The following is a 40782-nucleotide window of genomic DNA, read 5'->3' as shown; positions in this document are numbered from 1 at the left end:
TTTATTCTGCATACCTCCACGGTCGCTTGGAGGAATTTGATTCACTGACGAAAGTCAGCTTTGGGTCGGAAGCGGTCGGTCATGAGCGGCCGCTTCTGGCCGATTCTGTTGAAAAAGCCGTACTCGCTTAGCCAAGGTGACCGCCTGCATCAATGAATAGCTTGCGGAGTTTTTTTCGAGCCGCCTCTGAAAGACGCTGTGAATAGCGTTGAAACTCTTCTTCGGCTGTGTCGGGCTTGCCGTTCATGGCCAATACGAACGCGTATGCAAGAGGATGTTGTATGTAGTTGTAGAAACCCAGGCCACCCGTCGACAAATGCTGCTTGACCCGCTCGAAAGCACCAGGCAGGTCGGCTATCGAACGAGCCTCGTCCCAAAACGATTCAGCTTTTGGAATGGCAGCCCGGAGGATATTGGGTGCGCTGGTTGCTATGGCATCAGGTCCGTAGCTGCATGAGATATCAAACGCTCGATCGCGCACATCGAAAGTCAGATCAGGTCGTGCTGATTTTGACGTCCTGTGCCATTTGATTTCATTGCCGGAAAGATGGGGAACGAAGTCCAGTGACAGAGCCCATGACGGCGCTAGCGCGCCGCCTTTCCACTGCTCAAGGCGAAAGAGTTGGCGAATGGGAGCATCGACGCTACGAAGCCAGGACAGCGGGCCCTGAACTTCGAATCCTAACGGCTGTAAAAGTGACTCTACGGTTGGCGAAACAATTTCGTGGATTTGATCTATTCGCGCTATCTCGAACGTTTTTCCCTGCATCGGCGGCCCCATGCTCAAAAGTAATCCCACTTCGACAACTTCGGTCGTTGGTTCGACCTCAGATAATTGATGGAGTCTTCTTCATCCTCATTCGGGAATCAAGGCACACGAAACTTCTCTCGGCGAACTGTCTTTTACATCTGGCAGATAGTGAAAACGTGGTCTGACCCCTTTTCCGTTGTGGTCCTTGCGTAGAAATCCCCCCCTCCCTAGATAGCTCCCCGCCTTACCTGGCCCAAATCCTGCCTGCATCACTCCCACCCAGTCGCTACTGACTACGCGGACGACTCTTTTGAGCCCCGCCGCCCAATCCCCGCCCCCGATAATCAAGCATCCCCTTACCACCGCCGAGGCCTTCCCCCATGACGAGCCCATCCACCGACCAGGTCAGCCCCCAAACCCTGCGCAGAGTGATCATCGCCGCCGGCATCGGTAACTTCGTGGAGTGGTTCGACTTCGCCGTCTACGGTTTTCTCGCCACCACCATCGCCCAGCAATTCTTCCCCAGCGGTGACGCCAGCGCGGCGTTGCTGAAGACCTTTGCGGTGTTCGCGGTGGCCTTCGCCTTCCGGCCCCTGGGCGGGATTTTCTTTGGCATGCTCGGCGACCGGATCGGGCGCAAACGCACGCTGGCCATGACGATTTTGCTGATGGCGGGCGCCACCACGCTGATCGGCCTGCTGCCCACCTATGCCGCCATCGGTGTAGCGGCACCGATTCTGTTGTCGTTGATTCGCTGCGCCCAGGGTTTTTCCGCCGGGGGCGAATACGCCGGGGCCTGTGCCTATCTGATGGAGCACGCGCCCAGTGACAAGCGCGCCTGGTATGGCAGTTTTGTGCCGGTGTCGACGTTTTCTGCGTTCGCTGCGGCGGCCGTGGTGGCGTACGCACTGGAGGCTTCGCTGTCCGCCGAGGCGATGGGCAGCTGGGGCTGGCGCTTGCCGTTCCTGATCGCCGCGCCGCTGGGGCTGGTGGGGCTTTACCTGCGCTGGAAGCTGGATGAGACGCCGGCCTTCCAGGCGGTGAAGCAGGAGCACGCGGTCGCGCACTCTCCCCTCAGGGAAACCTTGCGCAACCATGGTGCGGCGATCTGTTGCCTGGGCGCTTTTGTGTCGCTTACGGCGTTGTCGTTCTATATGTTCACCACCTACTTCGCGACGTATCTGCAGGTGGCGGGTGGCTTGAGTCGGGCGGTGGCGTTGCTGGTGTCGCTGATTGCTCTGATTTTCGCGGCGGCGATCTGCCCGCTGGCAGGGTTGTATTCGGATCGGGTGGGGCGTCGGGTCACGGTGATGACGGCGTGTGTGTTGTTGATTGTGGTGGTGTACCCGTCGTTCCTGATGGCCAGTTCCGGGTCGTTCGCGGCGTCGGTGGTAGGGGTGATGTTGCTGGCGGTGGGCGCGGTGCTGTGTGGGGTGGTGACGGCGGCGTTGTTGTCGGAGACCTTTCCGACACGCACTCGGTATACGGCTTCGGCGATTACCTACAACATGGCGTACACGATCTTTGGCGGTACGGCGCCGTTGGTGGCGACGTGGTTGATCAGTACCACCGGCAGCAACCTGTCGCCGGCGTTTTATCTGATTGCGGTGGCGGTGCTGGCGTTGGCGGGCGGGTTGGCGTTGCCGGAGACGTCGCGGATTTCGCTGCATGAGGTGGGCGTGGAGGAAAAAGGCGCAGCGCCGGTGTTGTCGCGTTAAAGTCGGCGGGTGTTCAAAAGTGCCGGAGACCCGAGCGATGCGTATTACCTGCCTGCATACCGCCGAGAGCAACATTGCAGTGTTTGACGCTGCCGCAGCAGCGCTGGGGGTCGGGTCACGGGTGTTGCACCATGCAGTCCGGGCCGATCTTCTGGCAGCGGTCGAACGCGCGGGTAAGCTGACCGCAGGCATAGCCGAGGAAACGCAGCTGGCGCTGGTTGCCCTGGCTCAGCACTGCGATGCAGTGGTGCTCACCTGTTCGACCCTGGGCCCGGTGGTTGAACTTGCCGGTACTCACACCCGGGTGCCGATTTTGCGGGCAGATGAAGCGCTGGCATTCGCGGCGGTTCAAGCTGGCGGGAAGGTGGTGGTGTTGTGCGCTGTCGAAACCACACTCGAGCCGACTGCTCGCTTGTTTTACCAGATGGCCCAGCACACCGGGGCGTCGGTGGAGGTGCAACTGGTTCCAGGGGCGTGGGCGATGTTCAAGGCGGGCGACCTGCACGGTTATCTCGCGACCATCGCCAGGGCTGCGGACCGTGCCTATGGGGATGGCGCGTCTATCGTGGCACTGGCGCAAGCGTCCATGAGCGAAGCCTCTTCGCTTGTAACGACGGGCCCTGCTCCACTCACCAGTGCATCGACGGGGCTGCGGGCAGCGCTGAGTCGTGCCGAACGCGGGTATGATCCAGGCTAACCCGGCCCGACTGGACCCACGCTGATGCCCGCCTCCCACACCCGGCCTACTCCCGCACCACTCCTCAAGCCCGGCGAAACCGTGGTGCTGTTCGACGGTGTGTGCAAGCTGTGCAACGGCTGGGCGAGGTTCCTGATTCGCCACGACCACGACCGACATGTGCGCTTGGCGGCCGTTCAGTCGCCCGAAGGTCAGGCGCTATTGGCCTGGGCCGGGTTGCCGCTGGATCAGTTCGACACCCTCGCAGTGATCCGCGACCGGCATTACTGGGAGCGTTCGGAGGCGGTGTTCGAAATCATTGCGCAACTGCCTGCCCGCTGGCGCCCCTTGCTGGTGCTGCGCGCCATCCCGCGCTTCCTTCGGGATTGGGCTTATGATCGCATCGCGCGTAATCGCTATCGGCTCTTCGGGAAATACGACACCTGCCTGTTGCCGGATCCGGATCATGCGCGGCGTTTTTTGAAGGGGCCGCCATGAACACCTGAGTTTGGCTTACTCACCTGGGCAGGCGTGGAGGATAGGTAAAGCACTCACTCCCCGCGTCCAGTGTCGTAGCGTTTGGAATAGGAAGCCCCCATCAGATAGAAGCACCCACCCGCCACGATAAACGCCGCGAGCATATAGAACATGAAATGCGCCGACTGCGTTGCCAGGGCAAACCCGCACAGCACCGGCCCCAGCGCACCGCCGAGGCTGGACAGGTTTTGCGCGCCGTAATACATGCCGCGCAGGTGCTCCGGTGCGATGCGGTCGATAAACATGTACTCGGCCGGGAACACGATGATTTCGCCCACGGTGAATATCGCCACGGCCAACGCCCAATGCAGCACGGTGGTGGACAGCGCAAAACCGACGACGCCCAGCAGAAACAGGCTGAAGCCCGCCGTCAGCCATTGATTCAGATGCTCGTTGGTAATGCGCTTGCCCACGATGTACTGCAGGCAGATCACCACCGTCGCATTGACCGCCACCACCGAGCTGATGACCCGGTAGGTAAATTCCGGCGTGCTCGTGGTCACCAGGTATTGCGAGATGTAGCCGGTGAACTGGCCGAACGCCACGGCGCTCAACGCGCCGCCCACCGTGAAGCAGACCAGGCGATAGTCCTTGAGCAGAATGCGCCCCACCGCGACGAACGACACCGGGGCATTGGCCGGGTCGGCGGAGCTGAGGCTCCTGTCGCCCCACACCCAATAGGTGAGGAAGAAGCCCATGCCCAGGATCGCCGACACCAGGAACGGCAGTTTCATATCCATGTGCGCGAGCCCGGCGCCAATGAACGGCCCCACTGCGTAACCAATGTTGATCAGGGTGTAGCGCACCGAAAACACTTTGCCGCGTTCGGCTTCCGGCAGCAGTTTGCCAAACGCGGCCTTGACCACGATATCGATCACTGAATAGGCGAAGTTGAACGACACCAGAAACAGGAAAAACAGCCACAGGTGCGACGTGACGCACATGCCGATGAAGCCGACGGTGAAAAACCCCGTGAAGCTGAGGATCAATCGGTAGCTGGAGATTTTGTCAGTCAGGTAGCCGCCGTAAAGGCTCAGCAACGAACCGATGAGCATTGCACCGCCCACCACCAGGCCGATTTCGCTGATGCCCAACGTGAAGTTGGATGACAGATAAATCACCATATACGGCAGGGTAATGGCGCGCCCCAGGGTCAGGAACAACGCAGACGACAGCAGCAGATTGACCGAAAACGGGTAGTGTCTGAAGGCAGCGAGCATCAGCGTCGGTTCCTGTTATTGGCAGTATCAAAGGCTAAGTAACATATCCTTACACATCCACCTTTGAGCCGGCTTAATTATTTAGCCGCGCCCCCAATCGCCCGTGAAGCCTCAGCCAAACGCTGCGTAGCGACGCGGATTTCCTCCGAATTGAGCGAGGCGAAGCCCAGGCGCAAGGCATTTTCAGGATGATCAAACGGTGAAAACAGGCGACCGCTGCGCACCACCAGGTCCAGCTCCAGCGCTTTTTCAGCCAGTCGGTCGACGTCGATTGAGTCGGCGAACCTTACCCATAACGCCAGCCCGCCTTCGGGTTCCTGCACAGAGATCTGCTCGCCAAAAGCTTCCAGCAAACAACTGAGCAGGGTCTCCCGGCGCCGACGGTATTCCCTGGAAACCCGCCGCAGGTGCTTCTTCAATTCGCCATCGTTGATCAGGTCCGCGAGCATCCGCTGCATCACGGCATCGCCCTGGCCCAGGCTCACCGCCGCCGTACGTTCGAGCACTTCGATGAGGTTCGACGGGGCAACGATATAACTGCAACGGAAGGTGCTGCCCAGGGACTTGGACAGCGAGCCGATGTAGATCACATGACGCTGCGCGCTGTCACTGGCCAGAGGCAAATAGGGCCGTCCGGCAAAGTGATACTCGTGGTCGTAGTCTTCCTCGATGATGCAGAAGTCATGCAGCCGGGCCAGTTCCAGGAGCTGCTGGCGACGTCCGGCACGCAGGCTGACGGTGGTAGGAAACTGGTGATGGGGGGTGACGTACATCATCCGTACGTCATGCAGGCGGCACAGCTCGGCGAGCTGGTCGACCCGGCAACCTTCGTCGTCGAGGTCCACGGTGACCAGTTGCGCACCCAACTGGCGGAAAATCTCCCAGGCCGGTGGGTAACTCAGGCGTTCGACCACCACCACATCACCGGGTTTGAGCAGCGCGCTGGCGGTCAGGTACAGCGACATCTGCACGCCTTGGGTCAGGCAAATCTGCGGCGCGCCGACCGTCAGGCCGCGATTGTGGCGCAACATTTCGGCCAGGGCATTGCGCAGGTACTGGCCGCTGCCTTCGCTGCCATGGCGCACGGTGTTGGTGGTAAAGCTGTTGCGCAAGGCATTGCGGTAATAGCGGTGCAGCACGGCTTGCGGCAGCAAGCGATGGTCACAGGCGCCATTGTCGAAAAACAGCGCGCCGGGCCGGTGTTGCAGGGCTGTCACCTGTTCGCCCGGGGTGAAATAGGCCGCCGCAGGCACCTCCCGCAATGCCGGGGCAAACGACTTCGGGGCGCGGGTGGCCGGCACCGCGCCTGTCGCCAGCTGCGAACTGACGAAGGTGCCGCGACGTTGAAGGCTGACCAGCCAGCCCTTGGTCACCGCCTCCTCGTAGGCAAGGATCACCGTCTTGCGGTTGACGTCCAGTAGTTGCGCCATCTCCCGCGTGCCGGGCAACAGCGCTCCGGGGCGCAGGCGGCCCTCGACAATCGCGCTCACCAGGCCCTCGACGATCTTTCTGTAGGACGCCTGCGGCTGCTCCCCATCGAGTTTGAGCAACGGGCGCCATTTGCGAAGCTGGACCATATGAATTATCCAAAACTGGAGGTTCTCCTGGTCCTAGTCTACCGCAACAATCGAGGCTCAATTGCCCCGAGGTGTTTATGCACAACCGCCATGTCGTTGAATTGTTGCCCTCGGGCAAATCCTTCGAAGCTGCCGATCAATTGCTGCTCGACGCCATGCTGGCCAGCGGTCTCGCGGTACCCTTTTCCTGCCGGCGCGGCGCCTGCGGGTCGTGCAAGGTCAAGGTGGTGTCGGGCCAGCACCGGGAAAAGCTGCGCACACCCGACACCCCTGCCCCTTCTTATCCGCTCGCGGCTGACGAGATGTTGCTGTGCCAGAGCCATGCCTGCAGCGACATGCGCCTGGAAATCCCCGGCTGGTCACTGGACACGCCCGCGCTGGAAGCCAGCGCACAGGTGATCAGCAAACGCGCGTTGAGCGCCGACATCGTCGAGCTGGTGTTGCTGACTGCCCAGCCACTCGAAGTCCGGGCCGGCCAGTACCTCAGGTTTCGCCTCGACGATGGCGACAGCCGCTGTTTCTCCGTGGCCAATCTGCCCGCGCAGGATCAAGGCCGGTTGGTGTTTCATATTCGCCAGGTCAGCGGCGGCCTGTTTTCCGAACGCATCCTGCCGACCCTGCAAGTGGGCGATGCCGTGAAACTCGAAGGCCCCGTGGGCGCCTGCACCTGGCAACACGACGATGAGCGCCCTGTTGTGCTGTTCGCTACCGGGACCGGTTATGCCGGTATCAAGCCCTTGTTGCTGACGGCCCTGGCCCGCCAGGCCGAGGTCACCCTGTATTGGGGTAACTCGGCACCGGCGGACTTCTACGACGTCGAGTTTCTCGAACGGGCCAGCCAGGCCCATCCACGCTTTCTCTGGCATCGGGTTTTGTCGGCAGACGCCCGCGTACAGCAGGTCGCGTTGACACAGCCCCATGACTGGGCCGAGAGCCAAATCTACGCCTGCGGCAATAGCACGATGATCAACCAGGCCCGCGAAGCCTGCCTGGCGGCGGGTGCGCAGGCGCATCGTTTTGTCGCCGAAGCCTTCGTCCCCAGCGGTGCATTGATGCCAGCGGAGTCGCTCAACACGCGACACCCGGTGCTGGAAAAAGTCGGCCCGCGCTACTCGCTGGACGGCATGCTCGCGGCCCGCGAGCAAACGGTCAGGGCCCTGGCCGCCATCGCCGATCAATTGAAAGTCGGCATGACCACGGCGCAAGCCCTCGCAATGGCCAGTGAGACATTGCAGGCCATGGGCGCGTCTCACACCTGGCATCCCACCTATATTCGCTTTGGCGAAGACACCATCCGCACACCCCGCCAAGGCATCGACCTGCTGCGCAAGCTGCGGCCCACCGATATCGCCGTGGTCGACCTTGGCCCGGTGTGGGATGGCTATGAAGGCGACTATGGCGACACCTTCGTATTCGGCGAGCACCCATTGCATGACGCTTGCACGAAGGCCCTGCATGAAGTGTTCGACGAGACCCGCGATGCCTGGCACCGCGGGCTGACCGGGCGCGAGCTGTACGACTTCGCTGAGGATAGCGCCCACTCCAAAGGCTGGCGCCTTGAGCGCAACCTGGCCGGACACCGCATCGCCGACTTCCCCCATGCCCTGTTCGGGCAGGACAAGCTGGCTGAAGTCGAGATCGTACCGAGCGAGATGGTCTGGGTGCTGGAGATACAGATCTGCCATCCCACACAACCGGTCGGGGCGTTCTTCGAGGATATTCTGATTGGCGAGGCCAACGGGGGCGTGTAGGGACGGGCCGTACGGTGGACCCGGTGAGTCCAGAGCGGTAACGTTATCCGGGCATTATCACCTCAGCAAAAAGGGAGTTTGCATCATGACCGACGACACAAAAACAAAAGGGCCAGCGTCGTACTTCCCCTCCATCGAAAAAAACTATGGGCAACCCATTAGCCACTGGCTGGATCTGCTCAAGGCCGCCAGTTCCAGGAAGCATATGGAGCTTGTGGCCTTGCTCAAGACTGAACACGGCATGGGCCATGGTCACGCCAATGCGTTGGTTGCGTACTTCTTGGCGGCTGAAAAAGGCAATTGATCCACCTCCCGGCGGGCGGTGAACGTGCCTACCCGCCGGGCGTTGCGGCTGTCTCTTGCAGCGTTCGTTCAAGTCGTCGTAGGTGAGCATTCACAATGAGTTTGTGCGCTGGCCCCACTGGCAGCATGTAGAGGCGCCCATAGGTGTTATGGGTGACAACCGACGAGGTGATCGTGAGTACACGGTCAGCGATTGAAAGGCAGATCATCACATCCAGGTGCCGGTCACGCTCGGTCAGCACCAGCATGTCGGGCGCGCTGCGTTCCACCAGGAAGAAGTCCAGCCGGTCGCCGACCTGCACAGCCTCGCGCAAGGTGCCGGAGAACCCACCGATGCGCTTCACACCAAACAACGAGGAAATGGCATCCCTGATTCGGAAAGCCACCTGCATCAACGGCCCCGGTTCGCCGGTCATGATGTTCCAGGCATCCAGCGCGGTGATTTCAGTAGGCAGCGGGGCTGACCGGGTGTCGTAGTAATCAAGCTCTGACGGTGCACGCAGCGTGTGAACAACATCGGTAGTCGTCAACATTATCTTCCCTGATTGCTCGGTTAGAGCGGCTGACCTACATCAATACGATTCCCGTCCGGGTCTTCGAACACAAACGCCCGCAACCCGTAATCCTGATCCTTGAGGCGCTTGATGATCCTCGCCCCATGCTGCACGCAAGCGGCGTGCAGCCTGTCGACATCGTCCACCATCAGGTGGGCAATCGTGAACGCGGCGGCTGGGTGGTTGGGTTGCAAGGTCAAATGCAGCTCGCCCTGGTCGCGCTGCAGAATCATGAAGCCGATCGGGTTTCCATTTTCGAAGGCTTTCGTAAACCCCAGGACCCTGGTGTAAAAATCATGGGCCCTGCCCATGTCCTTTACGGGAAGCGTTACTGCAATTCGTCCGAAACGGACGCCATGATCAACGACTGCGCTCATCGCAGAACCTCAACGTGCAAGCACCATGACACCTGCCAGGCGGTGCTGGTGAGTGTGAAGCGCCTTGCCAAACCTGAAGGAGCAGGACGGTGCCTGCGAGGCAGAGGTTATTTTGCGTAGCTACCGAAGTAAAGAGAGATACGAGGGTCGTTGCCGGGCAATGATCAGCAGGCGGTCGTTCACCTACGATTGCTCGGAGTCGGACCTGAGCCCCAAATCAGCAAGATTGATCAAGCGGACTGAAAGGAGGGCGAAGCGCATGCGTTTATTCTTGCCCCCTGCCTCTAACACGGTTTCAGAGATGAAACGCCGGCCCCGCCTCTGCACCTTGTGGAGGCGCTTCAACCTTCACCTTCAGCGCAATCAACAGTGCCGCCAACAGCATCAAGATACCTGCCGCGACAAAGACCCCGCCGATACCACTGAAACTGAACATCGCGCCGCCTGCCGCCGCCCCGGCTGCAATCGCCGACTGCACTGAAGCCACCACCATGCCCCCGGCGCTTTCGGCCTGGTCAGGCACTGCCCGCGCCACCCAGTTCGACCAGGCCACCGGCACCCCGCCAAACGCCAGGCCCCAGAGCATCAACAACCACACCTGCCCGGTCACGGTTGCCGGCAACAGCGCCAGAGCGAGCGCCGCAACGCCCACCAGCGCGGGCATCAGCACCAATGTTCCACGCGGCAGACGCACCAGCAGCCAACCAGCCAGCAGCGTGCCGGCAAAGTTCGCAACGCCGAATCCCAGCAACATCAACGCCAGCCCCTCGGCATCGACGCCAGTGGTGCTTTCCAGGAATGGCCGGATATAGGTGAACAGCGCAAAGTGCCCGGTGTGCACCAGCACGCACCCCAACATGCCCACGGCAATGCCCGGACGCAGCAGCACTTCCAGCACCGTCCTCAAGCGGGCGGTCCTGCGGGGTGCGAGCGGCGGCAGGGTGAACAGCTGGAACACCAGGGTCACGCCGCCCACTGCTGCGGCGGCGAGAAACGCGCTGCGCCAGCCGTACAGCCCACCCAAAAAGCTGCCCAGCGGCACCGCCACGACAGTGCCCACCGCGATGCCGCTGAAGATGATCGACAAGGCACGCGGCAGCAGTGCCGCCGGTACAAGCCGCATCGCCACCGCCGCCGCCATGCTCCAGAAGCCACCCAGGGCGATGCCCAGCAGGACGCGCATCAGCAGCAACACCGTGAGGCTCGACGAGACCGCCACCAGCAGGTTGGAGCAGATCATCAGTGCGCTGAAGCACAACAGCACCACGCGCCGGTCGATCCCACGGGTCAGGCCCGGTACCAGCAACCCGGCGAACAACGCCACCACCGCCGTGACCGTCACCGCCTGCCCTGCCAAGGCTTCCGAGACGCCGAGTTCGGCCGCCATCGGCGTCAACAAACTGGCCGGCAGGTACTCCGCCGTGAGTAATCCGAACACGCCCATCGCCAACGAAAACACCGCCATCCAGGCCGGTGTCGCGGGCGCCACATCTGCACCGGTTACGGCGTCACACACACAACTGCTCATCACTGGTCACCCTCCAAAAGTTATCGCGACCGCCAGTCTAGGTAGGCAGAGCAGGATGATCTATGATGCAAAATCTTGAATTCTTTACCGAAACCCCGAAAATGATGCTTCCAGAACCGTTCGACGTGTCCTCTGACCTCATCAACGAGCTGTTGCGCGGCATGCGCCTGCGGGGCGTCGAGTACCGCCGTATCCAGGCCGGGCCGGCGTTTGGCCTGGGCTTTGCGGCCAAACCCGGGCATGCGTACTTCCACCTTGTCGCCGCCGGCGGCGTCACCCTGCGTACCGAGGACGGCACGCAGTACGAACTGACGCCGGGCAACGCCGTGTTCATCTCCCATGGAGGCGCCCATCAGTTGCTCTCCAGCCCGGAGGTGCCGGTGCAGGACATCGACAGCTTCGACGCCGCAGCCCTCGGCGATGCGGTGTGTGCCGTGGATGCCCGCACCGATGCAGGCGTGGCTCAAAGCACCCTGCTCTTCAGCGGCTGCATGGAGTTTGAACTGGGGAGTTTGCACGGCCTTGGCCGCCTGATGCCGGACCTGATGCTGATCGACGCCAAGGGCCAGCGTTATCCGGGGCTGATGCCGATCCTGGCGGCCATGGAGCGCGAAGTCAGCAGCGCCCGCATCGGCTTCGCCGGCATTCTGGCGCGCCTGGCGGACGTGGTGGCGGCCATGGTTGTTCGGGGCTGGGTCGAATGTGCCTGCGGGAATGCGTCCGGCCTGGTGGCCGCGCTACGCGACCCGCGCCTGGCCAAGGCCCTGCTGGCGTTGCATCAACAGCCTGGGCGCGACTGGACGGTGGAAGAGCTGGCGGCGCAGTGTCATACCTCGCGCTCGGTGTTCGCCCAACACTTTCAAACCACGATCGGCACGCCACCGTTGCGCTACGCCACCGAACTGCGGATGCGCCTGGCCAGCCAGTGGCTGACGCTGGAGCGGCTGCCCATTGAAACCGTGGCGCAACGCCTTGGCTATAACTCCCAGGCCGCGTTCAGCCGGGCATTCAAGCGCGTCACCGGGCAGCCGCCGGGGGCCAGCCGGCGATCTTGAGCCGCTAGGAAAAGTGCGTGATCAACATTTCTCGCACTGCACTGACCAGCGAAGCCTCGCCCGGACGCGGCGGTAACAGGCTGAACTCGACATCGGGCAGCGCCGGAAGCGTTTGAATCGACCGGCATGCCTCGGCCCCGGCAGGCACGGCCGAGCTGTTCAGGCACGCCACGCCCAGCCCCGCCAGCAGTGCCGATTGCAGGCCCGCCACCCCGGACGCGGAATGCGCAATGACATACGGCACCCCGCGCGCATCCAACAGGTCGATGGTGAACCGCTGCAAGCTGCAATCCTGGGGAAGTACCACCAACGGCAGCGGCGCCACGAGTTCGTGCTGTGCGTCGAACCCACTGAGTGCCACCCACCGCAGGGCCTCTCGTCGTACGGGAATGCCTTCGGGAAGGCTGCGACCATCGAGGATGCGCATCGACAGGCCAATGTCGAATTCGCCGCTGTTGGCGCCCTTTTCGATTTGGAGGCTCTTGCGCACCGAAACATGCAACCGAAGCTGCGGATATCGCGTGCGCAACCCCTTCAACATACCCGCGATGGCGCTCGGCAAAAAATAGTCGGTGATGGCCAGGCGCAGTTCGCCGCTCAAGGTTACGCCGCGCATATCCTCAAGCACGCAGTCACTCAGCGCGAGCAATTCACGCGCATGTGCCAGCAGGCGCTCTCCGGCAGGTGTGGGGCTCACGCCTTTTTTGCCGCGCTCCAGCAGCGTCACGCCGGTGAAGGTTTCCAGCTTGCGAAGTTGCTCACTGAGCGCGGACTGGGAACGGCACAACTTGGGCGCGGCCGCCGAAAGGCTGCCGGCTTCCAGGATGGTGACGAAGGAGCGCAGTTGCTCAAGGTCAAAGGGGCGCATGTCTAACCTGCGTTTTTTCCGATAGATATCATTATATCTTCCCGTTTTTCAGATCCGAATAATTTTCTTAATCTGGCACCTCACCCTACCCTTACGAGGAATTCGCCATGCCAGGCATCACCCTGAAAATCTCCGGAGAACGCAATCCCGAACTGGTCCGCCAGCTCGTCCCGCAGCTCACTGCACTGACCTGTGAAGTGCTCGAGAAACGCCCGGAGCAGACCTTGCTGATTCTCGATTTTGTACCGCATGACCAGTGGTTCATTCATAACCGCTCGCTGGCCGAACATGGGCGCAACGCATTCCGCCTGGAAGTCACCGTGACCGATGAGACCAACACCAAGGCGCAAAAGGCGCGTTTTCATCGTGAGGCCTACACGCTGTTGGCGGAGTTGATCGGCAACCTGCACCCGCACTCCAATGTGCACATCATCGACTGCCGGGCCAGTGCCTACGGCTATGAAGGGGTGACTCAGGAGTACCGCTATCAACACACTTGATAGGCCGGGAAAAAGCCGCGCATGCATGTCGATCAGGTCAATGCGCGGCTCATCAAGTCCGTGAACAGTTGCAGAACCCGTTCATCATCCACGCCCAACAATCGGTCACCCACATAGCATTCGGTCTTGCACCATCCCGGTCCATGAACGACAGCACGCCCAGCCGCGACACCAGGTAACGCCCCGGCAAAAGGACCGTTGACGCGGGCTTTTATGACAAAAAATTCATACAGCTAAACTGTACAGTTTTTCTGCACGCATGCTAACGTCCGAGCATGAACAAACCTTCCATCACCTCCGAAACCCAATCCGCCGCCCTGGCTGCCGAGCTGCGCATCTCCCTGGGCAAGCTGATACGCCGGCTGCGGGAACAAACCCATCCGAACGATTTCACTTCCGCCCAGAAGTCGGTGCTGCTGCGCCTGGACCGAGACGGGCCCAGCACCGTCTCGGCCCTGGCCCGGGCGGAGAGCGTGCGGCCGCAGTCCATGCGCATCACCGTGGCCGGGCTGGAAACGATGAAAGCGATCAGGGGCAAACCCGACCCCAGCGATGGGCGCCAAACCCTGATCGAGCTGACTCCCGGCTTTCGTAAGCACCTGATCGCCAGCCGGGCGGCCAAGGACGATTGGCTGCTGCGGGCGCTGCAGGAGCAACTGTCTGCCGAAGAACAAGCTGAACTCGCGGCAGCGGTAAAGCTGCTGGAGCGCCTCGCCGACTTTTGAGCCCCCTATCCGTTCGAGGACATCCCATGGCCGTCACCTTGCTGGATCCCAACACCGCGCTGATCATCGTGGATTTGCAAAAAGGCATCGCCGAATACCCGTTCATCCACCCCATCGGCGCCGTGGTGGAACGCTCCCGTGCACTGCTCGACGCGTTCCGCGAGCGCGGCATGCCGGTGGTGCTGGTCAACGTCACAGGCTTCGCCCCCGGGCGCACCGAGCGGCCACGGCGCAGCGATGTATTTCCACCGGGATGGGCCGACCTGCTGCCCGAACTCGATCAGCAACCCGGCGACATTGGGGTGACCAAACGCACCTGGGGCGCATTCGCCAGCACTGATCTTGAGGCGCAACTCAAAGCACTCGGCGTGACTCAAGTAGTGATCACCGGCGTTGCTACCGGAACCGGCGTGGAGTCCACCGCGCGCCAGGCCTACGAGGCCGGCTTCAACGTGACCCTGGCCGTCGATGCCATGACCGACGCGAACGCCGAGGCCCATCACTACAGCCTGAACCAGGTATTCCCGAAGCTGGGAGAAACCGGCACGGCGCAAGAGATCATCGGCTTGCTTGCAACAAGGGGTGCGTGACGATGCAATGGCATGAGCTGGTGTCTTATTTCTTCGGCGGCGTATTGCTCGCCAACGCGCTGCCCCATTGCCTCAGTGGCTTGATGGGCCAGTCCTTCCAGACGCCGTTTGCCAAGCCGCGCGGCCAGGGGCGGTCCTCCTCGACGCTGAATGTGCTCTGGGGTTTTCTCAACCTGGTGATCGGCTACGTGCTGGTCTGCCGGGTTGGGGACTTCGACCTCAAAAACACCGCTGATGTGCTCGCCCTCGGGCTCGGGGCCTTGGCCCTGAGTGTATTCCTGGCGCAGCATTTCGGGCGCTTCAACGGTGGTCATTCCTCAGGGCCGGTGTGAGTTCGATGGGCATTTTCCGCTCGCTGCGCAGCGTCAACTACCGCATTTGGGCCGCCGGCGCCCTGGTGTCGAATATCGGCACCTGGATGCAACGCACGGCCCAGGACTGGCTGGTGCTGACCCAGCTCACGCCGCATAACGCGTCGGCCGTCGGCATCGTCATGGCGTTGCAGTTCGGACCGCAATTGCTGTTGCTGCCCTGGACCGGCTTCGCCGCCGATCACTACGACAAGCGCAAGCTGCTGATGGTCACCCAGGGCGTGATGGGCGTGCTGGCGCTGATGCTGGGGGTGTTTACCCTGACCGGCATCGTGCAGCTGTGGCACGTGTATGTGTTCGCGTTTTTGTCCGGCTGCGCGTCGGCCTTCGATGCACCGGTGCGGCAGATATTCGTGGCGGAGCTGGTGGGCGAAGCGGACCTATCCAATGCCATCGCGCTCAATTCCACCTCGTTCAACATGGCGCGCATGATTGGCCCGGCGGTGGCCGGCGTGACCATCGCGTCGGTGGGCACCGGCTGGGCGTTCCTGCTCAATGGCGCGAGTTTTTTCGCGGTGCTGGCCTCGCTGTTTCTGCTGCGGGTTTCCGGCCTGCACACCAGCCTGCGGGCGCTGCGCACCAAGGGCAGCCTGACTGAAGGCCTGCGCTATGTGTGGGCGCGGCCGGACCTGATGGCGATCCTGATCATGCTGTTCTTGATCGGCACCTTCGGCATGAATTTTCCGATCTTCATTTCGACCATGGCCGTCACCGTGTTCCACGCCGATGCCCGCGGCTATGGCCTGCTGACGTCGACCCTGGCCATCGGCACCGTTGCCGGGGCGCTGCTCGCAGCCGGTCGCGAGCGGCCACACTTCAAGGCGTTGTTGATCGGCGCGCTGGTGTTCGGGGTGGGCTGCACGCTGGCGGCGATTGCCCCGAACTATTGGTTGTTCGCCGGGGCGCTGGTGATCATCGGCGTGGGCGCGCTGACCTTCAGCAACACCACCAACAGCCTGATGCAACTCACCACCGAACCTTCCATGCGCGGCCGGGTAATCGCCCTGCGGGTGGGCGTGGCCCTGGGCGGCACACCGATTGGCGCACCGATTGTGGGCTGGGTGGCCGACCATCTTGGGCCGCGCTGGGCGTTGGCGGTCGGTGCGGCCTCGGGCATCCTGGCTGCCGGCGTGGCGGTGTACACCATGACGCGCAAGCTGGATCGGCCTAAAAATATGTGATGGGCAACACAGCTCCCACAGTTGATCTTCGCAGGCTCGCACAATTGATCGTTCCCACGCTCTGCGTGGGAATACATCCTGTGACGCTCCGCGTCACCATTGCGCAGGACTTGAACCTTGCATCGTCAGCTGGACGCAGAGCGTCCGAGGCGGCATTCCCACGCAGAGCGTGGGAACGATCATCTCGATCCGACAAAATCCTGCGTAGGAGCTGTCGAGCTTCAGCGAGGCTGCGAAGAGGTCCTGTCAGGCAATAAAGATGTCGCCTGCCAGTCCGCCATCGCAGCCTCGCTAAAGCTCGACCTCGCTAAAGCTCGACAGCTCCTACAGTGGATCTCTCGCGTATCATCACCCTCCTCGCTCCTCAAGGAATCCCCATGTCTTCAAGCAAACGCGACAGCGCACGCATCGAACGTCGCCTGGTCGCGACCCTGACCGATGCCTGTGAGATCGCGAAAGCCGAAATCACCGGCTTCGACTGGCTGACCCACGAAGTCGACTACCAGGCCTTTGCCCAAAGCCTGCTGGTCATCTGGGTATTCGATACCAGGGCGAACCGGGAACTGGCCCTTTCTACCGGACTGGACCTGCGCATGCGCGAGCTGACGGCCACCGCGCTGGAGGATGCCGGGGTGGATCGCCCTTCTTCGGACCGCTACGTGCGCTTCGACTCCGAGGAAGAATGCCACCTGCAGCATGGCGGCAATTGGCGCCTGCGCCTGCTCAAACTGTATGCGGTAAAGGGGTAAAGCCTTGGCTAAAGATATCGAGAACCCGTGCGTCTCAACCTGCCAGCTCAGTGGTGAGCTGTGCGTGAGTTGTGGACGCACCAAGGACGATATTCGTAAATGGAAAAAGATGAAGCGGCCAGAGAAGATGGCCGCTGTGCAGCGCGCAACGTTGCGCTTGAAGACGTTGAAAAAGGCAAGTGACGCACCCGGTTTCAGGCCGTCAAGTACGCCCGACTGACCCCGTCACCGGCAAATTCCCGAGCAACTTGAGCCCGGTGGTTTTCACAAACGTCGCGTAGTCCATCGGCTTCTCGATACGGGTTTCAGCGTTGGGCAGTACATACGCCCAGGCGCGCTTGGACGACACGTCGTAAACCAGCTTGAACAGGCGAGTCGGCACCCAGACCTTGTTGTCGCCAATGGTGCTGTAGCCCGGGTCAAACAACGGGCCGGTGAACACGAACACATTGCCGTCGGCGCGCTTGGCAAACTTGCGCACGTCCGCCTCGACCTTGCTCCAGATCTTGCGGTTGTTGGTCGGGTCTTGCGGGACCATGTTCGACAGCGCAAAGGACTGGGCCATGGCGTTGGTGCTCGGCGCATCCGCCGCCGGGGATTGATGGCCACGGTCCACGGCCGGGTGTTGGCCACGGTAGTCGCTCAACTCGGCGCGCGCGCCTTTGGGAATACGCGGGTCGGGGTAGAACTGGTTGGTGCGTTCTTCGCCTTTGGCATCCTTCAACTGGCCGGCATTCAGGCGTTCGACCACCACCAGCGGGGTCTTGCTGGTTTGCGAGTACAGCACCGCGAAATTATCGGAACACAGCGCCAGGGGTTTCATGGTGGCCGGCACGGTGGCCGTGTTGATCGGTTGTGCGGCCGGGAACAGGTCGGCGCAACTGTCGAACGATGGCTTTTTCTGTTGGCTTGAATACAGATCCAGGGCCGCGCCCTGACTGATGGAGCCCGAGCGGGAGGTATGGGATTGAGACGGTGTGATGAGGTCCAGCAGGCCACGGGCTTGCGCCCCGGTGGAGAGCAAAACAAGGGCCGACAGCCCAACTGCAATTTTGCGTAGGTGCATGGGTTAAATCTTCAAAGTTCGATTGCGGGGCTTATGGACCCATGGATGTGACTTTAGTGCGAAGCAGCGCTGCAAAATACCCTGAACACGGTTTACGTAAGTGACTGATAGGTTTGAAGATAAGCTCGCAGCATGCGGGTCACCTGCTGTTCCAGGCCGGCTTCAAAGGCCGCAGATGCATTGCCTTCAAGCAACGCCCGAACCGGTCCCACCACCGCGCTGAGCGAGATGGCGGCGGTAAGGGATGGGTCTTCAAAACGGGCATCCGACGCCGTCGCCAACATCGCTGCAATCGCGGCCACCACCCGCTTGTTGATCCGCGCCACAAGCTCCGCACCGCCCCGCTCACCTGCGATGGCATACAGGGCTTTGGACGCCGTCGGGTCCATCAGCTTCACGGCGAGAAAAGCCGTGACAAACCCCGATGCCATTTCCGCCACCGTGGTGCCCTGGTGTTGATCGCACGCCTGCTCGACGGTCTCGGCCACCTGCACCAGATGCTTCTCCAATACCGCAGCAAGCAGTGCATCGCGGTTCGGATAGTACTGATAGAGACTGCCCACCGACATGCCCGCCCGCTCGGCCACGCGGGTCGTGGTGCAGCGGACCAGGCCCTGAGCGGTCAAAACCTGAAGGGTTGCCGTGTGCAGCGCTTCCACCGTCGCCGCCGACCGGGCCTGGACCGCTGATTTTCTTGGCTTTAACGACGCTTTGAGAGGGCTCATGGAATGCGAATTCTAAACCTGAAGGATCCTTCATATTATAGGCTTCCTCCCGTCAAGCAAGAGCTCCGACCATGACCACCAGCACATTCAATCTCGGCGATCGCACCGTCAACCGCATCGGCTACGGCGCCATGCAACTGGCCGGCCCAGGCGTGTTTGGCCCGCCCAAGGACCGTGATGCAGCGCTGGCCTTACTGCGCGAGGCCGTCGCTTGCGGCGTGAACCATATCGACACCAGCGACTTCTACGGGCCGCATGTCACCAATCAGATTATTCGTGAGGCACTGCACCCGTATAAAGACGATCTTACGATCGTCACCAAGGTAGGCGCCCGCCGTGGCGACGATGGCGCCTGGTTCAACGCTTCGTCGAAGGCCGAGCTGACCCAGGCCGTGCACGACAACCTGCGCAACCTGGGCCTGGATGTGCTGGACGTGGTGAATGTGCGGGCCATGCACGGCGTGATGGGCACTGCCGAAGGCTCGATCGAGGAACCCCTGAGTGCCATTGCCGAGCTGCAACAACAGGGCCTGATACGCCATATCGGCATCAGCAACGTTACCCCGACGCAGGTCGCCGAGGCGCGAAAAATCGTGCGCTTCGTGTGCGTCCAGAACCTGTACAACATCGCCCACCAACACGATAACGCGATGCTCGACGAATTGGCCCGGGACGGCATTGCCTATGTGCCATTCTTCCCGCTGGGCGGGTTCTCGCCAGTGCAGTCAGCGGTGTTGTCGAACGTCGCACAGCGCCTCGGCGTCACCCCGATGCAACTGGCCCTGGCATGGCTGCTGCGCCGTTCCCCGAATATCCTGCTGATCCCGGGAACGTCCTCGGTCACCCATCTACGGGAAAACATCGCGGTGGGCGAGCTGGATCTTTCGGATGAGGTACTCGCAGAGCTGAACACCCTCGCAGGCTGACCCTCACGCCAGCAGTTCTGCGATCCACCGCGCCTGCTTGGCGACTTCTTGCACCTTGTCCTCGGGCACCGCTTGCCGCGCCTGGGCGAAGTCGCTCAGGGTCTGCTGTTTGTGGCGCAGGATGCGCTGCCACTTGAGCAGGAATTCCGGGCTGCGGGCCTGCATTTGCAGCGGGCCGAAGTACAGTTCTTCGGCGGTGTAGGTCACAGGCCCGGCGTGCTCGGCAACGATGATTTCGTAGAAGAAGCGATTTTCCCGCAGCAGCTCTTCGCACACGATGCGGTAGCCGTTCTCCATCAACCACTGGCGCAACGGTTGCTCGCCGCCGTTGGGCTGCAGCACCAGGCGCTCCTCGCCACTAAGACGCGCCTTGTCGCTGTCGAGGATGTCGCGGATGGTCTCGCCGCCCATGCCGCAGATGCTGATCGCGTTGATCCCGTCTCCCGGCTCGATCGCCGCCAGGCCACTGGCCAGGCGTACGGTGATGTGTTGCTCCAGCTCGTTCTCGCGCACCGTGCGCTCGGCTGCGCGAAACGGCGTCAGGGCCACCTCGCCCGCCACCGCCGCCACGATGGCGCCGCGGCGCATCAATGCCACCGGCAGGTAGCCGTGGTCGGAGCCGATATCCGCCAGGCGCGCCCCGGCGGGGACGTGCGTCGCCACGCGCTCAAGGCGCATGGACAATGTGTGTTCGTTCAACTGCCGTTCCTTTTCGGTAATACCCTGGCCATTGTATTGCGGGTTCTTCAAAGAGGAACGTCACTTTGGTGAACGCCGTCAATCAGTGGCCGCCAGCCTTACCAGTTCCTTGCGCAACAGCGAACGATCCAGCACCGCCATCCCGGCCTGCCAGTCGATGGAAAGCAACTGGCTCAGTTTTTCCTGGCTGACCTTGGGCTCAGCCAGGAAATAACTTCTGCACTCGCGGATACTGATGAGATTCACCAGCCAGTCCTCCCCCTGCGCCGCCAGCCAATCAGCGATGGTCGAGCGATGCTTTCGGATCAGCGCACCGGCATCCCACACCGTCATCTGCGCAAAAACCTGCGGCAGGTTGCTGTCGGCTTTCAGCCACTTCAGGTCACCCGCCAACGCGCCTGCAAGGTCTGACTCGATAGTGGCCTGGCACTCGGAGAAATACCGCTCAGGCCAGTCTGCCGCGAGTTTCGCCAGCAGCGCGAGGGTTTCATAAGCCCGAACATCCTCCGCGGATGTCAACTGCCCGGTAAAATTCAGGGTATTGTCCAGGATTGCCGTGGCCAGCAGCGCGGCACTGTGCTCACTGATCAGCGGCAACAAACCGGCCGCTTCCCAACGCAGGAAAACCTGCGTCGCTGCTGCACCGATCAAACGGATGTCTGCGGCACTTCCCAGCCTCTGCGCCCAATAGGTTTCAAACCCCGGGTGATGGTCAATCACCTCCACCACCTGATCGAGCACGACCACCGGGTCGAAGTGGTGGAAGTCCGAGATATCCACCATCACAAACTCATCGCCGGGCCCGGGTCGGTAGTCATCCAATGATGATAGCCAGCCGAGCACGGTCCTGGAGATGCTGGCATTCAGTGGAGCACTGCTGACGGCACGCGCCTCGATTCCCTGACGATTCAACAACTCGGCATACGCAATGCAGCAGGCGTATGCATCGATGTCCAGATACGCCGAGCCGGAGGTGACTACCCTCATCGGAAAAACTCCATGATTTCATATTTTTGGCAGGCAAATTTCACACGCCTTTATGACGAAAACATGACTAAATGGACAGAACAACCCTGGAGATTCGAGCAATGACGTCATTTCGCGTTCGCGAGCTGAGCAGTACGGACACTGAAGCATTGCTGGCCTTCGAAGCCCGTAACCGTGACTGGTTCGAGTCGCATATCGAGGCGCGCGACCCATCGTTTTACTCGGTGCAGGGCGTCGCCGAGCATATTGACGGTTATCTATCAGGCCTGGCCACCGGCACATGGCACCCGTTCGTGATCGAAGACGCCAACGGCGAAATCGTCGGTCGCGCCAACCTGAAAAGCATCGACTCGCCAAAGGGCTCTGCCGAAGTCGGCTACCGCGTGGGTGAGCGCTCGTGCGGGCAAGGGCTGGCAACCCTGGCGCTGAACCATCTGATCCGCGAGGCACAGGCGCGCTGGGCACTGACCCAACTGGTGGCGTACGTGTACCCCGAGAATGTGGGCTCACAAAAAGTCCTGACCCGCTGCGGTTTCGTGCCCGACCAGCCCGCACCGGACGGCAAGCCCCAGGGCGAAAACCGCTTTGTCCTGACATTCCAGGCCTGAAGAGCCGACCCGCCGGCGAACCTTTACCCGGTAAACACCGTCCGAGCTAGGGCATTGATGTTTACCGCTCGCCGCGAGGTTTCCGTTTGAAAGCTGCCATCATCAAAAAATACCGCCTGATCATCAAGACCATGGGCTATGTAGGCTGGGCGCTGTTCTGGCTGCTGCTCTGGGATATCGCCGTCACCGTGGACTTCATGCTGTTCCTCAACAGCAAGATCAACCTGCCGCTGATGCCGCTCACCCTGCTCGGCTCGGCGCTGGTGGTGTTGATCAGTTTCCGCAACAGCAGCGCCTACAACCGCTGGTGGGAAGCACGCACGTTATGGGGGGCGATGGTCAACAATTCCCGCAGCTTCGCCCGGCAAGTGCTGACGCTGCTGGATGACCCGGACAATGAGGTCAACCCGATAAAGGCGACCTTGCTGCGCCGTCACGTGGCGTATGTGAACTGCCTGGCGGCGCACTTGCGGGGCCAGCCTTGCCCGGAAGAAATCCGCGCCTTCCTGCCGGCCAACGAGTTCGCCCGCAGCACCAGTACCAATAACTTTTCCAACGACATCATCAACGGCTCCGCAGCCCTGCTGGCCCAGGAATACAAGGCCGGGCGCCTGGACAGCATTCGCCTGGCACGGTTGGAGTCGACCCTGGTGGATTTGTCCAACAGCCAGGGCGGCATGGAGCGCATCGCCAATACGCCGCTGCCCTACCCTTACGTGTATTTCCCGCGGCTGTTCATCTCGCTGTTCTGCCTGATCGTGCCGGTGGGCCTGGTGGAATCCCTGGGCTGGTTCACCCCGCTGGCGTCCACGGTGGTGGGCTTCATGCTGCTGGCCATCGAACGCATCGGCACCGATTTGCAAAGCCCGTTCCGCGACAGCGAGCACCAGATCCAGATGGAAGCCCTTTGCGAAACCATCGAGAAAAACCTGCAGTCGATGCAGCGTGATTCCCTGGGGGGCGAGCGGATCAGTTAATCCTTGCCGGGCCGTTAACAAAAAAATCCAGCCAGTGGTGAATTATTCAGTGTCCGCATGTATCTGACCCATTAAGCGCATGCCACCAAAACAGTGGCATCGAAATGGACCTGCGGCTGAGTATTCCCATGAAATCACGCAAGAAAACCGTCAATCCGATTGGATTGGATGACATCACCATCGTCGACGACGCCAAGATGCGCAAGGCGATCACCGCCGCTGCGCTGGGCAATGCCATGGAGTGGTTCGACTTCGGAGTGTATGGCTTTGTCGCCTATGTGCTGGGCAAGGTGTTCTTCCCCGAAGCGTCTCCCAGCGTACAGATGATCGCGGCCCTGGCGACCTTCTCGGTGCCGTTCCTGATTCGCCCGCTGGGCGGCCTGTTCTTTGGCCGGCTGGGGGACAAATACGGCCGGCAAAAGGTCCTGGCGGCGACCATCGTGATCATGTCCCTGAGCACCTTCGCCATCGGGCTGATCCCCTCCTATGACTCGATCGGCATCTGGGCGCCGATCCTGTTGCTGCTGGCCAAGATGGCCCAGGGCTTCTCGGTGGGCGGTGAGTACACCGGTGCCTCGATCTTCGTCGCCGAATACGCCCCGGACCGCAAGCGCGGCTTCCTCGGCAGTTGGCTGGACTTCGGCTCCATCGCCGGCTTCGTGCTCGGCGCGGGCGTGGTGGTGCTGATTTCGGCGGTAATCGGCGAAGACGCCTTCCAGTCCTGGGGCTGGCGCCTGCCGTTCTTCCTCGCCCTGCCGCTGGGCATGATCGGGCTCTACTTGCGTCATGCCCTGGAAGAAACACCGGCCTTTCAACAGCACGTGGAGCAACTCGAACAAGGTGACCGCGAAGGCCTGGCGGGCGGCCCGAAAGTCTCGTTCAAGGAAGTCGCCACCAAGCACTGGCGCAGCCTGATGACCTGTGTCGGCGTGGTGGTGGTGACTAACGTCACGTACTACATGCTGCTCACCTACATGCCGAGCTACCTGTCGCACAACCTGCACTACAGCGAAAACCACGGCGTGTTGATCATCATCGCGATCATGGTCGGCATGTTGTTCGTGCAGCCGATGATTGGCTTTGTCAGCGACAAGATCGGGCGCAAACCCTTCATTCTGTTCGGCAGCATCGCGCTGTTCTTTCTCGCCATTCCGGCGTTCATGCTGATCAACAGCGGCAAGCTCGGGCTGATTTTCTCGGGGCTGCTGATCATTGCGGTGGTGCTCAACTTCTTTATCGGCGTGATGGCGTCCACCCTGCCGGCGATGTTCCCTACCCACATCCGCTACAGCGCGCTGGCCAGCGCCTTCAACATCTCGATCCTGATTGCCGGCCTCACGCCAACCGCCATGGCCTGGCTGGTGGAGACCACCAACAACCTGTACATGCCGGCCTATTACCTGATGGTGTTCGCCGTGCTGGGGCTTTTCACCGCCCTGACCATGAAGGAAACCGCCAACAAACCCCTGCGCGGCGCGGCACCGGCGGCGTCGGATATCGAGGAAGCCAAGGAGCTGCTGCAGGAGCACGAAGACAATATCGAGCAGAAGATCGAAGATATCGACGCGCAAATCGCCGAGCTGGAAGCCAAGCGTGAAAACCTGGTGCAGCAACATCCACGCATCAACTGACGCAACATATTTGGAAACGAATAGCGGGTGAACTAACGCGCAAGCAGCACGCTCCTTCCTTAAGCGCAGTCAGCGCGGCCCTGATGAGCCTCATCAGGGCCGCTCAACGATAAGGAGCCGCCCGTGACCGACACCACCACCCTCACCTACCGCTGCACGCCTGGTCCACTTCACGCGACCTTGCTGGCCGGTACCGTCCCGCTGTTTCTCGGCGCCCTGCTGAGCGACATTGCCTACTACCAGACCTACCAGATCCAATGGAGCAACTTCGCCGCCTGGCTGATCGCCGGCGCCCTGCTGTTCTGCGGGCTGGCGGGGTTGTTTGCACTGGTCAACCTGCTGCGTGTCGACCGCAAGGCCGGGCGCCCCACGGTGTACTTCCTGCTGTTGCTGGTGACCTGGGCGCTGGGCCTGGTGAATGCCTTTGAGCATGCGAAGGATGCCTGGGCCGTGATGCCTTCGGGCCTGGTGTTGTCTGCCGTCGTGACCCTGCTGGCCTGCGTGACCACGTGGGTCGGGCTGACCAACCTGCGCTCGGGAGGTGCCCAATGAAGCCTTCCAGCACGCTGACCGTTTTAAGCATGGCGGTGCTGTTGAGCGCCTGCGGTGGCGAAGCCGACAGCACTCAGGCTCGTGGCCCCGACCCCAAGCTGCCGGAACCCCAGCGCGGCCTGTTGCCCAGCATGAAGATCGCCGAACCGGTGGCCTGGGGCGAGCAGAAACCTACGGTGCCCGAGGGTTTCAGCATCACGGCCATCGCCACCGACCTGCGGATCCCGCGCCAGACCCTGTTGCTGCCCAACGGCGACATTCTCGTCGCCGAAGGCCGGGGCGGCAGCGCAGCGAAACTCAAGCCCAAGGATGTGATCGCCAGCGTGATCAAGGCCGAGGGCAACACCAAGGTCAAGGGCGGCAATCGCCTGACCCTGCTGCGCGATGCCGACGGTGACGGCACCTACGAGTTGAAAACCGTGTTCGCCGAAAACCTCAACGCGCCCTACGGCCTGGCCTTTGCCGACGGCAAGCTGTACGTGGCGAACCAGGATGCGCTGGTGCGCTTCGACTACGAAGACGGCCAGACCAAGGCCGGTGGCCCGCCCACCACCGTCACCGAGCTGCCCGCCGCGATCAATCATCACTGGACCAAATCCCTGGCGATCAGCCCCGACGGCCGCTCGCTGTATGTGGGCATCGGGTCCAACAGCAACATCACCGAACGCGGCATGGAGGTCGAGATCGACCGGGCGATGGTCTGGCAGATCGACGCCGCCACCGGTGCCCACAAGCCTTATGCAACCGGTTTGCGCAACCCGACGGCATTGACCATTCAACCGGGCTCCGGACAGGTGTGGGCGGTGGTCAACGAGCGGGATGAACTGGGGCCGGACCTGGTGCCGGATTACCTGACCTCGGTGCGCGAAGGCGAATTCTACGGCTGGCCCTACAGCTATTGGGGCCAGAACGTCGACACCCGCGCCCAACCGCAGAACCCGGCCAAGGTCGCCGCCGCGATCAAGCCGGATTACAGCCTGGGTTCCCACGTCGCTGCGCTGGGCGTCGATTTTTCCATCCCGGCCATGGGCGAGAAATATGCCGACGGCGTCTTCGTCGGCGAGCACGGCAGCTGGAACCGGGACAATCCGGTGGGCTACAAGGTGATCTTCGTGCCGTTCAGCAATGGCCGGCCTGCCGGTGAGCCGCTGGACTTCGCCACGGGTTTCCGCGGGGACGATGGCAAGACTCGCGGCCGGCCGGTGGGGGTCACTGTTGATCCGAAGGGTGCGCTGATCATTGCCGATGACCTGGCCAACACGGTGTGGAGGGTGACGCGCAATAAATAAGGCCTGAAGCGGCCGATGTGGTTGCCTTCCTGTGGAGCGCGGCGGTACCTTCGCCGCACTCACGAACAGGAAGGTAACCGCAATGCCAGACACCACCGACAACGGCTTCTATGATCGCGCGGACGCGCACATCGAGCTGTCCAACGAGCAGTTCAGGGCGTTCGCCGACCTGGGCAAAGTCAGCGCCTCGATGATGTTCGGCACCACACGCTTCAATGCCTGGGTCAGCGCACGCAGCTTTAAATCCGGCGAAGAAATGGCCCAGGCCCGTGAGGCGATGCTGAAGTATTTCTGTGATCAGTACCGGATGATGCTTGAGGATAATCTTGATGATCACATCAACAATTTCAGCAAGTACATGCTCGTTAAGGGCAGTTGAACCCGCCCGCACAGGGCGGTGTGTCGACCTGTGATACCCGGCGCTCAAATTGCAACGAAGTGGCCCGCGGCGACCTCGCGGTAACTGATCGGCGGAGCCTTGTAGCCCACCTCGTAAATCCTGCTGGGCACGCTCTCCTCCATCAGGCTGAACGGCTTTCTGGGCACGTTCAGGTCCGCCGAGGGCACCGCGCTCAGCAACCTTTGGGTGTAAGGGTGCTGAGGCTGCTCGAACACTGACTGGCGTGGCCCGATCTCAACGATGCGTCCGTGGTACATCACCCCCACCCGGTGGCTGACCCGCTCGACCACCGCCAGGTCATGGGAAATAAACAGGAATGAAATGCCCATCTCGCGCTGCAGGTCCTGCAGGAGATTAATCACCTGGGCTTGAATGGACACGTCCAGCGCCGAGACGGCTTCATCGGCGATGATCAGCTTCGGAGACAGAGTCAGCGCCCGCGCGATGCAGATCCGCTGTCGCTGCCCACCCGAGAACTCGTGCGGATAGCGTTGTGCATGCTCCGCCGACAGCCCCACCTTCTCCAGCAATATTCGCACCTGCTTTCGTGCTTGCGCGCCATGTGCAATGCCATGAACATGCAGCGGCTCCAGCAGGCTGTTCTCGATCGTGAGACGCGGGTTCAGGGATGCATAGGGATCCTGGAAGACCATCTGGATATCGCGGCGCAGCGAGTTCATATCGCTCTTGTTCAACGTCGTAAGGTTCTTGCCACCGAAAACGATATTCCCGCCCTGTATCGGCATCAGCCCGGCAATCGCACGAGCGCTGGTGGATTTCCCGCACCCGGACTCGCCCACCAGGGCCAGCGTTTCACCTGAGTAGATATCAAAGTCGATGCCTTCGACGGCATGCACACGGCGCCGGACCTTCCCGAGGAGACCACCTTTGAGGTCGTACCGAATGGACAACGACTCGACTCTGAGCACCGGCGGACTCTGGTAGTCCGGGGCCACGCCAGGCGCAGGTTCTGCACCCGCTGCGACGTCATCATCGATCAAGGCAAATTTTGCGGGAAGTTGAGTGCCACGCATTGAGCCGATTTTTGGAACAGCCGCCAGCAATGCCCGGGTGTAGGGCTGCCTGGGCTCCTGCAGCACTGCCCTTGCCGGACCTTGCTCAACGGTCTCGCCTTTCTTCATCACCATCACATGGTCTGCGACTTCCGCCACCACGCCCATATCGTGGGTGATAAAGATCACACCCATGGCCAGGCTATCTTGCAGCTCCTTGATAATCCGCAGGATCTGCGCCTGCACCGTCACATCCAACGCTGTGGTCGGCTCGTCGGCGATCAGCAGTGTGGGCTCGCAGACCAGCGACATCGCAATCATGATCCGTTGGCGCATGCCGCCGGAAAGCTCATGGGGAAACCGGTTCATGACCTGCTTCGCATCCGGAATACGCACCAGGTCCAGCATGCGTAATGCCTGGGCTTCGGCTTGCGCACGGCTGCACCGCTGATGCAGCAAGATGCCTTCGATGAGTTGCGCGCTGATCTTGAAGACCGGATTCAGCGAAGTCATGGGCTCCTGAAAGATCATCGACATGGACGAGCCCCGCAGTGTGCGCATGACAGACTCGGGCGCCGCCACCAGGTCGACAATCTGGTTATTCCTGGTTTGCAGCTCCATCGAGCCCGAAAGCACCCGTCCGCCGGCGCGCTTGATCAGGCCCATCATCGCCATTGAGGTGACGGATTTGCCGGAGCCGGACTCACCCACGATCGCCAGCGTCTGACCGCGCATCACCTCGAAGGACACATCGCGCACCACCGGCGTCTCGCGCCCTCTGGTGCCGAAGCCGACACTCAGGTTTTTCACCCGGGCTACCAAATTCTCGTTCATGGGGCGCTCCTTTAATCGACGATCGCCGAGATGGCCGCGTCAAGGTCGGCACGGGATTGATCGACCTTGCGCCGGCTCTGCGCAACCCACTCACGGTCCTGCTCCAGTTCGTTCTGGGCGATCGACAATAATCGCCGGACCTCGTCCGGGCCGACGCCGCCCGCGGAAGTGCGGGTCTCGACAAAACGGCGCGGGTTCAAAGCATCGCGGACCTGGGCATCCGAGTAGCCCAGGGTTGAGCCGACAGTTTCCACGCTGGCTTGATCCAGTGCGGCGCCGGTCACCCCGGCAGGAGCCACGCCCTCGTACAGACAGTTACGCACCAGGCGGGCCACGATGTGGTGGACCTGGCGGAAAGAGATGCCCCGGTCCCGAACGATCACATCGGCGAGGTTGCTGGCGGTGCACCAACTCCCGGAGAGCAGGGCTGTCATCCGGTCCTCATGCACCACCAGGGTTTCAATGATGCCGGTAAACAGGTCCAGCATGCCTTCGGTGGTGGCCAGCGCATCATGGATCAACGGCAGGTCGCGCATCGCCTGGTCGCCGGTACCTTCGGACCGGAAAGTGGCCAGGGCCGTGCTGAGCCAGGTCACCGATCCACCTGCAGCTTTCTTGATGGTTTCCAAGCCGCTGGGGTTTTTCTTCTGCGGGAAAATACTGCTGGTGCCGCAATAGCCGTCGTGGCTTTCCACCGTTCCAAATTCGACGCTCGACCAGATATGCAGGTCGGTTGCCAGGTCGTTCAGGTCGGCCATGACAAAGGACAATGCGCCAATCGTCTCTGCTGCGTACCATGCTTCGCGGCCCAGCTTGGAGTTTTCTACCAGGCTGTCGAACCCCAACAGGTGCGTGGTGCGCCCACGGTCCAGCGGCCAGGACGTGCCGGCCAGGCCGACGGCACCAAGGGGGTTGCGATTGACCCGGGTGTAAGCGTGCATCAAGCGGCTGAAGCTGTCGTGCAGCCTCGACGTAAAACTCAAAAGGTAGTGGCCGAACACCCAGGGCTGGGCATGCTGCATATGGGTGTAGCCGGGCATGATGGTGCCCGAATGCGTGGAGGCCTTCTGAATCAACGCCACCTGGAACTCATTGATACGGTCCAGCACCGCCAGGATGCGCTTGCGGTCGTACAGGCGGCGTACCGTTGCCCCTTGGTCTATCCGGCTGCGGCCGGTGTGCATCTGCCCGGCCGAGTCTTCGCCGATCCGGGAGAAAAGGTACGATTCAACCTGAAGCAGGAAGCTGCCTTTCTTTACATCAAACGGGAAGTCGGCGGGAACCATGTCCCGAATCAACCGCAGCTCCGCGAGGATGGCTTGCCCGACCGACACAGAAAGAATCTGCTGTTCAACCAGCATCACGGTGTGCGCCAGGTCCACTTCGACAAACTCGTGAAACTGACGTTTCTCGGTCTCAAGTGCCGGAATATCATGGTACTTGACCATGCGTTCAGCGGGAGGAGCACTCAGGCGAGCGTCGGTTAACAGTGTTTCGTTGGCATGTAAATTCGACATTTAAATCACCGCTCAATAAGTTCTACATTCGTCAAATCGATGGTCCCTTCATAATCGACATCCAGGCCATTCAACGCTTTACGCACACCAATTATTTGCTCCTGGTCAAACAGCGGCAGATTGTCCGGGTCTTGTTCCCATAGAATCTGCTGAATCTGGCCGTAATAGGACATGCGTGTTTTTTCATCCAGTTCACGCGAGGCCAACTGAAGTAATTTGTCTACCTGAGGGTTGCTGTAACCCGTGAGATTCTGCGGGTCGCCGCTGGACAACTTTCGACGCAAACGAATATCCGCGTCAGATATGCCCGTTCCCAGTAACCACATGTTTGCGTCATTGCTACCTTTGCCCGTGCCCTTGCCCGGCTCGGGGCGATACAAGTTCTTTTGATACGTTGCCCATTCCCATACCTTAAACTCGGTCTTCAGCCCCACGGCGTTAAGATAGCCTTGGACAACTTCCGCGACCTGGCGATCTTTGGTATAGCGTCCCGCCGGGGTCCATATAACTACGGTGCCTGGATAACCGCCTGGATATACCTCGTTAATTATTTTTCTTGCCGCATCAGGGTCGTACTTCACCGGAGGGAATTCACGTCGGGCTTGCGTACCCTCCGGAAATGGGCCAGTGGGTACTTTTCCATATCCCAACAACACTTTGTCGACCAATGCCTGGCGATCAATCGCCATACTCACCGCCCTCCGTATGCGCGGGTCATCAAAGGGCGGTTTGGTCAGGTTCATTTCAAAGAACACCTGGAATGTGCTGGGTACCCGCAGCAAGGTGGATTTATTCAGTTCCTTTAATTCAATAGCCGCCTCGGGCGATAAATTTGCCGCGATATCCGCATTGTTCGTTCGCAGCTCTATGACTCGGGAAGAATCTTCCCTGACCGGACGGAACACGATGGTTTCCGGTTTTGCCGTTGTTCCATAAAAAGCGTTGTTCTTATGAATAACGGCCTGGTCGTTGGGTATCCAACTATCAAATACGTAGGGCCCGGTACCGACGGGATGGTGCCCATAAGCCCGTCCATATTTAACGACAGCGGCCGGACTGCTGATTGACGAAGATTCTTTTGCCAGTAACTCCAACATTGTGGGTGACGGATTTTTTGTGGTGATGCGTAACTCATTCGGCGCTAGCGCATCCACCGAAGCTATATCCGCATAGTAGGACCGGTGCGGAGAACCGAGCTTGGGGTTCATGATTCGGTCCAGGTTAAACTTCACCGCTGCAGCATCAAACGCCGTGCCGTCATGAAAGGTAATTCCCGGTTTCAGGATAAAAATCCATTGCCGTCCATCCTCGGACCTTGACCATGACTGCGCCAAATCAGCTACAAACGTGTTATGCCCGTGACCGTCCCATGCGACCAACCGATTAAACAGGTGATTAATCACGTTATAGGAAGGCACACTGCGCGAAATCGCTGGGTCCAGGGTATCGATATCAGCGCCTTGAACGAATGTCAGCTTCTTCAGGTCTTTGGCGTTGGCAACAAACGATAGGCCCGCCGACAGTCCAAGGATGCCGACAACAGCGAAACTCCGTATCAATACTTCCAGGCAATTCAGACGCCGCATAATCTTTCTCGCTTGATAATTCTGGTGGACACACAGGGCGTGTTTAACCGCGCCGAACTCATTTATGCGTTACGTGATTTCGGGTCGATATAGTCTCGCAACGCATCCCCCACAATGTTGAAACTCAATATGGTCAAAACCAGTGCAAATCCGGGCGCAATCAATACGTAGGGATGGGTGGTCAATAACGGCCGCGACTCGGCAATCATCGAGCCCCACTCCGGGGTGGGCGGCGGCGGGCCAAGCCCCAGAAAGCTGAGCCCGGAACCAATGAGGATTGCTTCAGCCAGCGAGACGGTGGCCTGGATAATGACCAGCGAACCGATATTCGGCAGGATATGTATCAGCAGCAGCCGCAGATCGCTGACGCCAATCGACTTGGAGGCCAATACAAACTCGCGGTTTCTCAATGCCATGACCGGCCCGGCAAAGAAACGCACGTAAATCGGGATCGTTGAAATGGCGATGGCCAGTGTCAGGCTTACTATGCTGTTGCCCGCCACCGTGATGACCAGAATGGCAACCAGTGTCCGGGGAAATGCAATCATCGAGTCCATGACCCGCATCACCACCCCGGCGATGGCGCCGTTGTAATAGCCACACGCCGCACCTAAAGCGATGCCAATGACCATCGCAATGCTGACACTTGAAACTGCGACGGTGAGCGTAATTCGTGCCCCCCACACGACTCGACCCAACAAGTCACGGCCCAATTGGTCCGTGCCGAGCCAGGAACTTGCACCGGGCTCGACAAGGGACGTTGATAAGTTGATCTTGGTGACCGAATCCCAATCAAACAACAAAGGGGCAGCTATCGCCGCAGCAACCATCACCAGGATCACGATCAATGAAGCAAACGCGAACCAGCGCTTATTGGAAATAAGGAAACTGACAAAGCCCAACCGATATTTTTTCGGAAGTTTCATATCGGCCTCAGTTGTAAGTGACGCGAGGGTCGAGGACGCCATAAACCAAATCCACCATTAAGTTGATAATTACCACCACCGCGGCAAACACAAGAACTGTGCCTTGGACGACATAAATATCCCGAGCCATGATTGCATCAATCAAGAGCCGCCCCATTCCCGGCCAGGCAAATACTGTCTCGACAATAACCGCGCCACCCAGTAACCGGCCGAAGTCCATACCGAATACTGTCACCAATGGAATGGCCGCATTGGAAAGTGCATGCTTGAGTACTACCTTGTAACTCGGTACACCTTTCGCATAGGCAGTACGAATATAATCTTCCCTCAGCACATCCATCATGGTGGATCGGGCCAGCCGTGAAAAAGTTGCAACATACGGCAAACCAAGTGTCAAGGCCGGTAATATCAGGTGTTGCAGCCCGCCTCTGCCGGTCGGCGGCAACCATCCGAGGTTGGCTGAAAAGATCAGCATCAATATCAGTCCCAGAAAGAAGCCAGGCATTGATATGCCCAGAACTGCAACGGTGGTCAGCGAACTATCAAGGAAGCCTCTGGGCTTCAAAGCGGCCGCAATACCGAGGGGAACGCCAATGATGACGGCAAGCAACATTCCGGCAGCGGTCAGTTCAATCGTGGCGGGAAGAGTTCTGGCTATACCTTCGAGCACGGGCGTGAATGTCTGGAATGACTCGCCAAAATCACCCACGACAACTTTCCTGACATAAATAAGGTATTGATTGATTAGCGGCTTATCCAATCCGTAGTTTTGCCTTATTTGCGCAACATCTTCCGCTGTTGCATCCGGACCTGCTGCCAGCTGCGCAGGATCTCCCGGAATAAAGTGCATGACCAGGAAGACCACAATGGAGACTCCCAGCAGCATCGGAAGCAGAAGTAACAACCTGCGGACGGTATAATTCAGCACGCGCTATCCTCTTTTTTATTTTTACTTAAGCGGCACCCGATATTAATAACGGGAACTGCTTTTCTTTGGTAAAACCACGCAACTAAATCATCGCGCCGTTACATGCTTATAGCAAACCGGTAACAGGTTGGACGCACATAACAAAATGTTATACGCTCGCAAAAATGCGCCCTCCAACATTCGATCGAGAGCCACAATGAAACTCAATCCTCGCCAATTGGAAGCTTTCAGGGCGGTCATGCTCACCGGAAGCATGACTATCGCCGCCGAGGCACTTCAGGTCAGTCAACCGGCCATCAGCCGGCTCATCCGCGACCTCGAAATTGTCCTTTCCCTTCGACTGTTTCGCCGTGAAGGCAATCGCCTCATTCCCGGGGCGGAAGCACAGGTGTTGTACGCGGAGGTGGACAAGTTTTATCAAGGCATAGAACGCATCGAGCGGGTTGCAGAGGACCTTGTGACGCTGCGCACCGGCACATTGAGGATCAGTTCAATGAGCACGCTGGGGCTCAGTGTGGTGGCTGAGGGGGTATGCCGATTTGCGCGAAAGCACCCCGAGGTCAGAACCTCGTTGGATGTGCGCAACTCGGTGGGCATCCTGGAACTGACGTCTGCCAACCAGATCGATATTGGTTTTGTGCAGATTCCTTCAGGGGAATATCCCGGGATCCAGGTGATCAACCTGCCACCCATCAGCGCGGTGTGCGTGATGCCGGCCAACGATATGTTGGCCACCAAAGACGTGGTGACCCTGGAGGATTTGCACGGGCGACGCCTGATTACCCTGAACGCCAACAATCCTTTGCAGCGACGCATCACATCAGCCATGGAGGCTCGGGGTGTTGCAGGCGTCTCCAGCGTTGAAACCACCGCCGCGCACTCCGCCTGCGGAATGGTGTCCGGGGGGCTCGGCATCACCGTGTGTGATCCATTCACCGCCTCCTACTCGAAATACCCGGGCCTTACGTTCAGACCGCTGGACCAGGACATACCCTTCGAGGTTTCGATGGTATTTCCGGGTCACCAGCAGCGCTCCAAGCTCGCCTCGGATTTCATGCAGGTCATGGAAGGTATCTTCAGGTCGGAGTTTATTTCCATGATTCCCCGTGAAGCGTACTAATCGCGAGTCACTTCAGTTCGGTTGAGTAATTCAGCGGCACCCATTGCCACGCGGCGCCCTGACCACGCAAATGCCCCAGGCCGGGAAACGAGAGGTGCGCCGCGCCGACCAGCGCGCCCTCTTTCGCAGCCAGGCTGAACACGGTCTCGCGGGCAGTGGTGGCGGCTTTCTTGTCCGTATCAAACTCGATAGTCACCGACGGGTCGGCAAACTGCACGGCACCGGCGTGGATCAGATCACCGGCGACAATCATCTTCTGGCCTTTGCTCTCAACCAGGTAGCTGGTGTGCCCCAGGGTATGGCCATAGCTGGACAGCGCCTTGAACCCCGGCAGGATCTCCCCGCTGCCCTGGAAAGGCTGGAACTTTCCAAGCGCGATATACGGGTTCAAGGAAGCCATTGCACCCTTCGCGAACTCGGGTACGAAGCTGTTGGCGTCGGCCGAGGCAGGCTCCAGCCTCGCCGGCGAGAGCCAGTAATCGGCGTCACGCTTGTCGGCGTGTACCGTGGCGTTCGGAAACACCATCACCCCTTCGGCAACCAGCCCACCCACGTGGTCCGGGTGCATGTGCGTGAGAAGGATGTCATCGACCTGCTCCGGCTTGTAGCCGGCTGCCTGCAGGTTGGCCGCGAGCTTGCCCAGGGTCGGCCCGAAGAGCGCACCAGCGCCGGTATCGATCAGGATGAGTCGAGTGCCGGTATTGACGAGATACGCGTTCGTCGAGGTCTCGGTGGGCACCCCGAGGAACGCCTTGCGCAGTGCGGTAGTGGTCTTGGCAGCCGGCTCATTCAGCAATTTGTCGAACGGTGCATCGATGGTGCCGTCACTCAGCGCGGTGACCTCGAAATCTCCAAGCATCGTGCGATAGTAACCAGGGGCCTGGGTTTTGACTTGGGGCGCGGCGGCAACTGCCACCGCCGGTGCCGCGATGGCTCCCAGTGCCAGGGCAGCAGCAAGGGCCGTGTAATTCAACACGCGGGTAAATGTCAGCTTGGTCATGGTGCAGCTCTCCAGTTGGAATCGGCGGCATCCTATTCAAGCGTTTTTTATAGTTGAAATCGAAACTCCGCATGCCAGGTATGTGTGGCGTAGATACCTGCCAGGGCCTGATGTCGTCAGGAAAGCACGCAGAGCTTGAGTTGTTCGCGCAACCAGAGATGTGCCAGGTCCTTGTCGAACCGTGGATGCCAGGCAGAGAACAAACTGAAGTCGCGCACCTCGAGGGGCAGAGCAAGGGCCGCCAGCGAGCGCTCATAACGGCTCAGGAAACGGGACGGAAGCACACTTACACAGTCGCTGTTCTGCAGCAGCAATGGAACGATGCTGTAGTAAGGCACCGACACCGCGACACGGCGCGCACGCCCCTTCTGCGCGAGCACATCATCAATAAAACCGTGAAAGCTGTTCACGGCACCCGACACCACCACATGCTCCAGGCCCAGGTATTCCTCCAGCGTTGGTGGCGCGGATCCGCGAGGGTGATCGGCGCGCTGGGCCATCTTGAATTCTTCCTGCAGCAGCAACTCGTGCGACAGGTTCCCGATACGGCTGTGTGATACCAGCGCGACGTCAATCTCGCCGCTTTCCAACTGATCGCCAAGCAACACCTGGTCGATCGCACGTATCGAAACCCGGATGCCCCCAGGACTCGCAGCCTGCACAAGCTGCACCAGCCGGGGCGCGACGATCGCAGCGGCGTTATCGTTCGCGCCAATCACAAAGGTCCGGTCCGACTTGGCAGGATCAAAGCATGGAAGGTCACCGACCACCGTCCCCAGTACCTGCAACGCCTGGCGCAACGGCTGACGCAAATGTTCGGCACGTGCTGTCAGCACCATGCCTTTTCCGGACTGAGCAGGCATCAATAAAGGGTCGCCGAACAGGTCACGCAACCGCGACAACTGCGCGGATAACGCCGACTGCGTCAGGTTGAGCTTCGCCGCCGCCCGCGTGACGTTCCTCTCCTCAAGCAAGACGCTGAGGGAAGTCAGGAGCGCGAGGTTGTGTCCAGTCAGGTTCATCGGGTTGATCCACTGCCATCTCTCAAGGTGACGTTAATGTAATCAGATACTGCCCCGACGTCACAGGCCTCCCTTGGCCATCCACCAACGCATATTGCTGCTGGTAATAGCGGTCTCCCCGGCCACTGTCGGCGACCAGCTTCACGTTCACGGCGCTGTGGTCGAGGGCCGTGACCGAGCCCACCGGTTGCACACTGCGCACGCTGATGGCGCTGCCGCGTGCGGACGTAGGGCAATTGTTGAGTTTCATCCCGTTGGCCACGGCGAGCGGTGTGCAAGACGCTTCGACGATGCTGCCGTGAAACGAGATGACTCCCTGCCCCACCGGGCTCGCGGCCATGCAGGTACCGGACAGGCTGAACAACAGGCCAACATGGATTGCAGACATTCTCTTGATGCGCATGCCGATACTCCCGGGGGTGATAAAGCCTATGCCCCGGGATATCGGCCGAGCAGCAGGTTATTTTAAGATTTGTCTGATGTTAGAAGCGGTTTTTCCAAAGACTTTGGAAATATCAGTGCCCGCCAACCACAGGTTTACCGTGGGCCCGGTGCCCCGGCTTGAAGCCATGGAATCGTGCACACCACACAATCGCGAAGCCCACCGCCAGCAACACCAACATTGCCCATGGGAAAGACGCCACGCCCCAGGTATCCAGCAACACGCCACCCACCACGCCGCTTCCGGCGATCGCGCTGTTCCATGCCACCACGTTCAGCGACAGTGCCACGTCCGCTCCATCGCCTGCCGCATCCGCCAGTGCGGTTTGCAGCAACGTCGCAGCGCCGCCAAAACTCAAGCCCCACACCGCCACGCCGAGGTAAATAACGCCCGGCACCTGCGCCAGAAAACCAAACGCCAAACACGTCGCCGCAAAGCCCGCCAGGCTGACCAGCACCGTCTTGCGCAACGCCACATCCACCAACCGGGCAGTCACCCAAATCCCGAGCAGCGCCGCTGTACCAAACACCAACAACACCAGATCCACACGGTCCACCAAGCCCGCCGGGGCCACAAACGGCGCGATGTAGGTATAGAGAATGTTGTGGGCGAGCATCCATGAGATCACCACCGCCAGCACTGGCCGCACACCCGGCGTGGTCAGCACCTTGCGCAACGGCATGCGCTGATGGGCCGACTGGCCGGGATAATCCGGCACTTTCACCAGCACCCAGACAATCAGCACCAGGGTCAGTGCCGACATGATCCCGAACGTGGTGCGCCAGCCCACCAGCCCACCCAGCCAGGTGCCCAGCGGTACGCCAAGTGACAGGGCAATCGGCGTTCCTACCATGGCCAGCGCCAACGCCTTGCCCTGCTGATGTGGCTCTACCATGCGCCGCGCATAGCCGGCCAACAAACTCCAGGCCAGCCCCGCCGCCATCCCGGCGAGGAACCGCGCCAGCAACGTCAGCCCGTAGTGGGAGGACAGCGCCGTGATGGAGTTGAACAGCAGAAAACCAACGATGGTCAGCAGCAGCACATTGCGTCGCCGCCAGCCGCGAGTCGCGATGGTCAGCGGGATCACCGCCAGCACCGAGCCCAGCGCATACGCGGTGACCATCTGCCCGGCCATGGACGCTGAAACTCCCAGCCCATCGCTGATCAGCGGCAACAGGCCCGCCGGCAGGGTTTCGGTGACGATGCAGATGAAACCGGTCATGGCCAGGGCGAGCAAGGCGCCGACGGGCAAGCGGTCGGGAACGGCGTCTGCCGATAAGGTGGTTGAGGGGGTCACAGGGAAACTCCTTGAGCGAGAGGACTTAAATACCGATCGATATAAATGTTGGGCGCCCCACGCAGCGTTGTCAACGACTTATGTATCGACTAGTATTTATCTCATCACCCGAGAGGATTTCCACATGGCACAGATGGGCCGCCCCCGCACCTTCGACCGCGACCAGGCCGTGGAACAGGCCATGCACCTGTTCTGGCAGCACGGTTACGACGCGACGTCCCTGAGCCAGTTGAAAGCCGGATTGGGCGGCGGCATCTCCGCGCCGAGTTTCTACGCGGCGTTCGGCTCCAAGGACGCGCTGTTCCAGGAGTGCGTGCAGCGTTATCTGGCGACGTTCGCCCAGGTCACCGAATGCCTGTGGGATGACAGCCTGCCACCGCGCCAGGCCATCGAGACGGCGTTGCGCCAATCGGCACGCATGCAGTGTGAAGAGGGGCATCCCAAAGGCTGCATGGTAGCCCTGGGCGTGATGAGCGCGCCCTCCCCCGAGAACGCACAAGTCACCCATGGGCTGACCCATTCGCGAGAGCGCACACGGGCGGGCATCGTGCATTGTGTCGAGCGCGGCATCCGCGCAGGCCAGTTACCGGCCGAGACCAATGCACGTGCCATGGCCACGGTCTACGACAGTTTTCTGCAAGGCGTGTCGATCCTGGCCCGGGATGGCGTCGACGCTGATGCCATCGATACTGCCATTGGCCAACTGATGCTGACCTGGGACTTATCCGCCGCTACAGCGCCGCCCATTCGGCGCGATGCTCCAGCAGAAAATCCACAAACGCCCGCACCCGATGGGGCACATAGCGGCCATGGGGATACAGCAAGGTAAACGGCCGTGAGCGCCCGCCGTAAGGCTGCAAGACCTCCACCAGGCTGCCGTTGGCCAACTCCTCCTCGACGATGAACTTGTAGGTCTGGAATAACCCCGCGCCGTGCTTGGCCAGGGTTACGCCACCCAGCACATCGTCAGAGCAGCTGTAGCCTGCTTCCCCGGCAAACTCCCGCTCCTTGCCGTCCACCTGGAACAGCCAGGAAATGCGCCGCCCGTTGCTCGGCAATTCGTACTGGATGCACTCGTGGTTCGGCAAATCCTCCAGGGCCTGGGGCGTGCCGGCACGCTTCAGGTACGCCGGCGTCGCGACCACCACCAGCCTGGCGTCTTCCAGCAACCGCGCAATCAGCGTCGAGTCCGGCTGGGCCCGCACGCGAATGGCCAGGTCATAACCTTCGGCGACGAAATCGATGTTGCGGTTGCTGATGTGGATATCCACGCTGACTTGCGGGTACAGCGCACGGAATTTCGGCAGCAGCGGCAGGATCCGGTGATGGCCGTAGGTGGTCGGGATGCTGATGCGCAACAGCCCGGACGGCACCGATTGCGCGCCCATCATTTCCTGCTGGGCTTCCACCAGTTGCGTCAGCGCCTGGCGGCATTGCTCGAAAAATGTCCGGCCGCCATCGGTCAGGCGGATGCTGCGGGTGGTGCGCACAAACAGCCGGGAGCCCAGGCGCTCTTCCAACCGCGAGATGCTGCGGCTCACCGCCGCCGGGGTCACGCCTGCCACCTGGGCGGCGGCGGTAAAGCTGCTGGCCTCGGCGGCCAGGCAGAACAGCTCGATGCTGCCCAGCTGCAAATCTTCGAAATGGCGTTTCATGATGGATTACACCGGGTATCTGCTTGGGGGCTCACCCGCTCTATTTATCAGCAAGGGCCGCATAAATATAGGGGTCCTACCTGGCCCGTGCTTGCTTTCATTCCACGCACACCGCCCACAACTTCCGTGGCAATGCTCCGTCGTTGCACCTTGCGAACTCCATCAACAACCAGCCGGTCGTGGTCAACCGATCACCGAATACCGACCGTGGTTCGCAGATCGACTCCCTGCAAAAAGGCGTGTATTTCCAGGACCAGATCAAGTTCGACGAGGCCACCACCTCGCGCGCAGGGTTGGTGTACAAGGCTGACAACGGCCTGGCACCGTACCTGAGCTACAGCGAATCGTTCTTCCCGGTAGCGGGTGTGAGCAAGGCCGGGCAAGTGTTTGTGCCCACCTAAGGCAAACAGTACGAGTTCGGTGACTCACCGCTGGTAGGCCAACAACGGCTCACTCAGCGGTTCGGGGCGTCAGGCATATGGCGTTGGGGGCGGTGATTGGGGGCATATCCGTTGGTTTTGTTACGGCTACTATTGGTTCCGCTCTTACAG

At 60.6% G+C, this 40782-nt stretch carries 44 protein-coding genes; 23 read left to right on the top strand and 21 right to left on the bottom strand.

Going from position 1 to position 40782, the window contains the following annotated elements; translation table 11 throughout:
• Positions 1 to 127 precede the first annotated feature (127 nt).
• Positions 128 to 769 carry a hypothetical protein gene (locus HX839_RS24985; RefSeq protein WP_256344754.1) on the bottom strand — a complete coding sequence of 214 codons (642 nt, stop codon included), beginning with the start codon at positions 767 to 769 and terminating at the stop codon, positions 128 to 130.
• 362 nt (positions 770 to 1131) lie between these two features.
• Between HX839_RS24985 and HX839_RS24980 the strand changes: the two genes are divergently transcribed.
• From HX839_RS24980 to HX839_RS24970, 3 genes are read left to right on the top strand one after another with little or no spacing between them, the layout of a single operon-like run.
• Complete coding sequence (locus HX839_RS24980) at positions 1132 to 2469, top strand: MFS transporter (protein ID WP_008438844.1); 1338 nt, start codon at positions 1132 to 1134, stop codon at positions 2467 to 2469.
• A gap of 37 nt (positions 2470 to 2506) precedes the next feature.
• The gene (locus tag HX839_RS24975) at positions 2507 to 3166 is read left to right on the top strand and encodes an aspartate/glutamate racemase family protein (protein WP_177067852.1); all 660 of its coding nucleotides are present in this window, start codon (positions 2507 to 2509) and stop codon (positions 3164 to 3166) included.
• Positions 3167 to 3190: 24 nt separating this feature from the next.
• Positions 3191 to 3643 (top strand): thiol-disulfide oxidoreductase DCC family protein, encoded by a 453-nt coding sequence (locus HX839_RS24970; protein WP_102368497.1) that lies wholly within the window; start codon positions 3191 to 3193, stop codon positions 3641 to 3643.
• Positions 3644 to 3696: 53 nt separating this feature from the next.
• Here the strand turns inward: HX839_RS24970 and HX839_RS24965 are convergent, their stop codons facing one another.
• On the bottom strand, positions 3697 to 4902 hold the full coding sequence (locus tag HX839_RS24965) for an MFS transporter (RefSeq protein WP_003214513.1): 1206 nt from the start codon (positions 4900 to 4902) through the stop codon (positions 3697 to 3699).
• 77 nt (positions 4903 to 4979) lie between these two features.
• The gene (locus HX839_RS24960; RefSeq protein ID WP_177035771.1) at positions 4980 to 6479 is read right to left on the bottom strand and encodes a PLP-dependent aminotransferase family protein; all 1500 of its coding nucleotides are present in this window, start codon (positions 6477 to 6479) and stop codon (positions 4980 to 4982) included.
• Positions 6480 to 6556: 77 nt separating this feature from the next.
• On the opposite strand from HX839_RS24960, the gene HX839_RS24955 reads away from it, so the two are divergent.
• Both HX839_RS24955 and HX839_RS24950 read left to right on the top strand, forming a co-directional pair.
• Positions 6557 to 8230 (top strand): M24 family metallopeptidase, encoded by a 1674-nt coding sequence (locus HX839_RS24955; RefSeq protein ID WP_177067851.1) that lies wholly within the window; start codon positions 6557 to 6559, stop codon positions 8228 to 8230.
• An 85-nt stretch (positions 8231 to 8315) separates the two neighbouring features.
• Positions 8316 to 8534, top strand: a complete 219-nt coding sequence (locus HX839_RS24950) for a DUF4287 domain-containing protein (protein ID WP_003214516.1) — start codon at positions 8316 to 8318, stop codon at positions 8532 to 8534.
• A 28-nt stretch (positions 8535 to 8562) separates the two neighbouring features.
• On the opposite strand, the gene HX839_RS24945 is transcribed toward HX839_RS24950, so the two are convergent.
• The 3 genes from HX839_RS24945 to HX839_RS24935 all read right to left on the bottom strand — a co-directional run bounded on the left by HX839_RS24945 (position 8563) and on the right by HX839_RS24935 (position 10992).
• The gene (locus tag HX839_RS24945) at positions 8563 to 9066 is read right to left on the bottom strand and encodes a DUF2867 domain-containing protein (RefSeq protein ID WP_102368493.1); all 504 of its coding nucleotides are present in this window, start codon (positions 9064 to 9066) and stop codon (positions 8563 to 8565) included.
• A gap of 20 nt (positions 9067 to 9086) precedes the next feature.
• Positions 9087 to 9464: a glyoxalase/bleomycin resistance/extradiol dioxygenase family protein gene (locus HX839_RS24940; protein ID WP_008438853.1), complete on the bottom strand. Its 378-nt coding sequence runs from the start codon at positions 9462 to 9464 to the stop codon at positions 9087 to 9089.
• Between the two features lie 295 nt (positions 9465 to 9759).
• Positions 9760 to 10992, bottom strand: a complete 1233-nt coding sequence (locus HX839_RS24935) for an MFS transporter (protein ID WP_102368492.1) — start codon at positions 10990 to 10992, stop codon at positions 9760 to 9762.
• Between the two features lie 65 nt (positions 10993 to 11057).
• Here HX839_RS24935 and HX839_RS24930 point away from each other — a divergent pair, with 65 nt between their 5' ends.
• Entirely contained in the window at positions 11058 to 12047 is a 990-nt protein-coding gene (locus HX839_RS24930) for an AraC family transcriptional regulator (RefSeq protein WP_177067850.1), read from the top strand.
• A gap of 4 nt (positions 12048 to 12051) precedes the next feature.
• On the opposite strand, the gene HX839_RS24925 is transcribed toward HX839_RS24930, so the two are convergent.
• Complete coding sequence (locus HX839_RS24925) at positions 12052 to 12915, bottom strand: LysR family transcriptional regulator (RefSeq protein WP_177040501.1); 864 nt, start codon at positions 12913 to 12915, stop codon at positions 12052 to 12054.
• A 107-nt stretch (positions 12916 to 13022) separates the two neighbouring features.
• Here HX839_RS24925 and HX839_RS24920 point away from each other — a divergent pair, with 107 nt between their 5' ends.
• The 7 genes from HX839_RS24920 (at position 13023) to HX839_RS24890 (ending at position 17251) form a co-directional block, all read left to right on the top strand.
• On the top strand, positions 13023 to 13415 hold the full coding sequence (locus HX839_RS24920) for a tautomerase family protein (protein WP_003214522.1): 393 nt from the start codon (positions 13023 to 13025) through the stop codon (positions 13413 to 13415).
• Between the two features lie 275 nt (positions 13416 to 13690).
• On the top strand, positions 13691 to 14140 hold the full coding sequence (locus HX839_RS24915; protein ID WP_003214523.1) for a MarR family winged helix-turn-helix transcriptional regulator: 450 nt from the start codon (positions 13691 to 13693) through the stop codon (positions 14138 to 14140).
• Between the two features lie 26 nt (positions 14141 to 14166).
• Positions 14167 to 14730 (top strand): isochorismatase family protein, encoded by a 564-nt coding sequence (locus tag HX839_RS24910; protein ID WP_102368491.1) that lies wholly within the window; start codon positions 14167 to 14169, stop codon positions 14728 to 14730.
• A 2-nt stretch (positions 14731 to 14732) separates the two neighbouring features.
• Complete coding sequence (locus tag HX839_RS24905) at positions 14733 to 15062, top strand: hypothetical protein (RefSeq protein WP_008438861.1); 330 nt, start codon at positions 14733 to 14735, stop codon at positions 15060 to 15062.
• Between the two features lie 5 nt (positions 15063 to 15067).
• Positions 15068 to 16282: an MFS transporter gene (locus tag HX839_RS24900; RefSeq protein WP_003214526.1), complete on the top strand. Its 1215-nt coding sequence runs from the start codon at positions 15068 to 15070 to the stop codon at positions 16280 to 16282.
• A gap of 377 nt (positions 16283 to 16659) precedes the next feature.
• On the top strand, positions 16660 to 17031 hold the full coding sequence (locus HX839_RS24895) for a hypothetical protein (RefSeq protein WP_177028883.1): 372 nt from the start codon (positions 16660 to 16662) through the stop codon (positions 17029 to 17031).
• A 4-nt stretch (positions 17032 to 17035) separates the two neighbouring features.
• On the top strand, positions 17036 to 17251 hold the full coding sequence (locus HX839_RS24890) for a DUF1289 domain-containing protein (protein ID WP_177067849.1): 216 nt from the start codon (positions 17036 to 17038) through the stop codon (positions 17249 to 17251).
• Here the strand turns inward: HX839_RS24890 and HX839_RS24885 are convergent.
• Together HX839_RS24885 and HX839_RS24880 are read right to left on the bottom strand one after the other, a co-directional pair.
• Positions 17234 to 18097 carry a DNA/RNA non-specific endonuclease gene (locus HX839_RS24885; RefSeq protein WP_177067848.1) on the bottom strand — a complete coding sequence of 288 codons (864 nt, stop codon included), beginning with the start codon at positions 18095 to 18097 and terminating at the stop codon, positions 17234 to 17236. The two genes, HX839_RS24890 and HX839_RS24885, sit on opposite strands and share 18 nt — an antisense overlap.
• A 92-nt stretch (positions 18098 to 18189) precedes the next feature.
• Entirely contained in the window at positions 18190 to 18822 is a 633-nt protein-coding gene (locus HX839_RS24880) for a TetR/AcrR family transcriptional regulator (RefSeq protein ID WP_023659027.1), read from the bottom strand.
• 71 nt (positions 18823 to 18893) lie between these two features.
• Between HX839_RS24880 and HX839_RS24875 the strand changes: the two genes are divergently transcribed.
• Positions 18894 to 19748 (top strand): aldo/keto reductase family oxidoreductase, encoded by an 855-nt coding sequence (locus HX839_RS24875; protein WP_003207934.1) that lies wholly within the window; start codon positions 18894 to 18896, stop codon positions 19746 to 19748.
• 3 nt (positions 19749 to 19751) lie between these two features.
• Here the strand turns inward: HX839_RS24875 and HX839_RS24870 are convergent, their stop codons facing one another.
• On the bottom strand, positions 19752 to 20447 hold the full coding sequence (locus HX839_RS24870; RefSeq protein WP_177067847.1) for a tRNA (adenine(22)-N(1))-methyltransferase TrmK: 696 nt from the start codon (positions 20445 to 20447) through the stop codon (positions 19752 to 19754).
• A 78-nt stretch (positions 20448 to 20525) separates the two neighbouring features.
• Entirely contained in the window at positions 20526 to 21434 is a 909-nt protein-coding gene (locus HX839_RS24865; protein WP_177067846.1) for a bifunctional oligoribonuclease/PAP phosphatase NrnA, read from the bottom strand.
• A 101-nt stretch (positions 21435 to 21535) separates the two neighbouring features.
• On the opposite strand from HX839_RS24865, the gene HX839_RS24860 reads away from it, so the two are divergent.
• The 6 genes from HX839_RS24860 to HX839_RS24835 all read left to right on the top strand — a co-directional run bounded on the left by HX839_RS24860 (position 21536) and on the right by HX839_RS24835 (position 26870).
• The gene (locus HX839_RS24860) at positions 21536 to 22042 is read left to right on the top strand and encodes a GNAT family N-acetyltransferase (RefSeq protein ID WP_102605056.1); all 507 of its coding nucleotides are present in this window, start codon (positions 21536 to 21538) and stop codon (positions 22040 to 22042) included.
• Positions 22043 to 22128: 86 nt separating this feature from the next.
• A complete protein-coding gene (locus tag HX839_RS24855) occupies positions 22129 to 23019 on the top strand; it encodes a bestrophin family protein (RefSeq protein WP_008433288.1) in 891 nt (296 codons plus the stop codon).
• A gap of 128 nt (positions 23020 to 23147) precedes the next feature.
• Entirely contained in the window at positions 23148 to 24650 is a 1503-nt protein-coding gene (proP, locus tag HX839_RS24850; RefSeq protein WP_003207926.1) for a glycine betaine/L-proline transporter ProP, read from the top strand.
• A 123-nt stretch (positions 24651 to 24773) separates the two neighbouring features.
• Positions 24774 to 25202 carry a DUF2231 domain-containing protein gene (locus HX839_RS24845; RefSeq protein ID WP_177067845.1) on the top strand — a complete coding sequence of 143 codons (429 nt, stop codon included), beginning with the start codon at positions 24774 to 24776 and terminating at the stop codon, positions 25200 to 25202.
• Entirely contained in the window at positions 25199 to 26491 is a 1293-nt protein-coding gene (locus tag HX839_RS24840; RefSeq protein ID WP_177067844.1) for a sorbosone dehydrogenase family protein, read from the top strand. The genes HX839_RS24845 and HX839_RS24840 overlap by 4 nt, the downstream gene beginning before the upstream one ends.
• Before the next feature lie 82 nt (positions 26492 to 26573).
• Positions 26574 to 26870 carry a DUF3144 domain-containing protein gene (locus HX839_RS24835; RefSeq protein ID WP_003207921.1) on the top strand — a complete coding sequence of 99 codons (297 nt, stop codon included), beginning with the start codon at positions 26574 to 26576 and terminating at the stop codon, positions 26868 to 26870.
• A gap of 44 nt (positions 26871 to 26914) precedes the next feature.
• Here the strand turns inward: HX839_RS24835 and HX839_RS24830 are convergent, their stop codons facing one another.
• The 5 genes from HX839_RS24830 to HX839_RS24810 all read right to left on the bottom strand — a co-directional run bounded on the left by HX839_RS24830 (position 26915) and on the right by HX839_RS24810 (position 33695).
• Positions 26915 to 28738 carry an ABC transporter ATP-binding protein gene (locus HX839_RS24830; RefSeq protein WP_008433281.1) on the bottom strand — a complete coding sequence of 608 codons (1824 nt, stop codon included), beginning with the start codon at positions 28736 to 28738 and terminating at the stop codon, positions 26915 to 26917.
• A gap of 11 nt (positions 28739 to 28749) precedes the next feature.
• On the bottom strand, positions 28750 to 30255 hold the full coding sequence (gene argH / locus HX839_RS24825; protein WP_023659030.1) for an argininosuccinate lyase: 1506 nt from the start codon (positions 30253 to 30255) through the stop codon (positions 28750 to 28752).
• A gap of 5 nt (positions 30256 to 30260) precedes the next feature.
• On the bottom strand, positions 30261 to 31841 hold the full coding sequence (locus HX839_RS24820) for an ABC transporter substrate-binding protein (RefSeq protein ID WP_177067843.1): 1581 nt from the start codon (positions 31839 to 31841) through the stop codon (positions 30261 to 30263).
• Positions 31842 to 31903: 62 nt separating this feature from the next.
• Complete coding sequence (locus HX839_RS24815; RefSeq protein ID WP_008433279.1) at positions 31904 to 32767, bottom strand: ABC transporter permease; 864 nt, start codon at positions 32765 to 32767, stop codon at positions 31904 to 31906.
• Between the two features lie 7 nt (positions 32768 to 32774).
• Complete coding sequence (locus HX839_RS24810) at positions 32775 to 33695, bottom strand: ABC transporter permease (RefSeq protein ID WP_003207915.1); 921 nt, start codon at positions 33693 to 33695, stop codon at positions 32775 to 32777.
• Between the two features lie 196 nt (positions 33696 to 33891).
• Between HX839_RS24810 and HX839_RS24805 the strand changes: the two genes are divergently transcribed.
• Positions 33892 to 34815, top strand: a complete 924-nt coding sequence (locus tag HX839_RS24805) for a LysR substrate-binding domain-containing protein (protein ID WP_087692926.1) — start codon at positions 33892 to 33894, stop codon at positions 34813 to 34815.
• Between the two features lie 7 nt (positions 34816 to 34822).
• Here HX839_RS24805 and HX839_RS24800 read toward each other — a convergent pair whose 3' ends face one another.
• The 4 genes from HX839_RS24800 to HX839_RS24785 all read right to left on the bottom strand — a co-directional run bounded on the left by HX839_RS24800 (position 34823) and on the right by HX839_RS24785 (position 38576).
• A complete protein-coding gene (locus HX839_RS24800; RefSeq protein ID WP_003207912.1) occupies positions 34823 to 35815 on the bottom strand; it encodes an MBL fold metallo-hydrolase in 993 nt (330 codons plus the stop codon).
• Positions 35816 to 35931: 116 nt separating this feature from the next.
• A complete protein-coding gene (locus HX839_RS24795) occupies positions 35932 to 36837 on the bottom strand; it encodes a LysR family transcriptional regulator (RefSeq protein ID WP_003207910.1) in 906 nt (301 codons plus the stop codon).
• 22 nt (positions 36838 to 36859) lie between these two features.
• Positions 36860 to 37240 (bottom strand): type 1 fimbrial protein, encoded by a 381-nt coding sequence (locus HX839_RS24790; protein ID WP_177067842.1) that lies wholly within the window; start codon positions 37238 to 37240, stop codon positions 36860 to 36862.
• 112 nt (positions 37241 to 37352) lie between these two features.
• On the bottom strand, positions 37353 to 38576 hold the full coding sequence (locus tag HX839_RS24785) for an MFS transporter (RefSeq protein ID WP_177067841.1): 1224 nt from the start codon (positions 38574 to 38576) through the stop codon (positions 37353 to 37355).
• Between the two features lie 124 nt (positions 38577 to 38700).
• On the opposite strand from HX839_RS24785, the gene HX839_RS24780 reads away from it, so the two are divergent.
• A complete protein-coding gene (locus tag HX839_RS24780) occupies positions 38701 to 39405 on the top strand; it encodes a TetR/AcrR family transcriptional regulator (RefSeq protein ID WP_087692927.1) in 705 nt (234 codons plus the stop codon).
• On the opposite strand, the gene HX839_RS24775 is transcribed toward HX839_RS24780, so the two are convergent.
• Positions 39308 to 40231: a LysR family transcriptional regulator gene (locus HX839_RS24775; RefSeq protein WP_087692928.1), complete on the bottom strand. Its 924-nt coding sequence runs from the start codon at positions 40229 to 40231 to the stop codon at positions 39308 to 39310. The two genes, HX839_RS24780 and HX839_RS24775, sit on opposite strands and share 98 nt — an antisense overlap.
• Before the next feature lie 143 nt (positions 40232 to 40374).
• Between HX839_RS24775 and HX839_RS24770 the strand changes: the two genes are divergently transcribed.
• Positions 40375 to 40632: a hypothetical protein gene (locus HX839_RS24770; RefSeq protein WP_177021321.1), complete on the top strand. Its 258-nt coding sequence runs from the start codon at positions 40375 to 40377 to the stop codon at positions 40630 to 40632.
• Positions 40633 to 40782 lie beyond the last annotated feature (150 nt).

The sequence above is a fragment of the Pseudomonas sp. I8001 genome (genome assembly GCF_013385345.1).
Taxonomy (GTDB): Bacteria; Pseudomonadota; Gammaproteobacteria; order Pseudomonadales; family Pseudomonadaceae; genus Aquipseudomonas.
Note: the sequence above shows the minus strand (reverse complement) of the source record. Positions and strands in the feature narration are given on the sequence as shown.

Coding starts and splice junctions, on each gene's coding strand:
- HX839_RS24985 (WP_256344754.1), bottom strand. CDS start 769: ATGCAGGGAAAAACGTTCGAGATAGCGCGAATAGATCAAATCCACGAA.
- HX839_RS24980 (WP_008438844.1), top strand. CDS start 1,132: ATGACGAGCCCATCCACCGACCAGGTCAGCCCCCAAACCCTGCGCAGA.
- HX839_RS24975 (WP_177067852.1), top strand. CDS start 2,507: ATGCGTATTACCTGCCTGCATACCGCCGAGAGCAACATTGCAGTGTTT.
- HX839_RS24970 (WP_102368497.1), top strand. CDS start 3,191: ATGCCCGCCTCCCACACCCGGCCTACTCCCGCACCACTCCTCAAGCCC.
- HX839_RS24965 (WP_003214513.1), bottom strand. CDS start 4,902: ATGCTCGCTGCCTTCAGACACTACCCGTTTTCGGTCAATCTGCTGCTG.
- HX839_RS24960 (WP_177035771.1), bottom strand. CDS start 6,479: ATGGTCCAGCTTCGCAAATGGCGCCCGTTGCTCAAACTCGATGGGGAG.
- HX839_RS24955 (WP_177067851.1), top strand. CDS start 6,557: ATGCACAACCGCCATGTCGTTGAATTGTTGCCCTCGGGCAAATCCTTC.
- HX839_RS24950 (WP_003214516.1), top strand. CDS start 8,316: ATGACCGACGACACAAAAACAAAAGGGCCAGCGTCGTACTTCCCCTCC.
- HX839_RS24945 (WP_102368493.1), bottom strand. CDS start 9,066: ATGTTGACGACTACCGATGTTGTTCACACGCTGCGTGCACCGTCAGAG.
- HX839_RS24940 (WP_008438853.1), bottom strand. CDS start 9,464: ATGAGCGCAGTCGTTGATCATGGCGTCCGTTTCGGACGAATTGCAGTA.
- HX839_RS24935 (WP_102368492.1), bottom strand. CDS start 10,992: ATGAGCAGTTGTGTGTGTGACGCCGTAACCGGTGCAGATGTGGCGCCC.
- HX839_RS24930 (WP_177067850.1), top strand. CDS start 11,058: ATGCAAAATCTTGAATTCTTTACCGAAACCCCGAAAATGATGCTTCCA.
- HX839_RS24925 (WP_177040501.1), bottom strand. CDS start 12,915: ATGCGCCCCTTTGACCTTGAGCAACTGCGCTCCTTCGTCACCATCCTG.
- HX839_RS24920 (WP_003214522.1), top strand. CDS start 13,023: ATGCCAGGCATCACCCTGAAAATCTCCGGAGAACGCAATCCCGAACTG.
- HX839_RS24915 (WP_003214523.1), top strand. CDS start 13,691: ATGAACAAACCTTCCATCACCTCCGAAACCCAATCCGCCGCCCTGGCT.
- HX839_RS24910 (WP_102368491.1), top strand. CDS start 14,167: ATGGCCGTCACCTTGCTGGATCCCAACACCGCGCTGATCATCGTGGAT.
- HX839_RS24905 (WP_008438861.1), top strand. CDS start 14,733: ATGCAATGGCATGAGCTGGTGTCTTATTTCTTCGGCGGCGTATTGCTC.
- HX839_RS24900 (WP_003214526.1), top strand. CDS start 15,068: ATGGGCATTTTCCGCTCGCTGCGCAGCGTCAACTACCGCATTTGGGCC.
- HX839_RS24895 (WP_177028883.1), top strand. CDS start 16,660: ATGTCTTCAAGCAAACGCGACAGCGCACGCATCGAACGTCGCCTGGTC.
- HX839_RS24885 (WP_177067848.1), bottom strand. CDS start 18,097: ATGCACCTACGCAAAATTGCAGTTGGGCTGTCGGCCCTTGTTTTGCTC.
- HX839_RS24880 (WP_023659027.1), bottom strand. CDS start 18,822: ATGAGCCCTCTCAAAGCGTCGTTAAAGCCAAGAAAATCAGCGGTCCAG.
- HX839_RS24875 (WP_003207934.1), top strand. CDS start 18,894: ATGACCACCAGCACATTCAATCTCGGCGATCGCACCGTCAACCGCATC.
- HX839_RS24865 (WP_177067846.1), bottom strand. CDS start 21,434: ATGAGGGTAGTCACCTCCGGCTCGGCGTATCTGGACATCGATGCATAC.
- HX839_RS24860 (WP_102605056.1), top strand. CDS start 21,536: ATGACGTCATTTCGCGTTCGCGAGCTGAGCAGTACGGACACTGAAGCA.
- proP (WP_003207926.1), top strand. CDS start 23,148: ATGAAATCACGCAAGAAAACCGTCAATCCGATTGGATTGGATGACATC.
- HX839_RS24840 (WP_177067844.1), top strand. CDS start 25,199: ATGAAGCCTTCCAGCACGCTGACCGTTTTAAGCATGGCGGTGCTGTTG.
- HX839_RS24835 (WP_003207921.1), top strand. CDS start 26,574: ATGCCAGACACCACCGACAACGGCTTCTATGATCGCGCGGACGCGCAC.
- HX839_RS24830 (WP_008433281.1), bottom strand. CDS start 28,738: ATGAACGAGAATTTGGTAGCCCGGGTGAAAAACCTGAGTGTCGGCTTC.
- argH (WP_023659030.1), bottom strand. CDS start 30,255: ATGTCGAATTTACATGCCAACGAAACACTGTTAACCGACGCTCGCCTG.
- HX839_RS24820 (WP_177067843.1), bottom strand. CDS start 31,841: ATGCGGCGTCTGAATTGCCTGGAAGTATTGATACGGAGTTTCGCTGTT.
- HX839_RS24815 (WP_008433279.1), bottom strand. CDS start 32,767: ATGAAACTTCCGAAAAAATATCGGTTGGGCTTTGTCAGTTTCCTTATT.
- HX839_RS24805 (WP_087692926.1), top strand. CDS start 33,892: ATGAAACTCAATCCTCGCCAATTGGAAGCTTTCAGGGCGGTCATGCTC.
- HX839_RS24800 (WP_003207912.1), bottom strand. CDS start 35,815: ATGACCAAGCTGACATTTACCCGCGTGTTGAATTACACGGCCCTTGCT.
- HX839_RS24795 (WP_003207910.1), bottom strand. CDS start 36,837: ATGAACCTGACTGGACACAACCTCGCGCTCCTGACTTCCCTCAGCGTC.
- HX839_RS24790 (WP_177067842.1), bottom strand. CDS start 37,240: ATGCGCATCAAGAGAATGTCTGCAATCCATGTTGGCCTGTTGTTCAGC.
- HX839_RS24780 (WP_087692927.1), top strand. CDS start 38,701: ATGGCACAGATGGGCCGCCCCCGCACCTTCGACCGCGACCAGGCCGTG.
- HX839_RS24775 (WP_087692928.1), bottom strand. CDS start 40,231: ATGAAACGCCATTTCGAAGATTTGCAGCTGGGCAGCATCGAGCTGTTC.